52 protein-coding genes and 2 tRNA genes (1 of these 54 only partly in view) are annotated in these 56001 nt (G+C 66.0%); 20 read left to right on the top strand and 34 right to left on the bottom strand.

The features are described from left to right. The 5 genes in view from CON76_RS06880 to cysS are tightly spaced (at most 52 nt apart) and all read right to left on the bottom strand, a layout consistent with a single transcriptional unit that may run on beyond the window. Positions 1–1161 carry the 5' portion of an aspartate kinase gene (locus tag CON76_RS06880; protein WP_101102630.1) on the bottom strand. It extends 105 nt beyond the left edge of the window, so 1161 of the gene's 1266 nt are visible here — the first part of the coding sequence; the start codon lies at positions 1159–1161; its stop codon lies beyond the left edge, outside the window. Positions 1162–1206: 45 nt separating this feature from the next. After that, entirely contained in the window at positions 1207–2199 is a 993-nt protein-coding gene (gene tilS / locus CON76_RS06875) for a tRNA lysidine(34) synthetase TilS (protein ID WP_101102629.1), read from the bottom strand. Beyond that, positions 2199–3191, bottom strand: a complete 993-nt coding sequence (locus CON76_RS06870) for an acetyl-CoA carboxylase carboxyltransferase subunit alpha (RefSeq protein ID WP_101102628.1) — start codon at positions 3189–3191, stop codon at positions 2199–2201. The genes tilS and CON76_RS06870 overlap by 1 nt, the downstream gene beginning before the upstream one ends. Positions 3192–3243: 52 nt before the next feature. Further along, positions 3244–3966, bottom strand: coding sequence for a DNA-3-methyladenine glycosylase family protein (locus CON76_RS06865; protein WP_240592794.1), 723 nt, complete (start codon positions 3964–3966; stop codon positions 3244–3246). Next, positions 3959–5344 carry a cysteine--tRNA ligase gene (gene cysS / locus CON76_RS06860; protein ID WP_101102626.1) on the bottom strand — a complete coding sequence of 462 codons (1386 nt, stop codon included), beginning with the start codon at positions 5342–5344 and terminating at the stop codon, positions 3959–3961. The genes CON76_RS06865 and cysS overlap by 8 nt, the downstream gene beginning before the upstream one ends. Positions 5345–5486: 142 nt before the next feature. Here cysS and CON76_RS06855 point away from each other — a divergent pair, with 142 nt between their 5' ends. From CON76_RS06855 to CON76_RS06840, 4 genes are all read left to right on the top strand, one after another. Then, positions 5487–6089 carry a tetratricopeptide repeat protein gene (locus CON76_RS06855; RefSeq protein ID WP_101102625.1) on the top strand — a complete coding sequence of 201 codons (603 nt, stop codon included), beginning with the start codon at positions 5487–5489 and terminating at the stop codon, positions 6087–6089. A gap of 91 nt (positions 6090–6180) precedes the next feature. After that, positions 6181–6774 (top strand): peptidylprolyl isomerase, encoded by a 594-nt coding sequence (locus tag CON76_RS06850; RefSeq protein WP_101102624.1) that lies wholly within the window; start codon positions 6181–6183, stop codon positions 6772–6774. Beyond that, positions 6775–7281 carry a peptidylprolyl isomerase gene (locus tag CON76_RS06845; RefSeq protein WP_101102623.1) on the top strand — a complete coding sequence of 169 codons (507 nt, stop codon included), beginning with the start codon at positions 6775–6777 and terminating at the stop codon, positions 7279–7281. A 20-nt stretch (positions 7282–7301) separates the two neighbouring features. Continuing rightward, positions 7302–8153 (top strand): UDP-2,3-diacylglucosamine diphosphatase, encoded by an 852-nt coding sequence (locus tag CON76_RS06840; RefSeq protein ID WP_101102622.1) that lies wholly within the window; start codon positions 7302–7304, stop codon positions 8151–8153. 66 nt (positions 8154–8219) lie between these two features. On the opposite strand, the gene CON76_RS06835 is transcribed toward CON76_RS06840, so the two are convergent. Then, positions 8220–10901, bottom strand: coding sequence for a DUF349 domain-containing protein (locus CON76_RS06835; RefSeq protein WP_101102621.1), 2682 nt, complete (start codon positions 10899–10901; stop codon positions 8220–8222). Between the two features lie 158 nt (positions 10902–11059). On the opposite strand from CON76_RS06835, the gene CON76_RS06830 reads away from it, so the two are divergent. Beyond that, positions 11060–11356, top strand: coding sequence for a hypothetical protein (locus CON76_RS06830; RefSeq protein WP_101102620.1), 297 nt, complete (start codon positions 11060–11062; stop codon positions 11354–11356). A 62-nt stretch (positions 11357–11418) separates the two neighbouring features. Continuing rightward, positions 11419–12285, top strand: a complete 867-nt coding sequence (locus CON76_RS06825; RefSeq protein ID WP_101102619.1) for a nitroreductase family protein — start codon at positions 11419–11421, stop codon at positions 12283–12285. Here CON76_RS06825 and CON76_RS06820 read toward each other — a convergent pair whose 3' ends face one another. The 3 genes from CON76_RS06820 to CON76_RS06810 form a co-directional block, all read right to left on the bottom strand. Next, entirely contained in the window at positions 12286–12999 is a 714-nt protein-coding gene (locus CON76_RS06820) for a CBS domain-containing protein (protein ID WP_101102618.1), read from the bottom strand. 92 nt (positions 13000–13091) lie between these two features. Then, positions 13092–14306 (bottom strand): radical SAM family heme chaperone HemW, encoded by a 1215-nt coding sequence (gene hemW / locus CON76_RS06815; protein WP_101102617.1) that lies wholly within the window; start codon positions 14304–14306, stop codon positions 13092–13094. Further along, positions 14303–14854, bottom strand: coding sequence for a non-canonical purine NTP pyrophosphatase (locus tag CON76_RS06810; protein WP_240592798.1), 552 nt, complete (start codon positions 14852–14854; stop codon positions 14303–14305). Before CON76_RS06810 ends, hemW begins: the two co-directional genes overlap by 4 nt. 249 nt (positions 14855–15103) lie before the next feature. On the opposite strand from CON76_RS06810, the gene CON76_RS06805 reads away from it, so the two are divergent. The 4 genes from CON76_RS06805 to CON76_RS06790 all read left to right on the top strand — a co-directional run bounded on the left by CON76_RS06805 (position 15104) and on the right by CON76_RS06790 (position 19218). Continuing rightward, positions 15104–16012: a YicC/YloC family endoribonuclease gene (locus tag CON76_RS06805; protein ID WP_101102615.1), complete on the top strand. Its 909-nt coding sequence runs from the start codon at positions 15104–15106 to the stop codon at positions 16010–16012. 4 nt (positions 16013–16016) lie between these two features. Beyond that, a complete protein-coding gene (gene gmk, locus CON76_RS06800) occupies positions 16017–16640 on the top strand; it encodes a guanylate kinase (RefSeq protein ID WP_101102614.1) in 624 nt (207 codons plus the stop codon). Between the two features lie 35 nt (positions 16641–16675). After that, entirely contained in the window at positions 16676–16879 is a 204-nt protein-coding gene (rpoZ, locus tag CON76_RS06795; protein ID WP_101102613.1) for a DNA-directed RNA polymerase subunit omega, read from the top strand. Between the two features lie 101 nt (positions 16880–16980). Beyond that, a complete protein-coding gene (locus tag CON76_RS06790; protein ID WP_101102612.1) occupies positions 16981–19218 on the top strand; it encodes a RelA/SpoT family protein in 2238 nt (745 codons plus the stop codon). Between the two features lie 19 nt (positions 19219–19237). On the opposite strand, the gene CON76_RS06785 is transcribed toward CON76_RS06790, so the two are convergent. Together CON76_RS06785 and greB are read right to left on the bottom strand one after the other, a co-directional pair. Beyond that, positions 19238–21931 carry a bifunctional acetate--CoA ligase family protein/GNAT family N-acetyltransferase gene (locus CON76_RS06785; RefSeq protein WP_101102611.1) on the bottom strand — a complete coding sequence of 898 codons (2694 nt, stop codon included), beginning with the start codon at positions 21929–21931 and terminating at the stop codon, positions 19238–19240. A 113-nt stretch (positions 21932–22044) separates the two neighbouring features. Then, a complete protein-coding gene (greB, locus tag CON76_RS06780; RefSeq protein ID WP_101102610.1) occupies positions 22045–22590 on the bottom strand; it encodes a transcription elongation factor GreB in 546 nt (181 codons plus the stop codon). A gap of 179 nt (positions 22591–22769) precedes the next feature. Between greB and CON76_RS06775 the strand changes: the two genes are divergently transcribed. Continuing rightward, on the top strand, positions 22770–23048 hold the full coding sequence (locus tag CON76_RS06775) for an oxidoreductase-like domain-containing protein (protein WP_101102609.1): 279 nt from the start codon (positions 22770–22772) through the stop codon (positions 23046–23048). On the opposite strand, the gene dinG is transcribed toward CON76_RS06775, so the two are convergent. After that, entirely contained in the window at positions 23011–25212 is a 2202-nt protein-coding gene (gene dinG / locus CON76_RS06770) for an ATP-dependent DNA helicase DinG (protein WP_101102608.1), read from the bottom strand. The two genes, CON76_RS06775 and dinG, sit on opposite strands and share 38 nt — an antisense overlap. A gap of 63 nt (positions 25213–25275) precedes the next feature. Between dinG and CON76_RS06765 the strand changes: the two genes are divergently transcribed. Continuing rightward, positions 25276–25363: transfer RNA gene (locus CON76_RS06765), tRNA-Ser, on the top strand. A 70-nt stretch (positions 25364–25433) separates the two neighbouring features. Beyond that, on the top strand, positions 25434–26150 hold the full coding sequence (fnr, locus tag CON76_RS06760; protein ID WP_101102607.1) for a fumarate/nitrate reduction transcriptional regulator Fnr: 717 nt from the start codon (positions 25434–25436) through the stop codon (positions 26148–26150). Between the two features lie 30 nt (positions 26151–26180). Here fnr and CON76_RS06755 read toward each other — a convergent pair whose 3' ends face one another. The 8 genes from CON76_RS06755 to CON76_RS06720 all read right to left on the bottom strand — a co-directional run bounded on the left by CON76_RS06755 (position 26181) and on the right by CON76_RS06720 (position 33843). Continuing rightward, the gene (locus CON76_RS06755; protein WP_101102606.1) at positions 26181–26489 is read right to left on the bottom strand and encodes a nitrogen fixation protein FixH; all 309 of its coding nucleotides are present in this window, start codon (positions 26487–26489) and stop codon (positions 26181–26183) included. Between the two features lie 45 nt (positions 26490–26534). Continuing rightward, the gene (ccoG, locus tag CON76_RS06750; RefSeq protein WP_101102605.1) at positions 26535–28004 is read right to left on the bottom strand and encodes a cytochrome c oxidase accessory protein CcoG; all 1470 of its coding nucleotides are present in this window, start codon (positions 28002–28004) and stop codon (positions 26535–26537) included. A 47-nt stretch (positions 28005–28051) separates the two neighbouring features. Further along, complete coding sequence (ccoP, locus tag CON76_RS06745) at positions 28052–28963, bottom strand: cytochrome-c oxidase, cbb3-type subunit III (protein WP_101102604.1); 912 nt, start codon at positions 28961–28963, stop codon at positions 28052–28054. A 23-nt stretch (positions 28964–28986) separates the two neighbouring features. Next, positions 28987–29124 (bottom strand): cbb3-type cytochrome oxidase subunit 3, encoded by a 138-nt coding sequence (locus tag CON76_RS06740; protein WP_101102603.1) that lies wholly within the window; start codon positions 29122–29124, stop codon positions 28987–28989. Between the two features lie 15 nt (positions 29125–29139). Continuing rightward, positions 29140–29769, bottom strand: a complete 630-nt coding sequence (gene ccoO / locus CON76_RS06735) for a cytochrome-c oxidase, cbb3-type subunit II (protein ID WP_101102602.1) — start codon at positions 29767–29769, stop codon at positions 29140–29142. A gap of 13 nt (positions 29770–29782) precedes the next feature. Then, the gene (gene ccoN, locus CON76_RS06730; protein ID WP_240592793.1) at positions 29783–31240 is read right to left on the bottom strand and encodes a cytochrome-c oxidase, cbb3-type subunit I; all 1458 of its coding nucleotides are present in this window, start codon (positions 31238–31240) and stop codon (positions 29783–29785) included. A 69-nt stretch (positions 31241–31309) separates the two neighbouring features. Beyond that, positions 31310–31447, bottom strand: coding sequence for a cbb3-type cytochrome oxidase assembly protein CcoS (gene ccoS, locus CON76_RS06725; protein ID WP_101102600.1), 138 nt, complete (start codon positions 31445–31447; stop codon positions 31310–31312). Positions 31448–31497: 50 nt separating this feature from the next. Next, positions 31498–33843 carry a heavy metal translocating P-type ATPase gene (locus CON76_RS06720; RefSeq protein WP_240592792.1) on the bottom strand — a complete coding sequence of 782 codons (2346 nt, stop codon included), beginning with the start codon at positions 33841–33843 and terminating at the stop codon, positions 31498–31500. 62 nt (positions 33844–33905) lie between these two features. Between CON76_RS06720 and CON76_RS06715 the strand changes: the two genes are divergently transcribed. Continuing rightward, on the top strand, positions 33906–34349 hold the full coding sequence (locus CON76_RS06715; protein WP_101102598.1) for a universal stress protein: 444 nt from the start codon (positions 33906–33908) through the stop codon (positions 34347–34349). 24 nt (positions 34350–34373) lie between these two features. Here the strand turns inward: CON76_RS06715 and CON76_RS06710 are convergent, their stop codons facing one another. The 4 genes from CON76_RS06710 to CON76_RS06695 form a co-directional block, all read right to left on the bottom strand. Beyond that, the gene (locus CON76_RS06710) at positions 34374–35918 is read right to left on the bottom strand and encodes a malonate--CoA ligase (RefSeq protein ID WP_101102597.1); all 1545 of its coding nucleotides are present in this window, start codon (positions 35916–35918) and stop codon (positions 34374–34376) included. 35 nt (positions 35919–35953) lie between these two features. Then, entirely contained in the window at positions 35954–36760 is an 807-nt protein-coding gene (gene lgt, locus CON76_RS06705; protein ID WP_101102596.1) for a prolipoprotein diacylglyceryl transferase, read from the bottom strand. An 84-nt stretch (positions 36761–36844) separates the two neighbouring features. Beyond that, positions 36845–38704 (bottom strand): dihydroxy-acid dehydratase, encoded by a 1860-nt coding sequence (gene ilvD / locus CON76_RS06700; protein WP_101102595.1) that lies wholly within the window; start codon positions 38702–38704, stop codon positions 36845–36847. Between the two features lie 73 nt (positions 38705–38777). Further along, positions 38778–39017, bottom strand: a complete 240-nt coding sequence (locus CON76_RS06695; RefSeq protein WP_101102594.1) for a TIGR04438 family Trp-rich protein — start codon at positions 39015–39017, stop codon at positions 38778–38780. 137 nt (positions 39018–39154) lie between these two features. Here CON76_RS06695 and CON76_RS06690 point away from each other — a divergent pair, with 137 nt between their 5' ends. Continuing rightward, on the top strand, positions 39155–39460 hold the full coding sequence (locus CON76_RS06690; RefSeq protein ID WP_101102593.1) for a c-type cytochrome: 306 nt from the start codon (positions 39155–39157) through the stop codon (positions 39458–39460). Between the two features lie 172 nt (positions 39461–39632). On the opposite strand, the gene acs is transcribed toward CON76_RS06690, so the two are convergent. After that, a complete protein-coding gene (acs, locus tag CON76_RS06685) occupies positions 39633–41627 on the bottom strand; it encodes an acetate--CoA ligase (protein WP_101102592.1) in 1995 nt (664 codons plus the stop codon). A gap of 149 nt (positions 41628–41776) precedes the next feature. On the opposite strand from acs, the gene CON76_RS06680 reads away from it, so the two are divergent. Both CON76_RS06680 and CON76_RS06675 read left to right on the top strand, forming a co-directional pair. Further along, positions 41777–42388, top strand: coding sequence for a TIGR00645 family protein (locus CON76_RS06680; protein ID WP_101102591.1), 612 nt, complete (start codon positions 41777–41779; stop codon positions 42386–42388). A gap of 56 nt (positions 42389–42444) precedes the next feature. Next, on the top strand, positions 42445–43995 hold the full coding sequence (locus CON76_RS06675; protein WP_101102590.1) for a fumarate hydratase: 1551 nt from the start codon (positions 42445–42447) through the stop codon (positions 43993–43995). A gap of 120 nt (positions 43996–44115) precedes the next feature. On the opposite strand, the gene CON76_RS06670 is transcribed toward CON76_RS06675, so the two are convergent. From CON76_RS06670 to CON76_RS06645, 6 genes are all read right to left on the bottom strand, one after another. Further along, positions 44116–44751, bottom strand: coding sequence for a DUF6806 family protein (locus CON76_RS06670; protein WP_101102589.1), 636 nt, complete (start codon positions 44749–44751; stop codon positions 44116–44118). 29 nt (positions 44752–44780) lie between these two features. Further along, positions 44781–44873 (bottom strand) — tRNA-Leu (locus CON76_RS06665). Positions 44874–44938: 65 nt separating this feature from the next. Further along, positions 44939–45904 (bottom strand): ribosome biogenesis GTPase YlqF, encoded by a 966-nt coding sequence (ylqF, locus tag CON76_RS06660; protein WP_101102588.1) that lies wholly within the window; start codon positions 45902–45904, stop codon positions 44939–44941. A 48-nt stretch (positions 45905–45952) separates the two neighbouring features. Further along, positions 45953–46606: an HAD family hydrolase gene (locus tag CON76_RS06655; protein WP_101102643.1), complete on the bottom strand. Its 654-nt coding sequence runs from the start codon at positions 46604–46606 to the stop codon at positions 45953–45955. 99 nt (positions 46607–46705) lie between these two features. After that, positions 46706–47038 (bottom strand): H-NS histone family protein, encoded by a 333-nt coding sequence (locus CON76_RS06650; RefSeq protein WP_101102587.1) that lies wholly within the window; start codon positions 47036–47038, stop codon positions 46706–46708. A gap of 40 nt (positions 47039–47078) precedes the next feature. Then, positions 47079–48065, bottom strand: coding sequence for an RluA family pseudouridine synthase (locus CON76_RS06645; RefSeq protein ID WP_101102586.1), 987 nt, complete (start codon positions 48063–48065; stop codon positions 47079–47081). A gap of 525 nt (positions 48066–48590) precedes the next feature. Between CON76_RS06645 and CON76_RS06640 the strand changes: the two genes are divergently transcribed. Further along, on the top strand, positions 48591–51890 hold the full coding sequence (locus tag CON76_RS06640) for an Rne/Rng family ribonuclease (protein ID WP_101102585.1): 3300 nt from the start codon (positions 48591–48593) through the stop codon (positions 51888–51890). Between the two features lie 96 nt (positions 51891–51986). After that, positions 51987–52520, top strand: coding sequence for a bacteriohemerythrin (locus CON76_RS06635; RefSeq protein ID WP_101102584.1), 534 nt, complete (start codon positions 51987–51989; stop codon positions 52518–52520). Positions 52521–52541: 21 nt separating this feature from the next. Here the strand turns inward: CON76_RS06635 and lolD are convergent, their stop codons facing one another. Together lolD and CON76_RS06625 are read right to left on the bottom strand one after the other, a co-directional pair. After that, a complete protein-coding gene (gene lolD / locus CON76_RS06630; RefSeq protein ID WP_101102583.1) occupies positions 52542–53237 on the bottom strand; it encodes a lipoprotein-releasing ABC transporter ATP-binding protein LolD in 696 nt (231 codons plus the stop codon). Beyond that, positions 53230–54486, bottom strand: a complete 1257-nt coding sequence (locus CON76_RS06625) for a lipoprotein-releasing ABC transporter permease subunit (RefSeq protein ID WP_101102582.1) — start codon at positions 54484–54486, stop codon at positions 53230–53232. The genes lolD and CON76_RS06625 overlap by 8 nt, the downstream gene beginning before the upstream one ends. Positions 54487–54565: 79 nt before the next feature. Between CON76_RS06625 and CON76_RS06620 the strand changes: the two genes are divergently transcribed. Further along, the gene (locus CON76_RS06620) at positions 54566–55537 is read left to right on the top strand and encodes a phosphoglycerate mutase (protein ID WP_145995365.1); all 972 of its coding nucleotides are present in this window, start codon (positions 54566–54568) and stop codon (positions 55535–55537) included. A gap of 56 nt (positions 55538–55593) precedes the next feature. On the opposite strand, the gene CON76_RS06615 is transcribed toward CON76_RS06620, so the two are convergent. Further along, a partial coding sequence (locus tag CON76_RS06615; RefSeq protein WP_145995364.1) for an RNA-guided endonuclease TnpB family protein occupies positions 55594–56001 on the bottom strand: 408 nt, incomplete at its 5' end.

Genomic DNA, 56001 nt, shown 5'->3' with positions numbered 1-56001 from the left:
CATCTGGATGTTGATGTTCTCGTCGCTCAGGCACTTGAACATGCGGCTGGCCACACCCACGTGGCTGCGCATGCCGATGCCCACAATGCTCACCTTGCAGATGCGGGCGTCGCCCAGCACTTCGGCGGCGCCCAGTTGCGGCACCACTTTGTCTTTCAGCAGATCCAGCGTCTTGGCCAGGTCGTTGCGGTTGACGGTGAAGCTGAAGTCGGTCTTGCCGTCCTTGCTCACGTTCTGGATGATGACATCGACCTCGATCTTGGCATCGGCCACGGCGCCCAAAATTTGGTACGCGATGCCGGGGGTGTCGGGCACGCCCAGCACGGAGACCTTGGCCTCGTCGCGGTTGAAAGCAATGCCGGAAACAACGGCTTGTTCCATGGTGTCGTCTTCCTCAAAAGTGATCAGGGTGCCCGAGCGGGCTTCTTCGTTCAGGTCGATGTCCCAGGGCGTGAAACTGGAGAGCACGCGCAGCGGCACACGGTATTTGCCCGCAAACTCCACCGAGCGGATTTGCAGCACTTTGGAGCCCATGCTGGCCATTTCCAACATTTCTTCAAAGCTGACGCGGCCCATGCGGCGCGCTTCGGGCACCACGCGCGGATCGGTGGTGTACACGCCGTCCACGTCGGTGTAAATCAGGCATTCGGCGGCACCCATGGCGGCGGCCACGGCCACGGCGGAGGTATCGGAGCCGCCACGGCCCAGCGTGGTCACGTTGCCTTCGGGGTCAATGCCCTGAAAGCCGGTGATGATGACGACTTTGCCCGCGTTGAGCTCGCCCTTGACACGCACATCGTCAATGGACTCGATGCGGGCCTTGGTGTAGCTGTTGTCAGTTTTGATGGGTACTTGCCAGCCCGAGAAGCTGACGGCCTCAATGCCCTCGCCTTGCAATGCAATGGCCAGCAGAGCGGACGACGCTTGCTCGCCGGTGGCGGCCAGTTGGTCGAGTTCGCGGCCATAAGCGGTGCCGGGCTTGGCGGGGGCCAGTTCTTTGGCCAGGCCGAGCAGGCGGTTGGTTTCGCCGCTCATGGCACTGGGCACGACCACCATTTGGTGACCGGCGCGGTGCCACTTGGCGACACGCTTGGCGACGTTGCGGATGCGCTCGGTCGAGCCCATGCTGGTGCCGCCGTATTTGTGAACGATCAGTGCCATCGGGAGTAATGGTTGGGGGTTGGAAAAGATGAAAAAACCGTGAAATTATACCGGCGTGGGGGTGTAGCGCAGCGCGTCGCCGTCGCGCGTCACGTAACCGTGGGCCAGTTTGAGGTGCAAGCGGTGGCCACGTGTGGTGCAAACGGCCACCTGGCGCAGGGCTTCGCGCAACTGGGCATCACTGGGGCTGGCGTTCCAGCCTTGGCGCAACCAGTGGCGCAACACGTTGGCCTGGCGTGCGTGGCTCAAGGCCTGCAAGGCGCGGATGCGGGGCGGATCGCCCACCGTGGCCAAGTCCTGCACCGCCACCTCGTGCAGCAGGGTCTGGGCCTGAGCGGCGTGGCGCGCACTGCGGGCAAAGGTGTCCAGGCAGGCCGGAAACGCCGCCTGCAATGCAGGCAACACTTGGGCGCGGATGCGGTTGCGGGTGTAGCGCGGGTCGGCGTTGGTGGGGTCGGTGATGTAGGGCACGGCGTGTGCGTCCAGGTGCGCGCGCAGCGCCTGCCCGTCCAGCGCCAGCCAAGGCCGACCGAAAGCCACGCCGTGGCGCTGCATGGCCTCGGGCATACCCGCCAGACCCGGCAAACCGGCCCCACGGCTGAGTGCCAGCAGCAGGGTTTCCAGTTGGTCTTGCGCGTGCTGGCCCAGCAGCACCCAGTGGGCACCGTGGCACCGGGCCATATCGGCCAGGGCGCGGTAGCGGGCGCGGCGCGCCGCGTCCTCGGGGCTTTCACCCAGTGAGTGACAGGCCTGTACATGGGCCACGTGCAGCGCAATGCCCCAGCGCGCACAACAAGCGCGGGCATGGGCTTCAAACCCGTCGGCAGCGGCCTGCAAGCCGTGGTGGACGTGGAAGGCTTGCACCCGCCCAGGCCACAGCGCCTGCGCGGCCAGCAGCAAGGCGGTGGAATCGGCCCCACCGCTGTACGCCACCGCCCACGGAACCGCAGCTTCAGGCGCATCGGCACCCAAACGCGCGTGGCGTTGTGCCCAAGCCCGCAACGCTGGCAAGCCGAAAGGCTCACCCAACCCAGACATCAATTGGCTTTGCTGGCACCGCGTGGTGCCTTGCCATCGCTGAAGCGGCCATAGCTGTTCAGGCGTGCGTAACGACGTTCCAGCAGCTCGTCCACCGACAAGTCGGCCACTTGGCGGTAAACGTCGCTCAAGGCACGCTTGAGCAAAGCACCCATGTGCGCCGGGTCGCGGTGCGCGCCGCCCACCGGCTCGCTCACAATCTTGTCCACCAGCCCCAGAGTCTTGAGGCGCGGCGCGGTGATGCCCAAGGCTTCAGCGGCCTCGCTGGCGCGGTCGCTGGTTTTCCAGAGGATGGAGGCGCACCCTTCGGGGCTGATGACGGAATAGACCGAGTACTGCAGCATCAGCACTTGGTCGGCCACAGCAATGGCCAACGCGCCGCCCGAGCCACCTTCGCCAATGATGGTGGAAATGATGGGCACTTCGAGTTGCGCCATTTCGAAGATGTTGCGGCCAATGGCTTCGGACTGGCCGCGTTCTTCTGCATCAATGCCGGGGTAAGCACCGGGCGTATCGACGAAGGTGAACACCGGCAAACCAAATTTCTCGGCCAATTTCATCAGGCGCAGCGCCTTGCGGTAGCCTTCGGGGCGGGTCATGCCAAAGTTGCGCACGGTGCGCTCTTTGGTGTCGCGGCCTTTTTGGTGCCCCAGCACCATGCAGGGTTGGCCGTTGAAACGCGCCAGCCCGCCCAGAATGCTCAGGTCGTCGGCAAAATGGCGGTCGCCGTGCAGTTCGGTAAAGTGGGTAAAACATTCGCGCACGTAATCCAGCGTGTAAGGCCGGTCGCTGTGGCGGGCCACTTTGGTGATTTGCCAAGCATTGAGCTGGCTGTAAATGTCTTTGGTCAGTTGCTGGCTTTTTTTGCCCAGCTGTTCAATTTCGGACGAAATATCGACACTGGAGTCGGACTGCATGCAGCGCAGCTCTTCGATCTTGCCTTCGAGTTCGGCAATCGGTTGTTCAAAGTCGAGAAAGTTTTTTTTGGCCACGGTCGGGCTCCTGTGCTCTGGTGTCTGGTGTGTGATGGGGAAAAAAGGCGGCTCACACAGCCGTGGGCGACGGCTCCAACGAGCGCCAAATATACCAAGTCGCCACGCTGCAATACGGTGCCCAAGCGCGGGCCACCTCGCGCGCCTCGTGCCGGGTCACAGGTTCGCCCGAAAAATAGTTCAGGCTGATGCCCTGCAGCAGCCCGGCGTCGTCCAGTGGCAGCACATTGGGGCGGCGCAAGTGGAACAGCAGCAGCATGTCGGCGGTCCAGCGACCCACGCCGCGCACCGCCATCAGCTGCTGCGCGATGGCGTCGTCGTCCATGCCGGGCCAGGCGCGCGGGCGCAAGGTGCCATCGGCCAGGCGTTGCGCGATGTCGGTCAAGCAGCCCGCCTTGCGCGCGCTCAGGCCCAGCGCGCGCTGTTCCTCGGGCGGCAGGGCCAGCCAGTCGGCGGGTTGCAGCGCGGGCAGGTGCTGCAGCAGCCGCTGCCACACCGTGCGCGCCGCCGCCACCGACACCTGTTGCCCCACCACGCTGCGCGCCAGCGTGGCAAAGGCCTCGTCGCGCGGGCGCTGGCCCACGTCGGGGTAGCGCGGAATCAGGCGGCGCATCACGCGGTCGTGCTGCAGCAGGTGCTGGCAGGCCTGGGCCCAGTAGGCGGGGCGCTGGCGGCGCGGCGGCGCAGCGGGCAGGTCGGGGCCAAAGTCGAGCTCTGGCGCGTCGGTGTGGTGCGGCAACGCGGTGCCCCCGTGCGGCGCCACTGGCTCAGGCACGTTCCCAGGTGGTGCCAGCGGGGCCATCCTTGAGCACCACGCCCTGCGCCAGCAGGTCTTGCCGGATGCGGTCGGCCTCGGCCCAGTTCTTGGCAGCCTTGGCCGCCGCACGGGCCTCAATCTGTGCCTGGATAGCGGCGGCATCGTCGCCGTTGGCCTCGCCACCTTGCAGGAAGGCGGTCGGGTCTTCCTGCAGCAGGCCCAGCGTGGCGCCCAGCGCCTTGAGCAGCCCGGCGCGCTCGGGCGAGCGGGTGCGGTTGACCTCGCTGGCCAGCTCGAACAGCACCGCCACCGCATCGGGGGTGCCAAAGTCTTCGTCCATCGCGGCCTTGAAGCGGCTGGCGTAGCCGTCGTGCTGCCAATCCACGCTGCCGATGTCGGCAGGCGCCACCGCCGCCAGCGTGGTGTAGAGGCGCTTCAAGGCGGCACGGGCGTCGTCCAGGTGCGCGTCGCTGTAGTTCAGGGCGCTGCGGTAGTGCGTGCGCACGATGAAGAAACGCACCGTTTCGGCGTCGTATTTTTGCAGCACCTCGCGGATAGTGAAGAAGTTGCCCAGGCTCTTGGACATTTTCTCGTTGTCCACGCGCACAAAACCGTTGTGCATCCACACCTGCGCCAGTGTCTGGCCGGTGGCGCCTTCGCTTTGGGCAATCTCGTTTTCATGGTGCGGAAACTGCAAATCCGCGCCACCGCCGTGGATGTCAAAACTCTCGCCCAACATCTCACAACTCATGGCCGAGCATTCGATGTGCCAACCTGGGCGACCCAGCCCGTAGGGGCTGTCCCATTTGGCCTCGTCCGGCTCGGTGGGTTTAGCGGCTTTCCACAGCACAAAATCCAGTGGATCGTGCTTGCCGTCGTCCACCGCCACGCGCTCGCCAGCGCGCAGGTCGTCCAGGCTCTTGCCCGACAATTTGCCATAACCGTCAAACTGGCGCACGGCGTAATTTACGTCGCCGTTGGGACTGCGGTAGGCCAACCCCTTGCGCTCCAACGTGCCAATCAGGTTGAGCATTTGCGGCACGTAGTCCATGGCGCGGGGCTCAAACGTGGGGCGTTCGATACGCAGCGCGTCGGCGTCCTGGTGCAGCGCCTCCACCATGCGGTCGGTCAGGCTGCGGATGGTTTCGCCATTCTTCAACGCACGGGCAATGATCTTGTCGTCAATGTCGGTGACGTTGCGCACGTAGGTCACGCGCAGGCCACTGGCCTTGAGCCAGCGTTGCACCACGTCAAACGCCACCATGGAACGCGCATGGCCCAGGTGGCACAGGTCGTACACCGTCATGCCGCACACGTACAGGCGCACATGGCCGGGTTCGAGGGGCGTGAAAGCGTCCACGCGGCGTGTAAGGGAGTTGTAGATGCGCAGTGTCATGGGCAAGAAAGATACAATCTTTGGCAGTATATCGGCCCGATCCAGCGCACACGTGTGTGGCGCGGCGGGAACCGCTGAAGGACGGGTATTGTGCCGCGTCCCACACCGTGGCCGCCGATTTTCCACACCAGAGCTCCTTTTCATGTCTGTTCGCTTTTCCTCACGCCCCGCCCGCCGGGCACTGGCCACCGGTGGTGCCGCCAGGTGCAAGCTGGCGCGCGGCTGCGCTGCGCTGTTGTGCGCACTCGGGCTGGCGGCGGGCGCCGCCCACGCCGAAACCCCCGCCTACAAGGAAGTGCAGCAACTGCTGCGCGCGGGCCAGTGGCAACAAGCGCAGCAGCGCGCCGACGCCTACCTGGCCAGCAACGCCCAGGATCCGCAGATGCGCTTCCTCAAGGGCGTGGCCCAGCAGCAGGGTGGCCAGAGCGCCAACGCGCAACAGACCTTCACGCAACTCACGCAAGACTACCCCGAGCTGCCCGAGCCGTACAACAACCTGGCCGTGCTGCACGCGGCGCAGAACCAGCTGGAGCAGGCCCGCGCCGCGCTGGACATGGCGATCCGGCTCAACCCCGACTACGGCACCGCGCACCAGAACCTGGGCGACGTGTACACCCGCCTGGCCGCGCAGGCCTACGCCCGCGCCGTGGCGCTGGACGCCAGCGGTAATCCCGCGCTGCGCACGCGCCAGCAAACCCTGCAACAATTGACCACCCCGCCCGCCAACGCGGCGGCCCACCAGTGAACCGCCACATCAACAGCAGCACCGGCCCGTGTGCCAAGCAGCTGGCCCGGTCGCTGCCTTCCTCTCCTTCATCCAACGTCTGGTTTTTGCCATGCAACGACGCTTTCTGACCCGCACCGCCGCCTTGCTGGCGGGCCTGGCCCTGCTGCCGCTGGCCCACCTGCACGCGCAAACCCCCATCCACGCCCCGCGCGTGAAACTGCAGACCAGCCAGGGCGACATCGTGCTGGAACTCGCTGCCGACAAAGCGCCCAAGACGGTGGAGAACTTCCTGCAATACGTGCGCACCCGGCACTACGACGGCACCATCTTCCACCGCGTGATCGACGGCTTCATGATCCAGGGCGGCGGCTTCACCCCCGACATGGTGCAAAAACCCACCCGCGCCCCAGTGCAGAACGAGGCCAACAACGGCCTCAAGAACACCCCGCTCACGGTGGCCATGGCGCGCACCAACGACCCGCACTCGGCCAGCGCACAGTTCTTCATCAACGTGGCCGACAACAGGTTTCTCAACCACACCCAGCCCACCCTCAACGGCTGGGGCTACACGGTGTTTGGCAAAGTGGTGGCCGGTGCCGACGTGGTGGACAAGATCCGCAAGGTCTCCACCCGCAACCAGGGCATGCACCAGAACGTGCCGACCACTCCCATCACCATCCTCAAAGCCACTTTGGAGCAATAAATGGCAAACCCGAAAGTTGAACTGCACATCACCGACTACGGCGTCGTCACGCTGGAACTCGACGCCGAGAAAGCCCCCATCTCGACCGAGAACTTCCTGGGCTACGTCAAGAACGGCCACTACAACAACACCATCTTCCACCGCGTGATCGACAACTTCATGGTGCAAGGCGGCGGTTTCGAGCCCGGCATGAAGCAAAAGCCCACCGGCGCCGAAATCCAGAACGAGGCCAACAACGGCCTCAAGAACAACAAGTACACCATCGCGATGGCGCGCACCCAGGCCCCGCACTCGGCCTCGGCGCAGTTCTTCATCAATGTGGCCGACAACGGTTTTCTGAACCACACCGCACCGTCCATCCAGGGCTGGGGCTACGCCGTGTTCGGCAAGGTGGTCGGCGGCACCGAGATCGTGGACAAGATCCGCAGCGTCAAGACCGGCCGCAAGGGCTACCACGACGACGTGCCGGTGACCGACGTGGTGATCGAAAAGGCCGTGGCGCTGTAATTCCGGCCCCCACGCCCACCATGCCAGCCGCCGCCGCTTGCGCCACCTACGTGCCGCCCGCTGGCGACTGGCACCTGTTGACCGCACCGCCGCACTGGCGTGCGGTCGATTTCATTTCAGACGTACACTTGCACAGCAGCGAAGCGGCCACCGCGGCCGCGTGGCGGCACTACCTGCAACACACCCGCTGCGATGCGCTGTTCATCCTCGGGGATTTGTTCGAGGTCTGGATCGGTGACGACGTGCTGGACGACACTGGCGACGCGGTACCGGAACAGCGTTTCCTGCAAGAGTGCTGCAACGCCTTGCGCGCCTGCGCCCGGCAACGCCCGGTGTACGTGATGCGCGGCAACCGCGACTTTCTGCTCGGCCCGCACTTTTTTGCCGCCACCCACACCCACGCCTTGCACGACCCCAGCGTGCTGCAGCTAGGCGCCCAGGGCTACCTGCTCAGCCACGGCGACGCCTGGTGCCTGGACGATCAGGCCTACCTGCGCTTCCGGGCTCAGGTGCGCAGCCCCACTTGGCAAGACGATTTTTTGCGCCGGTCGCTGGCCGATCGCGCTGCAATCGCACAAGGCCTGCGCCAGCACAGCGAGGCCCGCAAGCAGGCCAGCCGCACGGGTGCGGGCCAGGTCACCTACGCCGATGTGGACAGCGCCACCACGCGGCACTGGCTGCAACGCACCGGCGCACGCACCCTGATCCACGGCCACACCCACCGCCCGGCGCGGCACGTGCTGGACGCGCACCGGCAACGCTGGGTGCTGAGCGACTGGGAAGCGGCGGCGCAACCGCCCCGGCTGGAGGTGTTGCGCCTGCAGCGCAACTGCGCCGGGATCTGGAAACCACAACGCCAGCCTGTGCGCTGACGCCCCAGCCTTGCCCACCCGCCCTGTCGGCGGTGCAGACGGGCGGGTTTCAGGCCAACAGGCGCTTCAGCGGCGCAACAGCACCTTGAGCACGCCTTGCAGGCGGCGCGCGGCGGCGGCGTCGTAGGTCTGGCCCAGCACCTGCGCCACATCCTGGGCCCAGGTTTCGGCCGGGGCCGGATCCTTGCGGCGTTGCAGCAGCTGCAATTGCAGCATGCGGCGCTCGGCTTGCTGTTCGGCGGGGGTGGGCACCTCGGCGGCCATTTCCAGGCGCAGCAGGCTGGTTGCATCGGCGGCTTGCGGGGCCTTGGCAATGGCCTGCGCCCACAGGCTGCGGCCCGAGTTGGCGCCCTTGCCGCCCAGAGCTTGCGCGGTCGGCAGCAGGGCGGCGTCGCGCTTTTCCCAGGCGGCGAGCAGCTGGGTCAGCACCTCGCCGTGAGCCTGGGCCGCGAGCTTCTTCAGGGCGTGTTCGGCTTGCTCCAGCGCGTCGCGCTGGGCACGGAAGGCGGCGTCGCCCAGACGCGGGCCGCGCGGCTCGAAGCCCGGACGGTCGCCAAAGCGGCCCCGGCCGTCGCGGTCGTCGCGCGGGCCACGGGTGTCGCGGCCTTCGCGGCGCTCGCCGGGCTTGGCGCCAAAACGGCCCGCCACCACGGGCTCGTCCTTCTTCATGCCAGGACGGTCGTCGCCGCGCATGGCGACCAGCTTCTTGGGGGCTGCGGGTGCCGGTGCAGCGGGCGCAACGATGGCCGATGCGGCTTCTTCGGTAGTGGGTTCGGCCTGATCGTCTGCCGCTGCAGCCTCGGCAGGCACGGTGGCGTCGGCCGGGGCATCGGCCACCGGGGCGCTGACAGCGGTGGCGTCAGCGCCCCGGCTGGCGGCTTCGGCGGCCTGGGCTTGGGCTTGGGCCTGGCCACGCACCGCGTCTTGCAGCGCCTGCACGGCGGCGCGGATCTGTTGCGCGTCACCGCTGGCGTTGGCGGCCTGCACAGCCTTGGCCGCGTCCAGCACGCGCTTGTCGTGCTCGCTCACGGCAGAAGCGGTTTTCTCGCGCTCGGCGGTCTTGCGCTCAAAGGCCTGGTCGATGGGCTTGCGGAAGGCTTCCCACAGCTTCTGTTCCTGCTTGCGCTCCAGCGGCACGCCGTGCGCTTCTTGCTGCCAGCGTTGTTGCAGGGCCTTGACGGCGTCGATGCGCAGCGTGGGCGCGGCACCCAGGGCTTCGGCCTCGGCGATCAGGGCCTGACGGCGGGCCAGGCTTTCGGCCTGCGCCACTTCCAGGCGGGCGTGGGCCTCGTTCATCACGGCCTTCCACTGCGGCTGCAGTTCGGCAAAAGCCTTTTCGCTCAGGTGGCCGCACTGGCGCCAGCGTTCGGCAAAGGCGTGCAGCTCGCGCAACTGGGTCTTCCATTCGGTGTTGTCGGCGTTGGCCAGCGTCCAGGCCTTGACCTCGTCCATCAGCACGCGGCGCTGGGCCTTGTGGGTCTCGTTCTGTTCCTTGATCTTGCCCAGCCACGCTTCCACCACCTTGTAGGCGTTGTTGCAGGCTTCGTCAAACTTCTTCCACAGCGCGTGGTTGGGCACCCCGCCCTGGTCGGTGGCTTTCCACTGTTCGCGCAGGGTGCGCAGGGCGTCCTTCATCTTGCGGCCGCCCATTTGCTGACCTTCGGGCGCTTCGGTCAGGGCCACGGCTTTGGCCACCAGCTCTTCGCGCAGCTGGTCGGCGCGCCAGCGTTGCCAGCCTTCGAGCTCGCCGGCCTGCGCCAGCGCGGCATGCACCTTGGCGTCGAGCTCGGACTCGATGTAGCGCGCGTGCTCCTTGAGGCTGTTGCGCAGCTCGGCGGCGGCCTTGGGGATGGCCTTGGTGTGGCCGTCGGCCACTTCCTTGAGCAGCACGTCCAGCGCCGCGCCCACCACCTTGGCGGCCTGTTCCTTGTGGGCGGTCAGGGCGGCGGCATCGACCACCGGTGCCGGGGCCAGCGGCTCGCCACGCGCCACGCGCAACTCATCGGCCCACACCGGCACGGCGGGCAGCGGGGCCTGGGCGTCGTCGGCAGCGGCCACGGCCAGTGCCAATGCGGCGTCAAAGGCGTCCCACACCAGCGCCAGCTGGGCGCGCGAGGCATCGAGCTGCGCCGGGTATTTGGGATCCAGGCTGTCCCAGGCGGACTCGGTGGCCAGCTGGTCGGCTTGTTGCTGCCACTGGGCCACGTCGGCGCGCAGGCCGTCCAGGCTGGTCTGGGCCTCGCGCCAGGGCTTGGTGGACAGCACCTCGATGCGTTGGGCCAGCAGCACGGCGGCCTCGCGCTCCACCTGCACGCGGTGCTGCAGGTCTTCCAGCGCCTTCATGCGCTCGGCCAGCGCCTGCTTGAGGCCCGACAGCGGCTCCTTGGACAGCGGCGCGCCGGCCTTGGCGGCGTCGCGCTGCCAGGCCATGGCGTCGGCCAGGTTGAGCCTGGGCTGGGCCAGCAGGGCCTGTGCCTTGGCGGCCCATTCTTCGGCAATCGCCTCCTGGGCCTTGGCGCGCTTGAGCTCGTCGAGCTTTTCCTTCACGGGCTTGGCCGCGCCCTTGTCGCGGTGCGAGAGTTCGCGCAACACATCGGCCACGGCGTCGTAGCTGGGCTCGGTGGCCAGCCATTCGCGCAAGCGGGTGGCACGTTCGCCCGAGGTGGGCGCGGTGAAGGCTCCGCCGGTCAGGGCATCGAGTTGAGACAGGTCGGCGGGTTTGGCGGGGGACTTCGAGGTGGTATTCACAGCGTCTGGGGCAGCATTAGGGTTAAGGCGCTATTGTCGCTGCACTTTGCACGGTTTGGCAGCGTTATGCGTTTGCTTCAAAATGCGGCCTGTCTGCGCGCCGGGTTCGGCCCCTCTTTTTTGTTGTCCACCACCTCCACCACCGGGTATTTGCCGCCATGGGTATTCTGACCGCGCCGGGCCGCTCCGGTCTGGCCCCCGCCACACCAGCAGCCAGCCGCGTGACGCTGGAATTGCGCCCAGCCCCGGCACGGTTGCGGCCCCAGCGCCCAGCCGGGCCGCAGCGCCAGCAGCGCATGCCGCTGGCCACCGAGATCGACGCCCGCAGCGGCACCTGGCTGGAGGATAACGACTGGCTGGCGTCGGAATCGGCGGCGTACCGGCTGGATGCGGCCTCGGGGCGCATCCGCACCCGCGAACACACCCCAGGTACGCTGCTCGATGCCTGGGCCTGACGGCGCAGGCCTGATCTTTCCATCCCCCTTCCCCTCCCCTGCATCTCCACAGGACTCACCCTATGCCAACCGATTCCGCCTCCAGCACCACCGTCACCCTGGCCAGCGCGCTACAGCAGCGTTATGGCGATGCCGCGCCCGCACTCGGCGCCACCGTCCTGCACGGCGACGATGTGCTGCAACAATTGCTCAACCACCGCTCAGTGCGTGCCTACACCACGCAACCGCTGGCCGATGGCACGCTGGAGCGGCTGGTGGCAGCGGCGCAGTCGGCGGCCACGTCGTCCAACCTGCACGCCTGGACGGTGATTGCGGTGCAAGACCCGACGCGCAAGGCGCGGCTGGCGCAACTGTGCGGCCAGCAGGCGCACGTGGCGCACGCGCCGCTGTTCCTGGTCTGGCTGGCCGACCTGTCGCGGCTGGACCGCAACGCGCAGCGCCAGCAGCGCCCCGCCGACGCCAACCGCTACCTGGAGCATTTTGTGCTGGCGGTGGTCGATGCCGCGCTGGCGGCGCAAAACGCGGTGGTGGCCGCCGAGGCCATGGGCCTGGGCACGGTCTACATCGGCGGACTGCGCAACCACGCCGACACCGTGGCCGCCGAACTGCAACTGCCCGCACACGTGTTCCCGCTGTTCGGGCTGTGCGTGGGCCACCCCGACCCGGCGCAACCCACCGCCGTCAAGCCGCGCATGCCGCAGCCGCTGGTGCTGCACCACGAGACCTACCGCGCCCCCGACGCCACGCCGCCGGAAGCGGAACAGATCGCGCAGTACGACGCCATCCTGCAAGCGTTCCAGCGCAGCCAGGGGCTCAAGCCTGTGGGGTGGTCGGAAGTCGCAGCGCAGCGCGTGGCGGGGCCAGAGTCCCTGTCGGGCCGCGACGCGTTGCAGCAATTTGTGCGCGGGCAGGGCTTCGAGCTGCTGTGATCAGCTCCACAAGTCCAGCGGTGGGTCGTGGATGATGGCGCGCAGCACGTCGGTGCGCGAGACAAAGCCGTCCACGTGCCCGCGCGCGTCCACCACCGGCAGGCCGGGCAAGGCGGTCTCCAGCATCACCTCGGCCAGGCGGCGCAAGTCGGTGTGCTCGTCCACGCTGGGCACGGGCGACAGCATCCAGCTGCTCACCGGCTGGGCCCAGCTGGCGTGCCATTCCACCGGGTTCTGGTCGGGGTGCGGCAGGCGCTCGGGCTGCAGCAGCTCGGCGCGCGTCAGCAAGCCCACCAAGATGCCGTCACTGTTGGTGACCGGCGCCTGACCGTAGCCGGCCTCGGCCAGCTGGCGCCAGGCCTCGCGCAGGCTGTAGCCCGCGCGCAGACACAGCGGGCGGTGCGTCATCACCTCGCCCACGCGCTGCAGCGGCTGGCGTCCGTCCTGCGGGGCGCGCTGCACCATGCCGTAGGCCTGCAGGGCTTCGGCGCCGCCGCTGTGCGTGGCCGCCAGGCCCAGCCGCTGCGCCGGGGCGTGGGCGCCAGGCTGGGCCGGGGGATGTTGCACATAGGGGGCCAGTGCCGCATCCAGCGCCCGGTCAAACTGGCCGTCGTGGGCGCGGATGGCTGCCGCCCGGCGCAACGGCACCACACGCCGCATCTCCTCGAGCGGCCCCACAAAAATCTGCCCCGACGTTCCGTACACCGCAAACATGTCCCCTGTCCCCTTGTTGTTGGATTGGCAAGGCCTTTACCTTACCACCACACTTCACCAGCGGTATGACGGAAAACCGCTCCAACGCCCGCCTACACCGCAGTATCGGGCAGGAACAACGCCTGCAAGTCGCTCAGGAAGTCAAAGCCGCGCTCGGTCGGCACCACGCTGTGCAGGTCGCGCGTGATCCAGCCGCGCTGCTCGGCCTGCTCCAGGGCGGGCGCAATGGTGCTCAGGGGCAAGCCAGTGCGCTCGCCAAATAGCGACAGCGCAAACCCTTGGCGCAGGCGCAGCGCGTTGAGCATGAATTCGAACGGCACATCGGCGGCGGCCACTTCCTCCTCGCTGGCCACAGGCTGACCGCTGAGGGCCTGATCCATGTAACGCTGCGGGTCGCGCCAGCGCACCTGGCGCAGCACCCGGTGGGCAAAACTGAGCTTGCCATGCGCCCCGGCGCCTATGCCCAGATAGTCGCCAAACTGCCAATAATTCCAGTTGTGGAAGCAGCGGTGCCCGGCGCGCGCGTACGCCGACACCTCGTAGCGCCCCAGCCCCGCCGCCGCCGTGCGTTCGGTGATGCGGTCCAGCATCGCGTAGGCGGTGTCCTCATCCGGCACCTCGGGCGGGTGCTTGGCAAAATAGGTGTTGGGCTCCAGCGTCAGGTGGTACACCGACAGGTGCGGCGGCGCAAACGCCAGCGCCGTGTCCAGGTCGCGGTCCAGGTCGGCCAGCGTCTGGCCCGGCAAGGCGTACATCAGGTCGAGGTTGAAGGTCTCGAAATGCTGCGCTGCCTCGGCCACCGCCGCGCGCGCCTGCTCTGCGTTGTGCACGCGACCCAGCGCCTGCAAGAATCGGTCGTCAAAGCTCTGCACCCCAATGCTCAGACGCGTCACGCCGGCCTGGCGGAACGCCTTGAAGCGGTCGGTCTCGAACGTGCCCGGGTTGGCCTCCAGCGTGATCTCGGTGTCGGCCTCCAGCCTGAGCAAGGCCCGCACGTCCGACAACAGCCGGTCGATCGCGTCCGGCGAGAACAAGCTCGGCGTGCCCCCGCCAATAAAGATGCTGTGCACCGAGCGGCCCCAGATCAGCGGCAAGCTGCTTTCCAGGTCGGCCCGCAGCGCGTCCAGGTAGCGTGCCTCCGGCATCGCGCCGCCCTGGCCGCTGGCCGCGCCCCACTCGTGCGAGTTGAAGTCGCAGTACGGGCACTTCTTCAGGCACCACGGCAGGTGGATGTAGAGCGACAGCGGCGGCAGCGCCGACAGTTGCAACACCCCGGGCCGGTGCAGCTGGACGATGGCGCTGCTCATGCCGCAAACCACCGTTCGCGCATCAGCGTCAGCATCGCCTGCGCAGCACGGCCCCGGTGGCTGTGTGCGTTCTTCACCTCGGTGGGCAACTGGGCGAAGGTCTGGCCGAATTCGGGCAGCCACATCACCGGGTCAAAGCCAAACCCATTGCTGCCCTGCGGCTTGGTGGTGATGAGCCCAACCACGCGGCCCGTGGCCACCAGCGGCTCGGGGTCGTGCGGGCTGCGCACCGCCACCAAGGTGCTGACCATCGCCGCGCGGCGGTTGGTCTGGCCCTGCAACTGCTCCAACAGCGCGCGCACGTTGTTGGCGTCGCTCTTGTCGTAGCCAAACTGGGTGCAGTAGTAGGCCGTGTCCACGCCCGGCAGGCCGCCAAAGGCATCGACGCACAGGCCAGCGTCATCGGCCATGGCGGGCAGGCCACTGAGCGCGCTGGCGTGACGCGCCTTGGCCAGCGCGTTCTCAATGAAGGTGCGGTGTGGCTCCGGCGCTTCGGGGATGTGGAGATCGCCCTGGCGCACCAGCGTCACGCCCAGCGGCGCAAACATGGCCTGCAACTCGGCAAGCTTGCCCGCGTTGTTGCTGGCCAGCACCAATTTGTGACTTGTGGCGGCGCACGCAACGCGCGCCCCATCGGCGGTACCGCCCTCGGCAGGCACCGGCAAAACAGCGTTCGACATGGGTATTTCTGTGTGGGTCTGAGGTGGTGGGGCAGAACCTGGCATGGGTCTTTGACATAATCGAGCCCTCAGCGACGGCAGCCCCGTGCCGCTGCCCACCGATTGCGAGACGATTCAATGCCAGTTTACAGCATGACCGGCTATGCCACCGTGCAAAGCCAGCCCCCCGGCGACACCCCCACCAGCCCCGTCAGCGCCCCCGTGCTGGGGATGGAAATCCGCTCCGTCAACAGCCGCTTCCTGGACTTGAGCTTTCGCCTGTCCGACGAGTTGCGCTCCAACGAGCCGGCACTGCGCGAGCTGATCTCCGCCCGCGTCAAGCGCGGCAAGGTCGAGGTGCGCGCCTGGGTCGAAGGCCGCAGCGACAACGCCCTGCGCGCGCCCAACACGCCCGAGCTGCAAAAACTGGTGGGCCTGCAAGACCAGATCCGCGCCTGGCTGCCCGGCGCACGCGAGCTGTCGGTGGCCGAAGTGCTGCAGACCCTCAGCCGCAGCGCCCCCGCACCCACCGGCCTGGCCGACACCCTGCACGAGATGGCACAACGCGCCGTGGCCGACTTCAGCGGCTCGCGCGAACGCGAAGGCAGCCGCCTAGCCACCACCCTGCTGGACCGCACGGCGCAGCTGCGCCAGCTCGCCGCCCAGGCCCAGCCCATGCTGCCGCAACTCGTGGAGCTGCAGCGCCAACGCTTCCTCGACCGCTGGAACGAGGCCCTGGGCGCCGCACAAGCCGACGCCGCCACCAGCGCCGCGCAGGAACGCGCCTTGGCCGAAGCCACCGCCTTTGCCATCCGCATCGACGTGGCCGAGGAACTCACGCGCCTGCAATCGCACCTGGACGAAATCGAGCGCCTGCTCCACAAGGGCGGTGACGTCGGCAAGCGGCTCGACTTCTTCATCCAGGAGCTGCACCGCGAGGCCAACACGCTGGGCAGCAAATCCTCCAGCCTGGAGCTGACCCGCATCTCGGTGGACATGAAAGTGCTGATCGAGCAGATGCGCGAACAGGTACAGAACCTGGAGTAAAGACATGACCGACTACCCCGGCAACCTCTACGTCGTGGCCGCGCCCAGCGGCACCGGCAAATCCAGCCTGGTCAAGGCGCTGCTCGAAGTCGATTCGCGCATGGAACTCTCCGTCTCGCACACCACCCGCGCCCCACGCGGGCAGGAAATGCATGGCCGCGAGTACTACTTCGTCGGCAACGACGAGTTTGACCGCATGGTGGCGCAGGACGCCTTCATCGAATGGGCGCACGTCCACCGCAACCGCTACGGCACCTCGCGCAAGGCGATCGAGGACAAGATCGCCGCCGGCGCCGACATCGTGCTCGAGATCGACTACCAGGGCGCGATCCAGGTCAAGCGCCAGTTCCCCAACGCGGTGCTGGTCTTCATCCTGCCGCCGAGCTGGCCCGAACTGCGCGCGCGTCTGATGCGCCGCGCCGAGGATTCCGAGGAAGTGATCGAGCTGCGCATGAAAAACGCCGCCGAGGAAGTGGCCCAGGTTGACAAATTCGACTTCGTTATAATCAACGAACTCTTTGAGCGTGCGCTTTTCGACCTGAAAGCCATTGCACACGCCCAGCGCCTCAAGGTGGCCGCCCAACGCCGGGCCCGCGCCGACACCTTCCGCGCCCTCAATCTGCTGTAATTTCCCCGTTTACGATTCTCTCTCTGGAGGCCATCATGGCACGCATTACCGTTGAAGACTGTCTGGCAAAGATCCCCAACCGCTTTCAGCTCGTGCTGGCCGCCACCTACCGCGCCCGCATGCTCAACCAGGGCCACACCCCCAAGATCGAGAGCAAGAACAAGCCGGGCGTGACCGCCCTGCGCGAGATCGCCGAGGGCAAGGTCGGCATCGAGATGCTGAAAAAAGTGCCGGTCTGAACCTGGCGCACCCATGTCAAAGCACCGCCTGGCGGTGCTTTTTCTTTTGTGCAGTGCAACATAATTCTGCAAGCCCCGTCAACTGCAGCTATATTTAAGGCATGAGTACACACCCGACCCCAACCCCCGAGCAAACCGCCGCCAGTGTGGCGGCCGCCAGTTTTGCCGCGCTGGTGGACAAGTTGGACTACCTCTGCCCCAGCGACATCGAGCAGGTGGGCCTGGCCTACCGCTTCGCCGACCAGGCCCACCTGGGCCAGATGCGCAAGAACGGCGACCCCTACATCACGCACCCGATTGCGGTGGCGCAGATCTGCACCGAATGGAAGCTCGACGCCCAGGCCCTGGCCGCCGCGCTCATGCACGACGCGATGGAAGACTGCGGCGTCACCAAGCAGGAACTGGTGGAACGCTTTGGCGTGCCGGTGGCCGAACTGGTCGATGGCCTGACCAAGCTCGACAAGCTCGAGTTCGACAGCCGCGAGGAAAACCAGGCCGAATCCTTCCGCAAGATGTTGCTGGCCATGGCGCGCGACGTGCGCGTGATCCTGATCAAGCTGGCCGACCGCACGCACAACATGCGCACCATGGGCGACATGCCGCGCAGCAAGTGGGGCCGCATCTCCAGCGAGACGCTCGATATCTACGCCCCCATCGCCCACCGCTTGGGCCTGAACCACAGCTACCGCGAACTGCAGGAACTTGCCTTCAAGCACCTGCACCCGTGGCGCTACCAGGCGCTGCACAAGGCGCTGGAGCGTTCGCGCCACCGCCGCAAGGACCTGATCGAGCGCGTGCGGGCCGAGGTCGAGAACGCCTTTGGCCAGCACAGCATGCCGGTGCGCATCATCGGGCGCGAAAAGACGCTCTACTCCATCTACCGCAAGATGGATCTCAAGCACCTGTCGTTTGCGCAAGTCACCGACATCTACGGTTTCCGCATCGTGCTCGACAGCCTGACCGAGTGCTACACCGCGCTGGGCGTACTGCACCAGCTCTACAAGCCGCTGCCGGGCAAGTTCCGCGACTACATCGCCATCCCCAAGATGAACGGCTACCAGTCGCTGCACACCACGCTGGTGGGGCCGTTTGGCACCAACATCGAGTTCCAGCTGCGCACCCCGGCCATGGACGTGGTGGCCGAATCGGGCGTGGCGGCGCACTGGCTCTACAAGGCCATCGACCCGCACAGCCAGGCCGCCGAACGCCTCAACACCCAGTGGCTGCAGTCGCTGCTCGACATCCAGCACGAAACGCGGGATGCCGCCGAGTTCTGGGACCACGTCAAAATCGACCTCTTCCCCGACGCGGTGTACGTGTTCGCGCCCAAGAGCAAGATCATGTCGATGCCGCGCGGCGCCACCGTGGTCGATTTTGCCTACGCCATCCACAGCGACGTGGGCCACCGCGCCATCGGCGCCAAGATCAACGGCGAACAAGTGGCGCTGCGCACCGAGCTCACCAACGGCGACGTGGTGGAGATCGTCACCTCGCCGCACGCCAAGCCCAACCCAAGCTGGCTGGGCTTTGTGCGCACTGGCAAGGCGCGCTCCAAGATCCGGCACCACCTCAAGACGCTGGCACAGCAGGAGTCGATGGAGCTGGGCGAACGCCTGCTGCGCCAGGCCCTGCGCAGCGAAGGCATTGCCACCCTGCCCGAGGCCAGCGAACAGGCGCTGTGGGACAAGCTGCTGCGCTTTACCGGCAACAAGACGCTTGACGAGCTGCTGACCGACATCGGCCTGGGCAAGCGCATTGCCAGCATGGTGGGCAAGAAGCTGGCCTCGCTGCTGGGCGAAAGCGGCCAGCGCCCCGACCTGCTGCTCATCAGCCAGGAACGCTACGGCGGCGCGCCCGACCAGCTCAGCCAGGGCGTGGTCACGCTCGACGGCAGCGAGGGTGCCTCGGTGCAGTACGCCAGCTGCTGCCACCCGATTCCAGGCGACCGCATCGTGGGCTACCTGGGCCGGGGGGGCGAAGGGCTGGTGGTCCACACCGACGACTGCCCCACCGGCAAGAAGCTGCTGCACCGCGACAGCGAACGCTTCCTGGACGTGGAGTGGTCGGAGGCCCCAGTGCGCCTGTTCGAGTCGGCGGTGCTGGTGACAATCGAGAACGGCAAGGGCGTGCTGGCCAAGGTGGCCTCGGCCTTTGCCGCCGCCGAGGCCGACATCAACCACATCCACATGAACGAGGACGCGCTGCACAGCGCCGCCGACCTGCACTTTCTGATAGCCGTGCGCGACCGCGTGCACCTGGCGCACGTGCTGCGCGCACTCAAGCGCACGCCCTCGGTGGTGCGGGCGCACCGCGTCCACCCCACACCCAAGCCGCGCTGAGGCGGCGCGGTAGCCAAGCTCAGAGCTGGTGCACCACCAGCTTGAAGTCCTCGTCTTCCGGGAACTCCTGCACCACAAAACCGAGCTTGCGCATCAGGCTAAGCATGTTGCGGTTGTTGGCCAGCACCAGCCCGTCAATCTCCTTGAGGCCCCGGTCGCGCGCCACCTCCATGATGGACAGCATCAGGCGCGAGCCCAGCCCCTTGCCGTTGAACTCGTCGGCCACCAGCAGCGAGAACTCGCAGCTGGCCTTGTCGGGGTTGGTGATGTAGCGCGAGACGCCAATGATGCGCTCGGTCTCCACCGTCTCGCCGCTGTCGTTGGTCTGGCGCTCTTTCAGGATGGCGGCCAGCGCCATCTCTCGGTCGTAGTCGATCAGCGTCAGGCGCGCCAGCATGGCCGGCGACAGCTTGGGGCTGTTGGAGACGAAGCGGAAGTAGCGGCTCTCCGCCGACAGGTGCTGCACCAGGTCTTGCAGCATCTGCGCGTCGTCGGGCCGGATCGGGCGCAGCAGGTACTCGCCACCGCCCGGCATGGGCCAGTGCTGGCTGTAGTGGCTGGGGTACGGCGAGATGGCCAGGTGGCCATAGTGGCGCGCCGGGGCGTCGCTTTGCGAGGTGGCGTGCCCGATCACGATGCGCGCATCCACCGCCACCGCCCCGGTGTCGTCCACGATGATGGGGTTGATGTCGAGCTCGCGCAGCTGCGGCAGCTCGCACACCATCTCCGACACGCGCAGCAGCACCTGCTCGATCGCTTCCTGATCGACCGCTGGCGCGCCGCGCCAGGCGCCCAGCGTTTCGGCCACGCGGGCACGCCCAATCAGGCTGCGCGCCAGGAACTGGTTGAGCGGCGGCAGCTCCATCGCGTGGTCGTCGAACAGCTCGATCATGGTGCCGCCCGAGCCAAACGTGATCACCGGGCCAAACGACTGGTCGGTCACCACGCCAATGTAGAGCTCGCGGCCGCGCTTCTTGCAGGCCATCTTCTGCACCGTCACGCCATTGATGCGGGCCTTGGGCTGCACTCGCGCCACCGACTCCATCATGCTGCGGAAGGTGTCGCGCACGCCCACCGCGTTGGCCACGTTGAGCGCCACGCCGTTGACGTCGGACTTGTGCGTGATGTCGGGCGAGTCGATCTTGAGCGCCACCGGGTAGCCCAGCTGGTTGGCAATCATCATGGCCTCGTTGGGGCTGCGTGCCAGCAGGGTCTGCGTCACCGGAATATGGAAGGTGGACAGCAGCGACTTGGACTCCATCTCGGTCAGCACCGTGCGCCGCTCGGCCAGCACGCCCTCGATCAGCAGGCGCGCGCCCTCGATGTCGGGCTGGGCCAGCGACGACAGCGGCGGCGGCATCTGCTGCAGCAGCTGCTGGTTCTGGTAGAAGCTGGCAATGTTGCCAAACGAGTCCACCGCCGCCTCGGGCATGCGGAAGGTCGGGATGCTGCTGTTGGAGAGCAGGTTGCGCGCCTCGATGACCGTGGCATCGCCCATCCAGCACGTCAGCAGCGGCTTGCTCAGGTGGCGGTAGCCGGCCACCACCGCCTCGGCGGCGGCCAGGCTGTCCACCCCGATGCGCGGCGAATGCACCACCAGCACGCCGTCGATGCCGGGCTCCTGGTTGGCCGCGTCCATGGCGGCGCGGTAGTGCTCGGGCTGTGCGTCCGCCGACAGGTTGATCAGGTCGCACAGCGAAGCGTTGGGTGCCAGCCTGGGCTTGAGGGCTTGGGCTTTTTCAGGGCTCAGACGTCCCACCTCCAGGCCGAGTTCCTGTACCCAGTCGGCGGCCAGGATGCCGGGGCCGCCCCCGTTGCTGATGATGGCCAGGTGCTTGCCCACCGGGCGGTAGCGCGAGGCCAGACACTTGGCCGCCGAAAACAGTTGCACAAACGAATGCACCCGCACCGCACCGGCGCGGCGCAAGGCGGCGTCAAAGGCGTCGTCGCTGCCGATCATGGCACCGCTGTGCGTCTGCGCCGCGGCATTGCCCGCCGACTTGCGGCCGGCCTTGAGCACCACCACCGGCTTGGCGTTGGCCGCCGCACGCAGCGCGCTCATGAAACGGCGCGCATTGGAAATGCTTTCCAAGTACACCACAATGCTGTGCGTCTGCGAGTCGCTGGCCAGAAAGTCCAGCACCTCGGCCGTGTCCAGCGCCGTGTGCGGCCCCAGCGACACCACGGTCGAAAACCCCACACCGTTGTGCTGCGCCCAGTCCAGAATCGCGCTGGTCAGCGCACCGGACTGCGACACCAGCGCAATCGGCCCAGTGGCCGCCAGTGGCCCCACAGCACTGGCATTCAACTGCAGACGCGGGCGCTGCACCCCCAAGGCGTTGGGCCCGAGCAGCTGGAGGTTGTGGCGCCGCGCCACCTCGTGCAGCCGGGCAGACAGCTCGGCGCTGACGCCATCGCCCACCACCAGCGCGGCGCGGCACTTCATGTGCCCGGCCAGTTCCAGCGCGTCGGCAATATCGGCGGGGGGCAGCGCCACCAGCGCCAGGTCGGCCTGCATGTGCGCCAGATCGGCCAGCGTGCCGCTGCGGTGCATGTCCACCCGCGTGATGGTGCCGGTAAAGGGCTGGGCTTCGAGCATGCGCAGCAGCGTGGCGGCGTGCGGTGGCAAGGGCTCGCCACCCTCGGCGGGCTGATTGGCAAAAACCACCATCGACTGGGGGCTGAACAGGGGAGAGAGGTAATGCTTGTCCATACAAAAATCCGGGCAACGGGCACGAACAGCGGCCCTGTGCCTGCATTGTGGGGCCAAATACGCCCGGCGTGCTACCCCGACACGGCAGCGTTGATGCAGCGCAACACACCGGGCTACGGCACGGGCACCGGATAGCGCACTTCCAGCACCTCCAGCACCTCCCAGCCGTGGGGGGTGCGCAAGCGCACTTCGTCGCCTTCACGGGCCTTGAGCAGCGCCTGCGCCACCGGCGCCACCCAGCTGATGTGGCCCTGCGCGGTGTCCGCCTCGTCCATGCCCAGGATGGTGACGGTGGTCTCGCTGCCGTCCTGGCGCGCGTAGGTCACGGTGGCGCCAAAGAACACCTGATCCTTGCCGTGGTGCAGCGACGGATCGACCACCACCGCCATGTCCAGACGCCGCGTCAAAAATCGGATGCGGCGGTCGATCTCGCGCAGGCGCTTCTTGCCGTACAGGTAGTCGCCGTTCTCGGAGCGGTCGCCATTGCTGGCCGCCCAGTGCACGGTTTCCACCACCTTGGGCCGCTCCACGTCCAGCAGTTGCACCAGCTCAGCGCGCAGGCGGTCGCAACCGGCCTGGGTGATGTAGTTCTTGCCGCCCGCGGGCATGGGTGGGCCAGCGGGGGTGTCGTCGTCATCGGTATCGGTGGCATGGGTCATGTGGGCAATTGTCCAACAGGTGCTGCGGCCATAGGCGCAGCCACAACCGCACATCTGGCGCCCGACACCCAAGTGCCTGGAAGGGCAACGGTGGCAACAATATCCAGGAAGGGCGGAGGTGGCAACAGCAGCAAACCGGTTCACAATGCACGGTTTTTTGCACCGCCCCGTCCACACCCATGTCGTTTGTTGAGTCTTTGTCCGCCCCCTTGACGTCCCTGCCCGAGGCCCGCCAGCGCATCGGCCAGCTGCAGCACGCGCTGCACCAGCAACAACTGACGCTGCGCCCACCACCGCCCGAACCCACCAGCTGCTGCGGCCGGGGCTGCAACGGCTGCGTGTGGGAAGGCTTCTACACCGCCCTGCACCACTGGCAAGCCGATGCGCTGGCCATGCTGCAAGCCGCCAGCCCCGGCGGCGTCAAAACGCTGGCACCGCCGCCCGCCGCACCCGCGTGAAAGGCGGCAAGCCCTGCAGCAGGCGCTGGCCATAGCCGGTCTGGGCCAGGCGCCGGTCGTAGCAATAAACGTGGGCCTCATCCTCCTCGGTGCGGATGGCGCGCCCCACCCACTGCGCCAGCCGGATGGCTGTAGCGGGCACCACCAGCTCCGAGAACGGGTCGCGCCCCACCGAGCGCAGCCACTCGGCGCGTGCCTCGCCCACCGGATCGTCCGGCGGCGCAAACGGCAGCTTGGTGATGAACAAGTCCTGGCACAGCTGCCCCGGCAAGTCCAGCCCCTCGCCAAACGACTGCAGGCCAAAGATGATGGACGGCTGGCCCGCCGCCACGCGCTCACGGTGCCGCGCCAGCAGCTGGCCACGCGGCCACGCGGTCTGCGACAGCACCAGGGTGCGCAACGGGTCCGGCAGCGCCTCCTCGGCCTGCTTCAGGGCTGCGCGGGACGTGAACAGCACCAGCGCGCCGTGCTGCACCTGCTGCAGGTCGGCCAGCAGCGCCTGCACCATCTCGGCGGTGAAGGCAGCGGCCTGGCGCGGATCGGCCTGCGTCTCGGCCAGCACCAAGCGGCCCTGACGCTCGAAATCGAACGGACTGGGCACCTCCAGCGCCACCGCCGCCGGGTGGTCGTTCAGGCCTGATTCCTTCAGGAAGAAATCAAAATGGCCGCAGCTGGTCAGCGTGGCCGATGTCAGCACCGCTGCGCGCACCTTGCTCCACACGTGCTGGCGCAGCGTGGCACCGGGCAGCGTGGGGCTGGCGTGGGCGTGCAGCACCACCAGGTCGTGCACCACCTCCAGCGTGAACCACTTGGCCACCGGGGCGTCGTCCTCGGTCTGGGCCTGCAGCAGCAGCTGCGTGGTGCGTTGTACCGCCTCCAGCCGGGGCGCAATGGTGCCCAGCTGGGCGTAGATCTGCGACCAGCGGCGCGCCTCGTCCGGGTTGTCGCGGATGTGCAGGCGCAGCGCCGCACTCACCAGCCGCAACACCGCCAGAAACGCCTCGGCGTGGGTGTTGAGGTGGGTCAGCGACACCACCAGCTCGTCGGGCAGCACCCCGCCCGGCACCCGCACGCGGGCCGGGCCCCAGGCGGACGTCGGCTGCGCGCGCAGTTCGTCGCCATACACCTCCAGCGCCACGCGCGCCACCTCCTGCAAGCTCTGGCGTAACAGCGCGGCGTGCTGGGCCACCTCCGCCACCTCGCTCACGGCCAGCAGGCCACCCGCGCGCACCGCGTAGCTGCTCAGGCGCTCGATCCAGGTCAGGCGGCTCAAGTCCATGCTGGCGGCAAACTGGTCCAGCGCAGTGCCGGGCAGGTGGTGCGCCTCGTCCAGCACCAGCAGGCAGTTGTCCAGCTCGGGCAAGCTGCGCGATTGCAGCGACGACAGCAACAGGTCGTGGTTGACCACAATCACCTGCGCGCCCACCAGCGCCTTGCGCTGCTCGTAGTACACGCACTCGTTGTAGGCCGGGCAATGGCGCGCGGTACAGGAGCTGGCCTCCGCCGCCACCGCGCCCCACCACGCCACCTCGGGGGCCTGGGGCAGGTTGTCGCGGTCGCCATCCCACCCGCCACGCGTGAGCTGATCCGACAGGGCCTGGTAGAACGCCAACCGTTCGGCGTGCTGGACTTCCGGTTGCGCCGCAGGCTGGGCCTTGGCCGGGGCGGCATCGCCAAACATGTCCTCGGTCGTGTCCCAAAAGTCGTGCGCATCGCCATCGGTGCCGCCCAGCCAGCGTTCCAGCTTGAGCTTGCACACGTAGCGGCCCCGCCCCTTGGCCAGTGCAAAGCGGAACGGCTGCGGCAAGCTGGCGGCCAGCGCGGGCAAATCCTTGTTGACGAGTTGTTCCTGCAGCGCCACCGTGGCGGTGGAAATCAGCACGCGCGTGTTGCGCTCCAGGGCGAGCACCACCGCCGGCACCGTGTAGGCCAGCGACTTGCCCACCCCGGTGCCCGCCTGGATCACCGCCACCGAGCGCACCGGCTCCGGCTCCAGCCCGGTGGCCTCGTCGGGGGCCACCTCGCCCAGATCGGCCTCGCTGAAAGTGTGCGCCACCTGCTGTGCCATGCGGCGCTGGCCGGGCCGCTCGCGCAAGTGCCCGGCCTGGCCGACCACGGCATCGAAAATACTCAGCGCCTTGTGCGCCCATTCGGTAGAAGACATGGGGCCAGAGTGTGGCACGAATTGCAGCTGGCAACACGGTTACAATCCGCACTTATCCGACCCGGAAGCGTGGCAGAGTGGTCGATTGCACCGGTCTTGAAAACCGGCAACGGGCAACCGTTCGTGAGTTCGAATCTCACCGCTTCCGCCAAACACCGCACAACAGTCTTTATCAGCCTCGCAGGACGTGTTGTATTGCTGGCTGGCACGCTCAAGCCATCATGGACACTCACAGCATCAAGGTCGCCTGCTCCAACTGCAATCTGCGCGAGTTGTGCCTGCCCATGGGCCTGAGTGAGCAGGAGCTCAGCCAGCTCGACAGCGTGGTGGCGTCGCGCCGCCGCCTCAAGCGTGGCCAGGCCCTGTTCAACAATGGCGAGAAATTCAGCTCGCTGTACGCCATCCGTTCGGGCTTCTTCAAGACCTGCCTCACCACCAGCGACGGCCGCGACCAGGTCACAGGCTTTCAGATGATGGGCGAGATCCTGGGGCTCGATGGCATCGTCCACGACCGCCACACCTGCGACGCCGTGGCGCTGGAAGACGCCGAAGTCTGCGTGCTGCCGTTCCAGCACCTGGAGCAGCTCTCGCGCGAGTTCAGCGCACTGCAGCACCACATCCACAAGATCATGAGCCGCGAGATTGTGCGCGACCACGGCGTGATGCTGCTGCTGGGCAGCATGCGCGCCGAGGAGCGGCTGGCCGCCTTCTTGCTCAACCTGGTGCAGCGGCTGCACGCGCGTGGCTTCTCGCAATCCGAGCTGATCCTGCGCATGACGCGCGAGGAAATCGGCAGCTACCTCGGCATGAAGCTCGAAACCGTGAGCCGCACTTTCTCCAAGTTCATGGAGGACGGCATCATCCAGGTCAAGCAGCGTTACGTCCAGATCAAGGACACCGATGCGCTGGCGCGCATCGTCAACCCGCACCCGGCCTGAAGCGGGACAGGCCCGCCGGGCCTGCCAAGTTCACTTGTCGCCCGGAATCACCGGCGACGCCACGTGGTTGCGCACCTTTTGCGCCGGCTCCAGGCTGGTGGACAGCACCGCAGCGCGCTCTTCCTCACTCAACCGCTGCAAGGCCTCGGCGTTGATGGTGGCAGCCGATTTGCGCTCCAGCACAGGGTCGGCATTGCGCACCGCCAGCGTGATGGTGATGACGGATGCCACCACCACCACCAGCGGGCCGCCAATCACCAGCCAGACGTAGGGCTCAGCGTACCAGGGCCGCGCCTTGGCACTGCCTGCCACATCCACAGAAGAAACCGCTTGGCTCATGGCCACCGCCTATTCACAACAAAAGGGACAACACGGACACCGGCCTCAGCGCGGCACCAAGAACACGGATTTTTCCTTCACCTGCAGCGCGGCGTCATTGGCCGAGCGGATGGTGAAATGCACGGTGTGCGAGCCTGGCGCGCTGCTGTTGGGCGGAATCTGCACCCGAACCGGCACCGAGCGCACCTCGGTCGGCAGCACCGTCACCTCGGTGGTGGAGGCAATGCCGATGCCGGGCAGACCCTCCACCGTGAACTGGTAGGTCTGCGGCGTTTCGGTGGCATTCATCAGGCGCAGCAGGTACACGTTCTCGATGCGGCCCTGCTCCACCATGCGTGCCAACGCGGTGCGGTCGCGCATCACATCCACCTTGAGCGGGGTGCGCATGAACAGGCTGGCACCCACCGCCACACACACCGCCAGCAGGATGCCGGTGTAGATCAGCACGCGCGGGCGCAGCGCGCGGCGCAGCATCTGGGCCCGGTTCCAGCCATTGGTCATGCCATTCTGCGTCGAATACTTGACCAAGCCACGGGCGTAGCCCATCTTGTCCATCACCTCATCGCAGGCGTCAATACAGGCGCCACAGCCTATGCACTCGTACTGCAGGCCGTTGCGGATGTCAATGCCAGTGGGGCACACCTGCACGCACAAGGTACAGTCGATACACGACCCCAGGCCCTTGGTTTTCGGATCGACCGACTTGCCACGCGGGCCGCGCGGCTCGCCACGCGCCTCGTCGTAGGTGACGATCATGGTGTCCTTGTCGAACATTGCGCTCTGGAAGCGGGCGTAAGGGCACATGTACTTGCACACCTGCTCGCGCATCCAGCCGGCGTTGCCGTAGGTGGCAAAGCCGTAGAACAGAATCCAGAAGGTTTGCCACGGCCCCAGGCCCAGACTGACCACCGCCCCACCCAGCTCGCGAATGGGGGTGAAATAGCCGACAAAGGTAAAGCCGGTCCACAGCGCAAACACGACCCACAGGAAGTGCTTGAGGGTTTTTCTGCCCACCTTTTCCAGCGACAGGTCGGCTTCGTCGCGGCGGATGCGGGCCGAGCGGTCGCCTTCGACCAGCTTCTCGATCCAGAGGAAAATCTCGGTGTACACGGTTTGCGGGCAGGCGTAACCGCACCACAAACGTCCGGCCACGGCCGTGAACAAAAAAAGTGACAGTGCCGAAATCACCAGCAACCCAGTCAGGTAGATAAAGTCCTGCGGGTACAGCACCAGACCAAAAATGTAGAAACGCCGTGTTTCTAGCTCGAACAGGATGGCCTGACGGCCATTCCACATCAACCACGGCAGGCCGTAGAACACGATTTGCGTGAGCCACACCAACACCCAGCGCCAGCGGCTGAACAAGCCCGAGATGGAACGCGGGTAAATCTTCTTGCTCGCCTCGTACAGGGACACCTCCACACCATCACCATCCGCCTGCGCGGTGGCAGGGGCTGGCACGATGGGAATGACCTTGGGCTTTTTGGCGTCTGGGGGTTGGGGTGTGGTGCTCACGGCAAACCTTGTTTCAATGAACCTTCAATACCAGCACCAGTATACGCTCACAAAGGCTTGGCGCTGTGGGACAGGTTCCACACATAGCCGGTCAGCACATGGATCTGCTCAGACGTGAGTTTGGCGTTTTGGGCCGGCATCACGTTGTTCTTGCCTTCGTTGACCATCTTGATGATGGCCTCGGCGCCATAACCGTGCAGCCAGATCTGGTCGGTCAGGTTGGGCGCACCCGTGGCGGCCATGCCCTTGCCTTCCGGGCCGTGGCAGGCGGCGCATACGCCAAACTTGGACTTGCCCAGCGCGGCCTGCACCGAATCGTGCGGGCTGCCCGACAGGCTCAGCACATACTGGGCCAGGTTGCGCACATCTTCCGGCGAACCCACCGCCGCAGCCATCGGGGGCATCATGCCCTGGCGGCCGTTGGTGATGGTGTTCTTGATGTGGGCCACCGTGCCATCGCCCAGCCAGTCGTTGTCGGTCAGGTTGGGAAAGCTCTTGCTGCCGCGTGCGTCCGAGCCGTGGCACTGGGCGCAGTTGTTCAGGTAGAGCCGCTCACCAATGGCCAGCGCCTGCGAGTCCTTGGCCAGCTCTTCCGGCGGCATGCCGGTGAACTTGGCGTACAGCGGGGCAATGGAGTCCTTGACCTGCTGCACCTCGGCCGCGTGCTGGCCAGCCGAGGACCAGCCCAGCTTGCCGTCGCTGACGCCCAGCGTGGGGTACAGCGCGGCGTAGGCGAACGCAAACACCACCGTGATGACGAACATCCACTTCCACCAGCGCGGCAGCGGATTGTTCATCTCGCACAGATCCCCGTCCCACACGTGGCCGGTGGTGTTGTCGGCCGCCGACTGGACCTTGGTCTTGTCGGTCAGCCACAGCAGGACGCCGCAGGCCGTGATCGAGACCAGGGTGATGATGGCCACGTACCATGACCAGAAGCCACTTACAAAGTCACTCATGATGTTCTCTTTCTGTCTGAGTGTTATTCATCTTGAAAAGGCAACTGGGCAGCTTCGTCAAACGAGGCCCGGTTGCGCTTGGACCACGCCCAGCCCCAGATGCCGATGAACAGCACAAAACTGGTCAGAGTGACCACGATACGCACGTCGTTGATGTCCATGATGCCTCTCCGGGTTTACTTGATGGCGGTGCCCAGCACCTGCAGGTAGGCAATCACCGCTTCCATCTCGGTCTTGCCCTTGACCTCGTCGGCGGCCTTGGCAATTTCCTCGTCGGAGTACGGTACGCCCAGCTTCTTCATCACCGCCAGACGCGCGGGCATGCCCTCGGCCTTGACCAAGGTCTGCTCCAGCCACGGGTAGGCGGGCATGTTGGACTCGGGCACCACGTCGCGCGGGTTGTTCAGGTGGATGCGGTGCCATTCGTCGGAGTAGCGGCCACCCACGCGGGCCAGATCGGGGCCGGTGCGCTTGGAACCCCACTGGAACGGGTGGTCGTACACGGACTCGCCAGCCACCGAGTACGGGCCGTAGCGCAGCGTCTCGGCGTGGAAGGGGCGGATCATTTGCGAGTGGCAGCCATAGCAACCCTCGCGCTGGTAGATGTCGCGGCCGGCCAGCTGCAGCGCGGTGTAGGGCTTGAGGCCCGGCACTGGCTGCGTGGTGGATTTCTGGAAGAACAACGGCACGATTTCAAGCAACCCACCCACGGTCAAGACCAGCAGGATGAGCACGATCATCAGAAAGTTGTTGGTTTCAATGCGCTCGTGCGTGAAACCCTTGGCGGTATCGTTGTGATTGGCCATGTGTCATGACTCCTCAAGCGTGGGCCGCAGCAACGGCGGGGATGCGGACCTCGGGCACGGCACCGGCCTGGAGGCCTTGGCGCACCGTCATCAGCACGTTCCACAGCATGACCACCATACCACCCAGGTACAGCAGACCACCGGCCAGGCGGATGACGTAGAACGGGAAGCTGGCCTTGACCGACTCCACGAAGGTGTAGGTCAGGGTGCCGTCGGCGTTGACGGCGCGCCACATCAGGCCTTGCATCACGCCGGCAATCCACATCGCTGCAATGTAGAGCACGATGCCGATGGTGGCGGCCCAGAAGTGCAGCTCGATGGCGGGCACCGAGTACATTTTCTTCTGGCCAAACAGGCGCGGGATCAGGTAGTACAGCGAACCCATGGTCACCAGGCCCACCCAGCCCAGGGCGCCGGAGTGCACGTGGCCCACAGTCCAGTCGGTGTAGTGGCTCAGGGCGTTGACGGTCTTGATGGCCATCATCGGGCCTTCAAACGTGGACATGCCGTAGAACGACAGCGACACGATCAGGAAGCGCAAGATCGGGTCGTCGCGCAGTTTGTGCCAGGCGCCCGACAGGGTCATGATGCCGTTGATCATGCCACCCCAAGACGGTGCCAACAAAATCAAGGAGAAGATCATGCCCACGGACTGGGTCCAGTCGGGCAAAGCGGTGTAGTGCAGGTGGTGCGGGCCGGCCCACATGTAGGTGAAGATCAGCGCCCAAAAGTGGACGATGGACAAGCGGTAGGAGTACACCGGACGCTCGGCCTGCTTGGGGATGAAGTAGTACATCATGCCCAGGAAGCCAGCGGTGAGGAAGAAGCCCACGGCGTTGTGGCCGTACCACCATTGCACCATGGCGTCCTGCACGCCAGCGTAGGCGGAGTAGGATTTGAACATGTCCACTGGCAGGGCGGCGCTGTTGACGATGTGCAGCAGGGCCACGGCCAGGATGAAGGCGCCGAAGAACCAGTTGGCCACGTAGATGTGGCGCACCTTGCGGATGCCCACCGTGCCAAAGAATACGACGGCGTACATCACCCAGACGACGGCGATCAGCAGGTCGATCGGCCACTCGAGCTCGGCGTATTCCTTGGACTGGGTGTAGCCCAGCGGCAGGGAGATGACGGCCAGCACGATCACCGCCTGCCAGCCCCAGAAGGTGAAGGCGGCCAGCTTGTCAGAGATCAGGCGGGTCTGGCAGGTGCGCTGCACCACGTAGTAGCTGGTGGCAAACAGGCCGCAGCCACCAAACGCAAAAATCACCGCGTTGGTGTGCAGGGGCCGCAATCGGCCGTAGGACAGCCACGGAATACCAAAGTTCAACTCGGGAAATGCCAGCTGGGACGCGATGATCACGCCCATCAGCATGCCCACCACGCCCCAGACCACCGCCATGATGGCGAATTGCCTGACGACCTTGTCGTTATAGACCCCGGTTGGGGGGGCCATTGTTGTCACGGACATACAAAAACTCCTCGTAAAGACACCATTTTAAAGTTTCAACCCAACACGAAAATCCAACGTTGACACACATCAATCGTTGCGAAGAATACGCTCGCCTTCGCGCTCGACGCTGTCGAATTGACCCGATTGCAACGCCCACCAGAACAGGCCGATGATGGCCAGCACCAGCACCACCGACAAGGGGATGAGGAGGTACAGCACTTCCATAGTTGATGCGACACCTGTTGTGTGTGTAAAAAGACCCGGGCTGTGGCGCCTCAGGAGCGCGCCAGGCGCATGGCGTTGCCAATGACCCAGAACGAGCTGACGGCCATGCCCAGGCCGGCCAGCCACGGCGGCATCCAGCCCACCAGCGCCAGCGGCACGGCCACGAGGTTGTACACCGCCGCCCATACCAGATTCTGACGCACCACCGCCATGGTGCGGCGCGCCAGCACCAGCGCCTGCACCACATCGGACAAACGCCCGCTTTGTACCACAAAGTCCGACTGCGCCTGCGTCAGCGGCGCGCCGTGGCCCAGCGCAAACGAGCTGTCGGCGCGCGCCAGCACGGGGCCGTCGTTGAGACCATCACCCACCATCACCAGCCGGGCCCCGGCCTGTTGCCATTGCACCACTTGCGCGAGCTTTTGTTCGGGGCTGGCACCAGCCACCACCTCGGCCAGGCCCAGGCGCTTGGCCACGCGCTGCACGGCGGCGGGCTTGTCGCCCGAGAGCAGGCGCACCTGCAACCCCATGGCGCGCAGGTGCTGCAGGGCGCTGGCGGCGTCCTCGCGCACGCCTTCGTCCAGCACAAAGGTGGCCAGCCAGCCGTGTTCGTCGGCCAGGTAGGCGCAGGGGGTATCGGCCACGGTCAGGCCTTGGGCCTGCAGCTGGGCCTCGTCCAGGCCACAGCAGCGCGCCGAACCCAGGCTCAGGCACTGGCCCGCCCCACCCTGCCACTGCAGGCCCTGGCCGGGGATGTCGCGGATGCCGTCCAGCGCGGGCAGTGGCGTGCCGCCATCGGCCTGGAGGCGATCCAGCGCGGCGGCGGCAATGGCGCGCGACACCGGGTGCAGCGACACCACGCTCAGGCGGTGCGCCTGTTGCAGCGCGTCGGCCTCGGTGGTGCCGGGGCGCGTCAGCACCTGGCGCAGCACGATGCGGTCTTCGGTCAGGGTGCCGGTCTTGTCGAACACCACGGTGTCGATGTGGGCCAGGGTCTCGAACGCCTGCAGGCGCCGCACCAGGATGCCCTGCTTGGCCAGCCGCCCCGCCGCCGCCAGCATGGCCGCCGGGGTGGCCAGCGACAACGCACACGGGCAAGTGACGATCAGCACCGCCACCGCCACCGCCAGCGAGCGTTGTGGGTCGATCTGCCACCAGTACGCCGCCGCAATCGCCGCCGCCAGCAGCACCAGCACCAGGAACGGCGCGGCAATGCGGTCGGCGAGCTGGGCCAGGCGCGGCTTGTCGGTGGAGGCGTTTTCCATCAGCTGCACGATCTGGGCAAAGCGGGTGTCGCGCCCCAGCTTGCGCAGCCGCACCAGCGCGGGCCCGGCCAGGTTGAAGCTGCCTGCCACCACGGTCTCGCCACGGCGGCGTGTCACGGGGTGCGATTCGCCCGTCAGCAGGGCTTCGTCCACGGTGACGCCGTCGCTGAGCACCTCGCCATCGCCAGGAAAGGCCTGCCCGGCGTGGACGCGCACCACATCGCCCACCGCCAGCCGCTTGAGCGAGACGCTATCGAAATCACCCGCCGCGTTCTGGCGTTCGCAACGCTCGGGCAAACGGTTCATCAGCGCGTCCAGCGCACCGGCGGTGCGGTCGCGGGCCTTGAATTCGAGGTAGCGCCCACCCAGCAAAAAGAACACGAACATGGTGAGCGAATCGAACCACACCTCCTTGCCCCAGGGGCCGGCGGGGTCGAAGGTGGCCGCCGTGCTGGCCACAAAGGTGATGACGATGCCCAACGAGACAGGCGTGTCCATGCCCACGCGGCCGCGCTTGAGGTCGCGCCACGCACTGCCAAAGAACGGCCCGCTGGCAAACAACAGCACCGGCAGGCTCAGCACCCAGCTGGCCCAGCGCAGCAGCTGGTCGATGTCGGCGGGGATTTCACCGGGTTCGGTCACGTAGGCGGGCCACGCGTACATCATGACTTGCATCATGCAAAAACCGGCCACGAACAGGCGCCACAGCGCCTTGCGGGTCTCGGCCAGCCGCGCGCTCACGCTCAGGGCCTGCTGCATGGGCAGCACGCGGTAGCCCGCATCGCCCACCGCGCGCGCCAGGTCGGACAGGCGGGTGCGGGCCGGGTTCCAGCGCACCGTCAGGCGCCGGGTGGCGGCGTGGACTTGCGCCTGCGCCACGCCGGGCAGGCCGTCCAGCGCCGACTCCACCGCACCCGAGCAGGCGGCGCAGTACATGCCCTGCACCATCAGCACCGATTCCGACAGCGCCTGACCATCGACCTCGCACGCTTGCGTGAAGTCCTGCTGCTCCAGCGGGTCGTCGAGCACGCTAAAGTCGTCCGTGACCGTCAAGGGGCCACGGTGGTCGGCCAGCCAGCCGGTGGAAGCTGGCGCGGCGGGCGGGGAGCTGGAGGAGGTTGGCATGGGCATGGGACGTAAGCATCGGTTAGGATGGCCTGTACCTATTGGCTTTGCAACAGAGGAGAAAACCCATGTACAAACGGATACTAGTGGCCACCGACGGCTCCGAATTGTCCCATGTGGCGGTGCAGCACGCCTTGCGCCTGGCACAAGCCACCGGCGCCGAGGTGGTGGCGCTCAAGGTGGTGCCCAAGTACCCGCAGTCGTATTTTGAAGGCAGCGTGGTGCTGGCCGCTGAGGAGATCGAGAAAATCGAGCAGCAGTGGCGCGAGGAAGCCGACGCGATCGTGGGCGCCATCCGCACCGAGGCCGACGCGCTGGGCGTGACGCTGCACCCACTGACGGTGGCCGCCGACTTGGTGGCCGAGGCGCTGATTGCGGCGGCCAAGGAACAGGGCTGCGACCTGATCGTGATGGCATCGCACGGGCGCAAGGGCCTGCAACGCCTGCTGCTGGGCAGCGAGACCCAGCAGGTGCTGACGCACTCGCACATTCCGGTGCTGGTGCTGCGCTGAACCCAGCACCGCAAGCACACCTTATCAGGCCGTGAATTCGGCGTGGTACTGCTGGCGCAGCAGGTTCTTTTGCACCTTGCCCATGGTGTTGCGCGGCAAGTCGGTGACGATGAAGCCGCGCTTGGGGATCTTGAAATGGGCCAACTGGGCCTTGAGCGTGGCCAGCAGCGCGTCGGCGTCCAGCACCGCACCGGGCTTGGGCACAATCAGCGCCACCCCCACCTCGCCAAAATCGGGGTGCGGCACGCCCACCACGGCGCTTTCGGCCACGCCGGGCAACTCGTTGAGGTAGCCTTCGATCTCAGCGGGATAGACGTTGTAGCCGCCGCTGATGATGAGGTCCTTGCTGCGCCCCACGATGGTGATGTAGCCGCGCTCGTCCTGCCGCCCCACATCGCCGGTCTTGAACCAGCCGTCGGCGGTGAATTCTTCCTTCGTTTTTTCGGGCATGCGCCAGTAACCGGCAAACACATTGGGGCCGCGCACCTGAATGCCGCCGATCTCGCCGGTGGGCACCGGGGCGCCAGCGTCGTCCACAATGCGCAAATCCACCCCCGGTAACGGGAAGCCCACCGTGCCGCCCCAGCGCTCGGTTTGCCCGCCATAACGCGCGTCGGCGCGGTAGGGGTTGGAGGTGAGCATGATGGTTTCGCTCATGCCGTAGCGTTCCAGAATGGTGTGGCCGGTGCGGGCTTGCCAGTCGTGGAATGTTTCGATCAGCAGCGGCGCGGAACCGGAAATGAACAGCCGCATGTGGCGGGCCACCTCGGGGGTCAAGGCTGGTTCGGCCAGCATGCGCACGTACAGCGTGGGCACGCCCATGAACACGGTGGCACGCGGCAACAGGCCAATCACGGTCTTGGGATCGAACTTGGCACACCACAACATGGGGCTGCCATTGAGCAAGGCGGCGTGGATGGCCACAAACAGGCCATGCACATGGAAGATGGGCAAGGCGTGGATCAGCACATCGCCCGGCTGCCAGCCCCAGTAGTCCTTGAGCATGACCGCGTTGCTGAGCAAGTTGCCGTGGCTCAACATCGCGCCCTTGCTGCGCCCGGTGGTGCCGCTGGTGTAGAGGATGGCGGCCAAGTCATCCGGCTGTTTGAGCGCGGGCGTGTGCTCGGTACTCTGGTGGGCGGCACGTTCCAGCAAGGTGCCGGTGCGGTCGTCGTTGAGTGTGAACACCGAGGCCGTGCCGGCCTTGAACGCAATCTTGCTGACCCAACCAAAGTGGGCGCTGCTGCACACCACCACGGCGGGTTCAGCGTCGGTGATGAAGTATTCGATCTCGGCCTGTTGGTATGCGGTGTTGAGCGGCAAAAACACATAGCCCGCACGCAAGGTGGCCAGGTACAAGGCCATCGCTTCCACCGATTTGTCCACCTGCACCGCCACCCGCGCCCCAGTAGGCAGTTGCAACGAGGCCAACAGGTTGGCCATCTGCGCCGCGAGTTGGTCCAAATCGCGCCAGCTGTAACACTGGCTGGTATCGGTTTCCACCGCTGTGGCGTCCAGATCGGCGGGGAAAGCGGCGCGCAAGGCGGCAAACACGTTGTGGTCGTTCATGGTTTTGTCTCCAAAAAATTGAGGGGCGGACGGAATCAGGCGGCCACAGGCCGTGGCTGGCGTTGCGCCCATAGCCACAGCAGCGCACCGGCCAGCACCATCGGCAAGCTCAACCACTGGCCCATGCTCAGGCCCAGCTCCAGCAAGCCCAGGTGGGCGTCGGGCTCGCGGAAAAACTCGGCGCTGAAGCGCGCCAGGCCATAACCGACCAGAAACAGCGCCGACACCTCGCCCAAGCGGCGCGGACGTTGGGCGTACCACCACAACAGCACAAACAGCACCAGCCCCTCCAGCTCAAACTGGTACAACTGCGACGGGTGGCGCGGCAGCTCCCCGGCACCTCGAAACACCATGCCCCACGGCAACGACGGATCGGCCACACGGCCCCACAGCTCCCCATTGATGAAATTGCCGATGCGCCCCGCCGCCAACCCGGTGGGCACACACGGCGCGACAAAGTCCATGACTTGCAACCATGGGCGCTGGCGACTGCGCGCAAACCAGACCATCGCCAGCAGCACGCCCAGCAAGCCGCCGTGGAAACTCATGCCACCTTCCCACACCGCAAACGCCTTGAGTGGGTGCGCCAGATATTCCAATGGCTTGTAAAACACCACATAGCCCAACCGCCCGCCCACCACCACACCCAGCACGCCTAAAAAGAGCACATCCTCCACATCGCGCGGTTGCCACGCGGTACCAGCAAAGGTGGGGTGGCGCAAGCGGCGCAAGCCCAACCACCAGAACAGACCAAAAGCGGCCAGGTAGGTCAAACCATACCAATGAACAGACAACGGCCCCAGTTGCAGGGCCACCGGATCAATTTGCGGGTGCATCAACATGGCCCGCATTGTGCCCTGAAAGCCACAAGCCCCTGTGGGGCACACAGGGGCTTGTCCGTCTGGATCCGGTACCGAAGTGCGTCGTCAGTCGTCGAGCAACGACAGGTCGCGCACCGCGCCCTTGTCGGCGGAGGTGGCCAGCTTGGCGTAGGCCTTGAGCGCCGCCGACACCTTGCGCGGGCGCGGCTGGGCCGGTTTCCAGCCCTTGGCGTCCTGCTCGGCGCGGCGCTGGGCCAGCACTTCGTCCGACACCAGCACGTCAATGCTGCGCTGGGGAATGTCGATGCGGATGCGGTCGCCATCGCGGATCAGGCCAATGGCGCCGCCCGCCGCCGCTTCGGGCGACACGTGGCCAATCGACAGGCCGGAGGTGCCGCCGGAGAAGCGGCCATCGGTCAGCAGCGCGCAGGCCTTGCCCAGGCCCTTGGACTTGATGTAGCTGGTGGGGTACAGCATCTCTTGCATGCCGGGGCCGCCCTTGGGGCCTTCGTAGCGGATCACCACCACGTCACCGGCCACCACCTTGTCGCCCAGGATGTTCTCCACCGCCTCGTCCTGCGACTCGAACACGCGGGCGTTGCCCTCGAACACCAGCAGGCTGTCGTCCACCCCGGCGGTCTTGACGACGCAACCGTCCAGCGCAATGTTGCCGTGCAGCACCGCCAGCCCGCCCTCTTGCGAGAAAGCGTGGTCCAACGAACGGATGCAGCCTTCGGCGCGGTCGGCGTCCAGGCTGGGCCAGCGGCTGTTTTGGCTGAAGGCCACCTGGGTCGGCACGCCACCCGGGCCGGCCATGTAGAAGGTCTTGACTTCGTCCGACGGATTCCGGGCAATGTCCCATTGCTCCAGCGCATCCTTCATGGTCTTGGCGTGGACGGTGGGCACGTCGGTGTGCAGCTTGCCCGCGCGATCCAGCTCACCCAGAATGCCCATGATGCCACCGGCGCGGTGGACGTCCTCGATGTGGTACTTGTTGGTGTTGGGCGCCACCTTGCACAGTTGCGGCACTTGCAGCGACAGGCGGTCGATGTCCTTCATGGTGAAGGGAATCTCGGCCTCCTGGGCAATGGCCAGCAGATGCAGAATGGTGTTGGTGGAGCCGCCCATCGCAATGTCCAGCGTCATGGCGTTCTCGAACGCCTTGAAACCGATGGCGCGCGGCAGCACGCTGGCGTCTTCTTGCTCGTAATAACGTTGGCACAGCTCCACCGCCAGACGGCCCGCGCGCTTGAACAGCTGTTCGCGGTCGGCGTGCGTGGCCACCACGGTGCCATTGCCCGGCAGGCTCAGGCCCAAGGCTTCGGTCAGGCAGTTCATGGAGTTGGCGGTGAACATGCCAGAGCAAGAACCGCAAGTCGGGCAGGCGGAGCGTTCCACCTCGGCCACATCGGCGTCGCTGACCTTGTCGTCGGCGGCCATCACCATGGCATCAATCAAGTCCAGCTTCTTGATTTCAATGGTCTTGCTGCCGGGCTTGGTCAGCTGCACCTTGCCCGCTTCCATCGGGCCACCCGACACAAACACCACCGGAATGTTCAGGCGCATGGCGGCCATCAACATGCCGGGGGTGATCTTGTCGCAGTTGGAGATGCACACCAGCGCGTCGGCGCAGTGGGCGTTGACCATGAACTCGACCGAATCAGCGATCAAATCGCGGCTGGGCAACGAGTACAGCATGCCATCGTGGCCCATGGCAATGCCATCGTCCACCGCAATGGTGTTGAACTCTTTGGCCACACCGCCAGCGGCTTCAATTTCACGCGCCACCAACTGGCCCAGATCCTTCAGGTGCACGTGGCCCGGCACAAACTGGGTGAACGAGTTGGCAATGGCGATGATGGGCTTCTGGAAGTCTTCGTCCTTCATGCCGGTGGCGCGCCACAGCGAGCGGGCACCGGCCATGTTGCGGCCAGCGGTGGAGGTTTTGGAACGGTAGGCGGGCATGGTTCAGGGCACCTTGTGTATTGGAGGGGGAATCGAAGAAAAAACAGGATGGGGGCAATTATGTCGCAGCGCCTCAGTCTTTCAGAGGTGGCAGGCCCATGCGTTCGCGGCCCTTGTTGAGGCGGTCGCGCTGGCGCTGCGCCATTTGCTTGTCGGCCTGGCGCCGGGTGTAGCCCGACACGTCGGCCAACCACCACCACAGCACCGCCAACCCCAGCGGCGACAGCACCCACCACCACGGCCAGCTGGCCACCGGCGACCAGCCCAGGTATTTGGCCACAATGAACAACAACCCCAACAGCAACAGGTACATGACCGCCCCTTTCTTAAAACCGGGTAACACCCAGCACGAGAGTGCAACAACTGGTAATTGTTATCAAAGCAGCACAGGCGCCCCGATAAAATACCCCCATTGGCCCGCCCGGGCATTCTGACGCAAGGACCCCACCCGTGAAACGCGCTCTTCTGATTTTGCTGGCCAGCACCGCCGTGGCGCTGCCCGCGCTGGCCAGCCCGGAACTGGCCCAGTCCAAAAATTGTATGGGTTGTCACGCGGTGGAACGCAAGCTGGTGGGCCCGGCGTACAAGGACATTGCCAAACGCTACGCCAGCGACCCCACCGCCGCCGACGTGCTGGCCAACCGCATTGTGCACGGTGGCTCAGGCGTGTGGGGCGTGATCCCGATGCCCGCCAATCCGCGCGTTAGCGCCGAGGACGCCAAAAAGCTCGCCACCTGGGTGCTGGAGCAGAAATAGACGCAGGTCTGCAGGCTGGCCGCCCCGGCACGGGTGCCAGCCCGTTTGGCCCGTCAAGCGCCACCCGCAAACAGCAAAGCCCGCCAATCTGGCGGGCTTTTTGCATGGGCTGGCAGCCGGGCTGCCACCCACACGGGCGACCCCAAGGCCACCCGTGCCACGGCACCGGCAATCAGTTGGTTTTGGCCAGCTGTTCCAGGATGTGCGGGTTTTCCAGCGTCGAGGTGTCCTGCGTGATGGCCTCGCCCTTGGCAATGCCGCGCAGCAGACGGCGCATGATCTTGCCGGAGCGGGTCTTGGGCAGGTTCTCGCCGAAGCGGATTTCCTTCGGTTTAGCGATCGGGCCAATCTCGTGCGCCACCCAGTTGCGCAGCTCGTTGGCCAACGCCTTAGCTTCGTCGCCGGTGGGCACCGGGCGCTTGAGCACCACGAAGGCCACAATGGCTTCACCGGTCAGATCGTCCGGACGGCCCACCACAGCGGCTTCGGCCACCAGGTCGGTCTTGGCCACCAGGGCCGATTCGATTTCCATCGTGCCCATGCGGTGGCCCGACACGTTCAGCACATCATCGATACGGCCCGTGATGCGGAAATAGCCACGGTCTTCGCTGCGCACCGCGCCGTCGCCGGCCAGGTAGTAGCCCTTGAGCTCTTCGGGGAAGTAGCTCTTCTTGAAACGCTCCGGGTCGCCCCAGATGGTGCGGATCATGGACGGCCACGGCTTCTTGACCACCAGGATGCCACCCGCGCCGTTGGGCACGTCGTGGCCCGCCTCATCGACGATGGCGGTGGTGATGCCCGGCAGCGGCAGCGTGCAGGAACCCGGCACCAGCGGCGTAGCACCCGGCAGCGGGGTGATCATGTGGCCACCGGTTTCGGTTTGCCAGAAGGTGTCCACAATGGGGCAACGCTCGCCGCCGATGTTCTTGTAGTACCACATCCAGGCTTCAGGGTTGATGGGCTCGCCGACCGAACCCAGCAGGCGCACGCTGGACAAGTCCCAGTTCTTCGGGTGTACCTTCTCGTCGGTGTCGGCGGCCTTGATGAGCGAGCGGATGGCGGTGGGTGCGGTGTAGAAGATGGTGCACTTGTGCTTCTCGATCATCTGCCAGAAGCGGCCAGCGTTCGGGTAGGTCGGCACGCCTTCAAAGACGATCTGCGTGGCACCGGCGGCCAGCGGGCCGTAGGCCACGTAGGTGTGGCCGGTGATCCAGCCGATGTCGGCGGTACACCAGAACACGTCGCTGTCCTTGAGGTCGAACGTCCACTGCATGGTCAGGTTGGCCCACAGCAGGTAGCCGCCGGTGCTGTGCTGCACGCCCTTGGGCTTGCCGGTGGAGCCCGAGGTGTAGAGCACGAACAGCGGGTGCTCGGCACCCACCATTTCGGCCGGGCAGGTGGTGGTCTGCTGGGCCATTTCCTCGTGCATGAAGGTATCGCGCCCGGCCACCATGTTGACGGCGGTCGGGGTGCGCTGGAACACGATCACGCTCTTGACCGAGGGGCAGTCGCCCGCTTCCAACGCTTCATCGACGATGGCCTTGAGCGGCAGCTCCTTGCCGCCGCGCATCTGGTAGCTGGCGGTGACGACGGCCACGGCACCGGCGTCCTGGATGCGGTCCTTGAGCGCACCGGCCGAGAAGCCGCCGAACACCACGCTGTGGGTGGCCCCAATGCGGGCACAGGCCTGCATCGCGATCACGCCTTCCACGGTCATGGGCATGTAGATGACCACGCGGTCGCCCTTTTGCACGCCCTTGGCCTTGAGCACGTTGGCAAACTGGCTCACCTGGGCCAGCAGCTCCTTGTACGTGACCTGGGTGACGGTGCCATCGTCGGCTTCGAAGATGATGGCGGTCTTGTTCTCGACCGGGGTGCCCATGTGGCGATCCAGGCAGTTGTACGAGGCGTTGAGCTCGCCGTCGGCAAACCACTGGTAGAACGGGGCGTTGGAGCTGTCCAGCGTCTGGGTAAAGGGCTTGTGCCAGGTCAGCACTTCACGGGCGCGCTTGGCCCAGAAGCCTTCGAAGTCTTGTTCCGCCTCGGCGCACAGGGCGTTGTAGGCGTCCATGCCGCTGATGCGGGCGGCGGCCTGGGTGGCGGCGCTGGGCTCGAACACGCGGTTTTCAACCAAGGTGGACTGGATGGCGGACGAAGGTGCGGACATGCAGAAGTCTCCTGTTTATATGTGGGAATGTCTCGGGCGCTTACTGTGCGCGGGCTCTCTGACGAGGCTCTTACACGCGCAGCGCCGCCACCCGGCAGGGGCTGCGGCCCTACCCTACAATGGCGGCGGTTGTTTTTTCTGGTTGCCCCATGTCCCTGCCCTCCCCTGCAAACACCGACGCCCGGCGCGTCCACCCGCTGTCGAAACTGATCTTTGCCAGCCGCTGGCTGCAACTGCCGCTGTACCTGGGCCTGATTGCCGCCCAGGGCATCTACGTGTACCACTTCTGGGTCGAGTTGGTGCATTTGTTAGAAGCCGCTTTTGGCAACACACAAGCGTTGCAGGCGCTCATCACCAGCATTGGCTACAAGAGCGACGCACAGGTGAACGCGCTCAACGAGACCATCATCATGCTGGTGGTGCTGGGCCTGATCGACGTGGTGATGATCTCCAATCTGCTGATCATGGTCATCATCGGCGGCTACGAGACCTTTGTCTCGCGCCTCAACCTTGAAGGTCACCCCGACCAGCCGGAATGGCTCGACCACGTCAACGCCTCGGTGCTCAAGGTCAAGCTGGCCACCGCCATCATCGGCATTTCGTCCATCCACCTGCTCAAGACCTTCATCAACGCCGACAATTACGACGTCAAGGTGCTGATGTGGCAGACCGCCATCCACGTGGCCTTCCTGGCCAGCGCGATGGCCATTGCCATGACCGACCGCCTGCTGCACCCGCCGGGTGCGGCGCAGGATCACTGAGTCACTGAGCACTGAATCCCGTTTTTTTACCGTCCCTCCGTCTGAGAAAGACCCCCATGACCGCCATCAAGCAAGAAGACCTGATCCAGTCCGTCGCCGACGCGTTCCAGTACATCAGCTACTACCACCCGCTGGACTACATCAAGGCGCTGGGCGAAGCCTACGAGCGCGAACAGAACCCGGCCGCCAAGGACGCGATCGCGCAGATCCTGACTAACTCGCGCATGAGCGCCGAAGGCCACCGCCCGATCTGCCAAGACACCGGCATTGGCATGGTGTTCATCAAGGTCGGCATGAACGTGACCTGGCCCGACGCCACCATGAGCGTGCAACAAATGATCGACGAGGGCGTGCGCCGCGCCTATGCCAACCCCGAGAACCCGCTGCGCGCCTCGGTGCTGGCCGACCCGGCCGGTGCGCGCAAGAACACCAAGGACAACACGCCGGCGGTGGTGCACTTCGAGATCGTGCCCGGTGACCACGTGGAAGTGATCTGCGCGGCCAAGGGCGGTGGCTCCGAGGCCAAGTCCAAGTTCGCCATGCTCAACCCGTCCGACGATCTGGTGGACTGGGTGCTGAAGAAGATCCCCGAGATGGGCGCTGGCTGGTGCCCGCCGGGCATCATCGGCATCGGCATCGGTGGCACGCCCGAGAAGGCGATGCTGCTGGCCAAGGAATCCATCATGGCCCCGGTGGACATCCACGAGCTCAAGGCCAAGGCCGCCAGCGGCGCTGCCCTGACCCGCCCGGAACAGCTGCGCCTGGAACTGATGGAAAAAATCAATGCGCTGGGCGTGGGTGCACAAGGCCTGGGCGGCCTGACCACCGTGCTGGACGTGAAGGTGCTGGACTACCCCTGCCACGCCGCCAACCTGCCGGTGGCGCTGGTGCCCAACTGCGCCGCCACCCGCCACTGCCACTTCCACCTGGACGGCTCCGGCCCGGCCAAGATCGAGCCGCCAAAGCTGGAAGACTGGCCTGCCGTGACCTGGACGCCCGATACCAAATCGGCCACCCGCGTCAACCTCGACACCCTGAGCAAGGAAGAAGTGGCCAGCTGGAAAGTGGGCCAGAAGCTGCTGCTCAACGGCAAGATCCTGACCGGCCGCGACGCCGCGCACAAGCGCATTGCCGACATGCTGGCCAAGGGCGAGAAGCTGCCGGTGGACTTCACCAACCGCGTGATCTACTACGTCGGCCCGGTCGATCCGGTCGGTGACGAGGTGGTCGGCCCGGCCGGCCCCACCACCGCCACCCGCATGGACAAGTTCACCCGCACCATGCTCGAGCAGACCGGTCTGATCTCCATGATCGGCAAGTCCGAGCGCGGCCCGGTGGCCATCGAGGCCATCAAGGACAACCAGAGCGCCTACCTGATGGCCGTGGGCGGTGCCGCCTACCTGGTGGCCAAGGCCATCAAGTCGTCCAAGGTGGTGGGCTTTGCCGACCTGGGCATGGAAGCCATCTACGAGTTTGACGTGCAAGACATGCCCGTGACCGTGGCAGTGGATTCCAGCGGTGCCAACGTGCACGAGAGCGGCCCCGCCGAATGGAAAAAGCGCATCGCCAGCGGCGAGTTCAAGGGCATTGCCCTGAACGCGGCCTGAACGTGAACGCGGGCGGCCTTCGCGGCCGCCTGAAGCCATACAGCAAAAAACCCGGCTTGGAGCCGGGTTTTTTGTGGCCGCTGCAACGGGACAGAACCCGGTGCCCAATGCGGGCCAGGTTCAGTGCAGATGGCGCGGCTTGCGCGACGGGCCACCGTGGCCACCATTGTTGCCATTGCCGCCGGAACCGCGTGGCGGCTTGCCCAGCTGCATGGAACTCACCAGCGCGTCAAAGCGGTCGGTGAACAGGCGGTCGATCGAGGCCACCACATCGCCCAGCTCCGAGGCGTCAAAGTGGCGCTCCATCAGGTTGACCACGTCGTGCACCAGCATGTCGCGCTGGATCTGCATGATGGCGGCCGGGTTCGGGCCCACAAAGCACATCAAAAAGTCGTCGCGCGATTCGGCCTCGGGATCGGCCTCCTCGTCGTCGAATTCGGTGTCGTAGAACGAGACCTCGATCGGGGCGCCCGCGGCGGCAATTTCGTTGAGGCCCATGCAGGCGTCCTCGATGGCCTGGCGGAAATCCTCGTCGCCGGGCACGGTCCAGCACATCTGCAGCAGGTGCTCCTTGGGGTCGAAGCGGATGCCCGGCTCGTCCTCGTAGGCGCTGTGCGCGCCGTCCAGCAGGGAATGCGCGCCGGCGTACTGCCACAGCGGCTTGATGGCCTCCTGGATCTGCGAGAAGTCCACATCGTCGCGCAGCGGGACGTCACCATGCACGTGAATCTCAAAGGGCGGGTTGAAGTGGGGCATGGGATGTAAGGAGCGGGTTGGTGCAGAACTGGTGCCTCGGGCCGGGGTCGAACCGGCACGCCGCCTCTGAAGCGAGCGGCGGATTTTAAGTCCGCTGTGTCTACCTATTTCACCACCGAGGCACGGGGGCTTATTTTCGCTTGTTTTTGGATCGATTTGGGGCCGGGGTCACACCCAATCGGGTTTTTCAGGTTTTTTTGCGCCGCTTGGCACTGGCATGGAAGTCGCTGCGGCGCTGGGTCTGGCGTTGCAGGCGTTCGGCGTCGCGCTGGGCTTGCAGTTGTTCGGCGGCGTGCTGCCAGGCCAGGAACTGCGCGGGCGTCTCCAGCGTGATGCGGCCCAGCGTGGCGCTGCGAAAGTCGTTGAGCACCGCTTCGGCGGCTTTTTGCGTGTTGATGCGCCCACCGGGCATCAGCGCGCCGCGCTTGCGGCCCACGGCGTCGAGCAGTTCGTGGTCGGGCATGGCGGCAATGGCGCCGGGGGCCAGGCCCCACTTGTAGCGCGCTTCCAGCAGGTGGGCGTAGGGCTGCTGCAACACCTTGAGCAACTCCAGCGCCACCTCCTCCTCGTCGTAGGCGTTGCGGCCCACGGCGCCACTGGCTGCCAGCAGGTAGCCGGTCTCGGGCACCGTGATCTTGGGCCAGAGCATGCCGGGCGTGTCGTAGAGGTAGAAGTCGTCGGCCAGCACGATGCGCTGCTCGTTCTTGGTGATGCCGGCCTCGTCGCCGGTCTTGGTGGCGCGCTTGCCCACCAGGGTGTTGATAAGGGTGGATTTGCCCACGTTGGGCACGCCGCCTATCATCACGCGCATGGGCTTGACCATGCCGCCACGCAGCGGCGCCAGTTCGAAGCAGGCCGCAATCAGCGCTTTGGCGGGCGCGGTGACGCTGGCGTCCAGCCCCAGGGCGCGCGTGCTGGGCTGAGCGTTGTAGTGCGCCAGCCATTGCGCGGTGCGTTCGGGGTCGGCCACGTCCTGCTTGTTGAGCACTTTGAGCGTGGGGCGCCCCGCCGTCAGCTCGGCCAGCATGGGGTTGGCACTGGAGCCCGGCAGGCGCGCGTCCAGCATCTCGATCACCACGTCGATGTCCTTGATGCGCTCCAGCATCGCCTTGCGGGTGGCGTGCATGTGCCCCGGAAACCATTGGATGCTCATGGCGGGTGTTCTTTCTGCGTTCTGGGTCGGAAGATGTCGGGATGGCGCTCAGGCGTGGGCCAGCAGCCAGTCGTGCAGTTCGCGCACCGAATGCGCCACGTGCCGGGGTCGCAGCGCGTGCAGTTCGTCGCTGGCGTGGGCGCCGTAGCTCACGCCCAGCGCGGCGCAACCGGCGTTGATGGCCATCTGCAGGTCGTGCGTGGTGTCGCCCACCATCAGGGTGCGTTCGGGCTCGACGCCAAACTCGCGCATCAGCTCGTGCAACATCAGCGGGTGCGGCTTGCCGGCGGTTTCGTCGGCGGTGCGCGAGCCGTCGAACACGCGCTGCAGCGCCACGGCCTGCAGGGCCTCGTTGAGGCCGCGTCGGCTCTTGCCGGTGGCCACGGCCAGCCAGTGGTGGCGGCTTTTCAGGTCGTGCAGCAGTGGCAGCACGCCGTCGAACAGGGTCACATCATCCTGGTGCTGGCGGTAGTGGTGGCGGTAACGCTCGCCCAGCAGCGGGTAGTGCTCCGGCGCCACATCGGGCGCGGCGTGGGCCAGGGCTTGCGGCAGGGCCATGCCGATGACCCAGGAGGCAGCGGCGGCGGATGGCTCGGTGCCGCCCACGTCGCGCACCGCCGCCTGGATGCTGCGGGTGATGATGGCAGTAGAGTCGAACAGGGTGCCATCCCAGTCAAAGGCAATCAGGTCAAATTGGCGCATGGGCGTGAAGGATACAGGGTTGGGCGCCAGCCACGCCCGCCACAGCTCCAGAAAGACAAAAGGCACCGCAGGGTGCCTTTGTGCGCAAGCCAAGTGGCCTTAACTCTGGATGCGGTAGTTTTCCAGGTCTTCGCCCGCTGCCTGCACGGCCTTGACCCAGTCCGGGCGGCGGCCCGGGCCGCCCGACCACGGCTCGCCATTGGGGCCACGGTACTTGGGTTCGGACTTGGCCTTGGAGCCGGCCACTTTTTTGCGTGTGCCACCGGTGTCGCCGAGTTCTTCGGCGGTAATACCGAAGGTTTTCATCTTTTCCTTGATTTCGGCAATCACGCTGGCCTTTTGGGACTTGCGGATCTGCTCGGCCTGAGCCAGCAGGGCTTGCGCTTGGCTCATCAATTCTTCGTACGATTCTGGCTGATTGTCGAGGGACATGAGATTGACCTTTTTTAAAAATTTCCAACGAGGCGCTATTCTAGTCAATCAAACGCGACACGTGGCACCAATCGTGCAATTCGGGCGGCAATGGGGTTTGCAATTGCAGCTTTTCCTGCGTGACGGGGTGCGTGACGCTCAATTTCCAGGCGTGCAGGAACATGCGTTTCAAGCCGTGCTTTTGCAAGGCCTTGTTGGTGTCGAAATGGCCGTATTTGTCGTCCCCGGCAATCGGGTGACCCGCCGAGGCCAAATGGACACGGATCTGGTGCGTGCGCCCGGTCTTGATGGTCACGGCCAGCAAGGAATACGGCTGGGGCGGCGCGCCGTCGGGCATGGGTACTGCCATGCTGCCCAGCACCTTGACCAGGGTGATGGAGCGCATGCCCTCCGGGTCGTCGGCGCTGGTGACGCGCACGCGGCGCTCGCCGTCGGGTTGCAGGTACTTGCGCAGCGGCTGGTCGAGCACCTTTTTGTTGGCGGGCCACTGCCCTTGCACCAGCGCCAGGTAGGTCTTGCCGGTCTCGCGCTCGCGGAACTGGTCTTGCAGCGCCTTGAGTGCGCTGCGTTTCTTGGCAATCAGCAGGATGCCGCTGGTCTCGCGGTCCAGGCGGTGTACCAACTCCAGCAGCGGCGCGCCCGGGCGGGCGCGGCGCACCTGCTCGATCACGCCAAACGAGACCCCGCTGCCACCATGGACGGCCACGCCGGCGGGCTTGTCGATGGCGAGCAGGGCCGCGTCCTCGAACAGCACCGGGAATTCGCGCGCCGGGGCGGCGGGCTGGGTCTGCTTGAGCTCGGCGCGCTCGGACAGGCGAATGGGCGGCACGCGCAGCACGTCGCCCGCCTGCACCCGGGTGTCGGCGCTGGCGCGGCCCTTGTTGACGCGCACCTCGCCGGAACGGATGATGCGGTAGATGTGGGTCTTGGGCACGCCTTTGAGTTCGCGCAGCAGGTAGTTGTCGAGCCGTTGACCGGTCGATTCGGCATCGACCGTGAAATGCCGGACTTGGGCGGGTGTGTGCATGGAGATGGGCGCGCAAGTCTATAATCAAACCGACCGTGCGCTGCTGGTGTCAGAGTTGGATTTGCCGTCAAGTTTAAGGCAGTCGTGACAAGCAGCGCGCTGGCACCCCAGTTGCCAACGCTGGCGCGTTGCCGGGCGAGTGCTCCAAATGCCTCCGCTACCGGCCACGCCCCTGGCGTTGAACCCGTCGTTTGAATACGCGAACCCGAAACGGAATACCCCCAACGTGGAGCTGGCGCCCGTCCTGTGTCAGGCCAGCTTCACGCGGACCGAAGTGACCACAAGAGCTGTAGTACAGACACACACCGTGTTGCACACCATCTTGCCCCCTGTGTTGATCACCCACCTCCACGCGCCTATGCCCGGACGGGCTTGAGCACGCGGCCACGAGCTGCGCCCTCCACCCCGCTTTGTCCTGAGGCTCTCCGGCAATTCCTCCTCGTTCTCGTGCTCGGCCAACGGGTTCACGGCAGTACCGCGCCCCACTGCGGGGCGGTTTGTTTGTTGTGAGAAGAGGACAGAACCATGAAACGCATGCTGATCAATGCCACCCAGGCCGAAGAACGCCGCCTGGCGATTGTGAACGGGCAAAAGCTGCTGGATTACGAGATCGAGATCGAAGGGCGCGAGCAGCGCAAGGGCAACATTTACAAGGCGGTGGTCACGCGCGTGGAGCCGTCGCTGGAAGCCTGCTTTGTCGATTACGGCGAGGAGCGCCACGGTTTCCTGCCGTTCAAGGAAATCTCGCGCCAGTACTTCCAGGGCAATGTGGCGCCGTCGCAGGCGCGCATCCAGGACGTGATCCGCGAAGGCCAGGAACTGCTGGTGCAGGTGGAAAAAGAAGAGCGCGGCAACAAGGGCGCGGCCCTGACCACCTACGTCAGCCTGGCGGGCCGCTATGTGGTGCTGATGCCCAACAACCCGCGCGGCGGTGGCGTGAGCCGCCGCATCGAGGGTGAGGACCGCGCCGAATTGAAGGCCACGCTGGAACAGCTGGACTACCCCAATGGCATGAGCATCATTGCCCGCACCGCCGGCATTGGCCGCGAGGCCGGTGAATTGCAATGGGACTTGAATTACCTGCTCAAGCTGTGGACGGCGATTGAGGGCGCGTCCAAGGCGGGCAAGGGTGCGTTCCTGATTTACCAGGAATCGAGCCTGGTGATTCGCGCCATCCGCGATTATTTCAATGTCGATATTGGCGAGATCCTGATCGACACCGACGACATTTACGAGCAGGCGCACCAGTTCATGGCACACGTGATGCCGGAACACGAGCACCGCGTGAAGCGTTACCGCGACGACGCGCCGCTGTTCAGCCGCTTCCAGATCGAACACCAGATTGAGACCGCTTACAGCCGCACCGTGCAGTTGCCCAGCGGCGGCGCGATTGTGATCGACCAGACCGAAGCCTTGGTGGCGGTGGATGTGAACTCGGCACGCTCCATCAAGGGTGGCGACATTGAGGAAACCGCGCTGCGCACCAACCTGGAAGCCGCCGATGAGGTGGCGCGCCAAGCACGTCTGCGCGATTTGGGTGGCTTGATTGTGATCGATTTCATCGACATGGAGGAAAGCCGCAACCGCCGCGAGGTGGAAAGCCGCCTGCGCGACGCGCTGCGCCAGGACCGCGCCCGCGTGCAGTTTGGTGCCATCAGCAAATTTGGCTTGCTGGAAATGAGCCGCCAGCGCCTGCGCCCTGCCCTGAACGAAGGCGCTTCGGTACCCTGCCCGCGCTGTGGTGGTTCTGGCCATATCCGCGACACCGAATCGTCGGCGTTGCAGATTCTGCGCATCATTCAGGAAGAGTCGCTCAAGGACGGCACTGCCGCAGTTTTGGTGCAAGTGCCGGTGGAGGTCGCCAGCTTCCTGCTGAACGAAAAGCGCATCGAAATCACCAAGATCGAGCTCAAGCAGCGCATCAACGTGATGATGGTGCCCAACAAGTCGCTGGATACGCCGCACTACAAGCTGGAGCACCTCAAGCACGACGACCCGCGCCTGGAGGACATGGAAGCCAGCTACAAGCTGGTCGAGGAGATCGAAGACAGCGAAACCGTGACGCGCCGCAGCCACGAACGCGCCAACCGGCAAGAGCCGGTCATCAAGGGCGTGTTGCCCGATGGCCGTGCCCCGGTGGCCGCCCGCGCGGAGCCGACCCCGACTCCGGCCCCCGCACCGGCGCCGCAACACCACCACAATGCCCCGCCGGTACAGGCCGCGCCTGGCGCCTACCAGCAGGCGGCAGGCTACGGCCACGCCACGCAGGCCCAGCTGCCGGAACAAGCCGAAACGGGCTTCTTTGCCTGGTTGCGCCGCCTGTTTGGCGTGGCGGCCACCCCGCCCAGCATGCCAGTGCGGGTCACGCCCCCCATGCAGCCGACCACCCCCGGCTATGGCGAACCGCGCCAGCCCGAGTTCCGCAACGGTGACGGCGCAGGCAACGAACGCCGCAACACTGGCGCACGCAACGGCGCTCCCGGCAACCGCCGGACTGAAGGCCGCAGCGATGGCCGCACCGCCACACCGCGCGGCGAACGCAACCTGGAAGCACGCGAAAGCCGTGGTGGCCGCAGCTACGGCAACGACGCGCTGCCCGAAGCACGCCAGAGCGAAGGCCGACGCAACAGCCGCGACACCAGCCCGCGCGACGAGCTGCGCGACAGCCCGGCCCGCAGCGAACGTGGTGAGCGCACTGAACGCAGCGAACGTAGCCTAGAGCGCAACACAGAAGGCCGCGACAACCGGCGCGAACGTGGCGACCGCACCGACCGTGGTGAGCGTTACGAACGCAGCGAGCGCCCGCAGCGCGAACCGCGTCCGGCCGAAGCGGTGATGGACCTGGAACGCCAGCCCGCCGAGGCGCTGGAGACAGGCCGCCCCGCCACCGACAACCGCCGCGAGCGCAGCGCCGAGCGCAACCAGGCCGAAGGGCGCCGCCGCAATGGCCGCCGCCAGGCCACCGAGGGCGAATCGACCCCAGCCACCGACGACAGCGCAGCCAACGGCTGGGCCGAAGCGCAGCTGGACGCCACCGCGCCCAGCCTGACCGAGAGCAGCGGCAACGCCGCCCCGACCGGCGAAACGCCTGCCGTGGCCGAACGCCCGGCACGCGAGCGCCGCAGCCGCGACCGCTATGGCCGCGACCGCCGCAGCCGCCAGGACAGCAGCGAGTCCACCCCAGCCAGCGACGACACCGAGGCGCCCACCGCCCCGGCCGCTGCCAGCGATGAGCAGCCGCCGGTGCGCAGCTCGTACTTTGCACCGGTAGCGCCGGTGGCACCTGTGGCCGCTGCGGCGCTGGACGCTCAGGCCAGCGTTGCCGAAGCAACGGCACCCACCGCCGAAGTGGTGGCAGTGCCCACCACGGTAGCCGAGGAAGCAGCTCCCGCCGCCACACCAGCGGTGCTGGACATTGACACCGCCCCAGTGCTGGCAACACCCACCGTAGAGGAAGTGATCGCTGCTGCGCCAGCACCGGCCACAGCCGACGCAGCAAAAACGGCCGAAGTGGCTCCCGCAGCTGCAACCGTGACGACCAGCGCCCCCAGCACCGACGAGGCTGCGCCCAGCGCCGCTGCGTTTGAGCTGCCGCTGCAGGCGCTGCAAGCCGTGGCCCACGCCGCTGGTCTGGAGTGGGTACAGTCCGACGCCGACAAGGTGGCACAGGTGCAAGCCGCAATTGCCGCCGAGCCGCAGCCGGTGCGCGTGCCGCGTGAGCCCAAGCCTGTGGTGCTGCCCGACGAAGGCCCGCTGGTGCTGGTGGAAACCCGCCGCGACCTGCGCGAACTGCAACTGCCCTTCGAGGCCACACCAGCGGCCTGATGCCGCCGGTGGCCTGCCACCGCTTCCCCTGCCCTGTGGCGGGGTGCGGTGGCGGGCCAGATTGCTCCCACCGGTTTTGACTGCCCTGTTTTTGCCATGAACACCACTGCACCCTCGAACACCGAAGCCCACACCGCCGCTGCCACCCCGCCCGCCGTTCCGGCACTGGAGTGGAGCGACGGCCTGGTGGTAGGTAACGCCCGCATGGACGACACCCACGCCGAATTTGTGGACATGGTGGCACGCCTGCGCGCTGCCCCTGCTGCCGAACAACTGGCGCTGTACCGCGAACTGCTGGCCCACACCGTGGAACACTTCGAGCGCGAAGACCGCTGGATGCAGGCCACCGGTTTTGCCGCCGACAACTGCCACAGCGGCCAGCACGCCACCGTGCTGGACACCATGCGCAAGGTCGAAAGCCACTACCTTGAAGGCGATACCGACATCCTGGTGCGCATGGCCGAGGCGCTGGCCGAATGGTTTCCGCAACACACCCAGACCATGGACGCAGGCCTGGCCATCCACATGAACAACCTGGGTTTTGATACCGGTACCGAAACGCTGACCGACCCCAGCCGCACGGTGCCAGAAGCGTCCATGTCGGGCTGCGGCAGCGTCAGCTGCAGTTGACGGCAGCCATAGGAAGAAAACTCAGAGCGGGCCCAAGTGGCCCGTTTGCAATTGCAGCACCCGGTCGCAACGCTGGGCCAGTTCACGGTCGTGCGTGACCAGCACAAAGGCGGTGCCTTGCTCGCGCGCCAGTTGCAGCATCAGCTGGAACACGCCGTCAGCGGTGCTGCGGTCCAGGTTGCCGGTCGGCTCATCGGCCAGCACGCAAGCCGGGCGGTTGACCAGCGCGCGCGCAATCGCCACCCGCTGGCGTTCACCACCCGAGAGTTCAGCGGGCCGGTGCAGCAGCCGCTCTTGCAGGCCGACCTTGGCCAGCCACTGTGCGGCCTCTTGGGCCGCCGCCGCGCGCGGCTGACGGCGTATCCACAGCGGCATGGCCACGTTGTCTTGCGCGCTGAATTCGGGCAGCAGGTGGTGGAACTGGTACACAAAGCCCAAGTGCTGGTTGCGCATCGCGCCTTGTTGCGCGGGGCTCAGGCGGGCCAGGTTCTGGCCTTGCAGCTCGACGCTGCCGCTGGTCGGGGCCTCCAGCCCGCCCAGCAGGTGCAGCAAAGTGCTTTTGCCGGAGCCGGACGCACCCACAATCGCCACCGTTTCACCGGCGTGGATGTCCAGATCGACACCGTGCAGCACCGTCACATCCAACCGGCCTTCGTGGAAACGCTTGACCAGACCACGCGCGCGCAGCACGGGGTGTTTGACAGTGGATTCATTCATAACGCAGAGCCTCCGCCGGGTTGACGCGGCTGGCACGCCAGCTCGGGTACAAAGTGGCCACAAACGCCAGCACCAGTGAAATGACCGCAATCGGCACGATGTCGCCCTGCTGCGGGTCGCTGGGCATGCGGCTGATGAGGTACACCTCCTGCGGCAGGAACTTGGCCCCCAGCAGCTGCTCCAGCGCGGGCACCAGGGTGTCGATGTTGAACGCCACGCCCAGCCCCAGCGCCAGCCCGGCCAAGGTGCCAATCACGCCCACCATCGCGCCCTGCACCACAAAGATGGCCATGATGCTGCCCGGACTGGCCCCCAGCGTGCGCAGAATGGCAATGTCGGCGCGCTTGTCGGTCACGGTCATCACCAACGTGGACACCAAATTGAACGCGGCCACCGCCACAATCAGCGTCAAGATGATGAACATCATGCGTTTTTCCAGTTGCACGGCGGCAAACCAGGTGCGGTTCTGGCGTGTCCAGTCGCGCAACAGCAAATCGCCACTGAGCTGACCGGCCAGCTGCTGCGCCACTTCGCGCGCCTGGTGCAAGTTGCGGATCTTGAGCCGCACGCCGGTCGGGCCTTCCAGCCGGAAAATGCGGGCTGCGTCGTCCTGGTGCAGCATCGCCAGCGTGGAGTCGTACTCATAGTGGCCGGAATCGAACACGCCCACCACCGTCATTTGCTTGAGGCGCGGCACCACGCCCGCCGGGGTCACTTGGCCGCTGGGCGCGATCAGCGTGACCACATCGCCCACCGCCACGCCCAGGCTCTGCGCCAGCGCGCCGCCCAGCACGATGCCGAACTGACCCGGCTGCAACTGCGGCAGCACGGTCTGCGCCATGTCGGCGGCCAGGCTGGTCACGCCGGGCTCCAGCGCCGGGTCGATGCCGCGCACCAGCACGCCTTTCATGTCCTCGCCGCGCGCCAGCAGGCCTTGGGCGGCGATGAACGGTGCGGCCCCGATGACCTCGGGATGGGTGCGGACTTCGCGCAAGGTGCGCGCCACATCGGGCAAGGCCTCGCCGTGCGGGGTGAACACCTCGATGTGCGACAGCACCCCCAGCATGCGGTCGCGTACCTCTTTCTGGAAACCGTTCATCACGCTCAACACAATGATGAGCGCCACCACCCCCAGGCCAATACCCAGCATGGACACGCCACTGATGAAGGAAATAAAACCGTTGCGCCGTGTGGCCCGGCCCGCGCGGGTGTAGCGCCAGCCCAATAGAAATTCGTAAGGAAGTTGCATGGATGCTTGTGAGTTCAACGCGTGATTGTGGCATCCCCGACAATGGCGGGTTATGCCCGCTGCACCATCTCCCCCGACTTTGTCCAGTTCTGCGGCCCATGTGCTGCTGCCCTACGCCAGCGCCAGCGCCGAGGCGTGTCAGGCCGCGTTGGCCGGTTTGACATTGCCCAACCTGGGCCGACTGCTGGCCCACTTGCGCCCGCAACCGCCCGTGCTGGGCGACGATTACACCCTGAACCCGCCACACGAGCAGGCGTTGGCCCACACCCTGGGCTGGCACCACCCGGACGGCACCCCGTTGCCCGACGGCCAGCTGCCCTGGGCCGCGTGGCAAGCCAATGTGCGCGATGTGCCCTGCGCGTGGTTCCACCCCTGCCACTGGCAGGTCGGCATGGAGCAAGTCACGCTGCAACCCGTGGACGCGCTCCAGTTCAGCGAAGCCGAATCGCACACCCTGTTTGCCGCTCTGGCACCGTTGTGCGCCGAAGACGGCATCACCCTGGTGTTTGAACGCCCCGACCGCTGGCGCGCCGAAGGCGAAGTGTTGCGCGGCTTGGCCTGTGCCAGCCTGGACCGCGTGGCGCACCGCCACCTGCACGGCTGGCTGCCCCAAGGCCCAGCGGCACCGCTGTTGCTGCGGCTGCAAAACGAGGCGCAAATGCTGTTCTACACCCATCCCATCACCGATGAACGCACCGCACGTGGCTTGCTGCCCATCAACGGCATCTGGATCAGCGGCAGCGGCAGCTGGCACGGCGGTACCCCGGCCCAGCCTTGGCCCGTGACACAACCCGACACGCTGCGCCAGCCCGCCCTGTACGGCGACTGGGTGGCCTGGGCCAATGCGTGGCAGCAACTCGACCGCGACACCGTGCCCGACTGGCTGGCACGCATCGAACGCAAACAAACGCTGCACTTGACCCTGTGCGGCGAACGCGGCTACCAAAGCTGGCATTACGACCCCAGCCACCGACCCGGCCTGCTGCAACGCTGGCGCACCCGCTGGGGCCAGAGTGCCAACCCGGTCTCCATCCTGAAAGCCCTGTGTTGACATCCTCCTCACCATGAATGGCGAGGATTCCCGCTTCACAGAACCCTGCCGATGCCTCAACGAGACACAGGACTTACAGCTTCTCCACGGGCTGACACCGCCAATCCGGCGGCCAATATGTTGCTCGCTGCATTGATGTCCCGGTCGTGGTTTGCACCACATTCGGGGCATGTCCAATGCCGCACGTTCAAAGGCATTTTTTCTGCCGTGTACCCGCAGTCGCTGCAACGCTTGGACGACGGGTACCAGCGGTCGATTTTTACCAGCTCACGGCCATACCATTTGGCCTTGTATTCGAGTTGGCGCAAAAACTCGGCCCAGCCTGCATCACCGATGGATTTGGCGAGCTTGCGGTTTTTCTTCATGTTGCTGACGGCCAGTGTCTCAACGGCGATCACTTGGTTTTCGTGGACTAGCCGGGTCGAGAGCTTGTGTATGAAATCCTTGCGGACATCGGCAATCTT

This window comes from Macromonas bipunctata, assembly GCF_002837135.1.
Classification (GTDB): Bacteria; Pseudomonadota; Gammaproteobacteria; order Burkholderiales; family Burkholderiaceae_C; genus Macromonas_A; species Macromonas_A bipunctata.
The sequence above is the reverse complement of the archived record's forward strand: the minus strand, read 5'-3'. Positions and strand labels throughout refer to the sequence as shown.

Excerpts from the sequence above, each read along its gene's own strand:
- tilS (WP_101102629.1), bottom strand. The coding sequence starts at position 2,199 with ATGTCTGGGTTGGGTGAGCCTTTCGGCTTGCCAGCGTTGCGGGCTTGG.
- cysS (WP_101102626.1), bottom strand. The coding sequence starts at position 5,344 with ATGACACTGCGCATCTACAACTCCCTTACACGCCGCGTGGACGCTTTC.
- CON76_RS06855 (WP_101102625.1), top strand. The coding sequence starts at position 5,487 with ATGTCTGTTCGCTTTTCCTCACGCCCCGCCCGCCGGGCACTGGCCACC.
- CON76_RS06850 (WP_101102624.1), top strand. The coding sequence starts at position 6,181 with ATGCAACGACGCTTTCTGACCCGCACCGCCGCCTTGCTGGCGGGCCTG.
- CON76_RS06845 (WP_101102623.1), top strand. The coding sequence starts at position 6,775 with ATGGCAAACCCGAAAGTTGAACTGCACATCACCGACTACGGCGTCGTC.
- CON76_RS06840 (WP_101102622.1), top strand. The coding sequence starts at position 7,302 with ATGCCAGCCGCCGCCGCTTGCGCCACCTACGTGCCGCCCGCTGGCGAC.
- CON76_RS06830 (WP_101102620.1), top strand. The coding sequence starts at position 11,060 with ATGGGTATTCTGACCGCGCCGGGCCGCTCCGGTCTGGCCCCCGCCACA.
- CON76_RS06825 (WP_101102619.1), top strand. The coding sequence starts at position 11,419 with ATGCCAACCGATTCCGCCTCCAGCACCACCGTCACCCTGGCCAGCGCG.
- CON76_RS06820 (WP_101102618.1), bottom strand. The coding sequence starts at position 12,999 with ATGTTTGCGGTGTACGGAACGTCGGGGCAGATTTTTGTGGGGCCGCTC.
- hemW (WP_101102617.1), bottom strand. The coding sequence starts at position 14,306 with ATGAGCAGCGCCATCGTCCAGCTGCACCGGCCCGGGGTGTTGCAACTG.
- CON76_RS06810 (WP_240592798.1), bottom strand. The coding sequence starts at position 14,854 with ATGTTTGCGCCGCTGGGCGTGACGCTGGTGCGCCAGGGCGATCTCCAC.
- CON76_RS06805 (WP_101102615.1), top strand. The coding sequence starts at position 15,104 with ATGCCAGTTTACAGCATGACCGGCTATGCCACCGTGCAAAGCCAGCCC.
- gmk (WP_101102614.1), top strand. The coding sequence starts at position 16,017 with ATGACCGACTACCCCGGCAACCTCTACGTCGTGGCCGCGCCCAGCGGC.
- rpoZ (WP_101102613.1), top strand. The coding sequence starts at position 16,676 with ATGGCACGCATTACCGTTGAAGACTGTCTGGCAAAGATCCCCAACCGC.
- CON76_RS06790 (WP_101102612.1), top strand. The coding sequence starts at position 16,981 with ATGAGTACACACCCGACCCCAACCCCCGAGCAAACCGCCGCCAGTGTG.
- CON76_RS06785 (WP_101102611.1), bottom strand. The coding sequence starts at position 21,931 with ATGGACAAGCATTACCTCTCTCCCCTGTTCAGCCCCCAGTCGATGGTG.
- greB (WP_101102610.1), bottom strand. The coding sequence starts at position 22,590 with ATGACCCATGCCACCGATACCGATGACGACGACACCCCCGCTGGCCCA.
- CON76_RS06775 (WP_101102609.1), top strand. The coding sequence starts at position 22,770 with ATGTCGTTTGTTGAGTCTTTGTCCGCCCCCTTGACGTCCCTGCCCGAG.
- dinG (WP_101102608.1), bottom strand. The coding sequence starts at position 25,212 with ATGTCTTCTACCGAATGGGCGCACAAGGCGCTGAGTATTTTCGATGCC.
- fnr (WP_101102607.1), top strand. The coding sequence starts at position 25,434 with ATGGACACTCACAGCATCAAGGTCGCCTGCTCCAACTGCAATCTGCGC.
- CON76_RS06755 (WP_101102606.1), bottom strand. The coding sequence starts at position 26,489 with ATGAGCCAAGCGGTTTCTTCTGTGGATGTGGCAGGCAGTGCCAAGGCG.
- ccoP (WP_101102604.1), bottom strand. The coding sequence starts at position 28,963 with ATGAGTGACTTTGTAAGTGGCTTCTGGTCATGGTACGTGGCCATCATC.
- CON76_RS06740 (WP_101102603.1), bottom strand. The coding sequence starts at position 29,124 with ATGGACATCAACGACGTGCGTATCGTGGTCACTCTGACCAGTTTTGTG.
- ccoO (WP_101102602.1), bottom strand. The coding sequence starts at position 29,769 with ATGGCCAATCACAACGATACCGCCAAGGGTTTCACGCACGAGCGCATT.
- ccoN (WP_240592793.1), bottom strand. The coding sequence starts at position 31,240 with ATGTCCGTGACAACAATGGCCCCCCCAACCGGGGTCTATAACGACAAG.
- ccoS (WP_101102600.1), bottom strand. The coding sequence starts at position 31,447 with ATGGAAGTGCTGTACCTCCTCATCCCCTTGTCGGTGGTGCTGGTGCTG.
- CON76_RS06720 (WP_240592792.1), bottom strand. The coding sequence starts at position 33,843 with ATGCCCATGCCAACCTCCTCCAGCTCCCCGCCCGCCGCGCCAGCTTCC.
- CON76_RS06715 (WP_101102598.1), top strand. The coding sequence starts at position 33,906 with ATGTACAAACGGATACTAGTGGCCACCGACGGCTCCGAATTGTCCCAT.
- CON76_RS06710 (WP_101102597.1), bottom strand. The coding sequence starts at position 35,918 with ATGAACGACCACAACGTGTTTGCCGCCTTGCGCGCCGCTTTCCCCGCC.
- lgt (WP_101102596.1), bottom strand. The coding sequence starts at position 36,760 with ATGTTGATGCACCCGCAAATTGATCCGGTGGCCCTGCAACTGGGGCCG.
- ilvD (WP_101102595.1), bottom strand. The coding sequence starts at position 38,704 with ATGCCCGCCTACCGTTCCAAAACCTCCACCGCTGGCCGCAACATGGCC.
- CON76_RS06695 (WP_101102594.1), bottom strand. The coding sequence starts at position 39,017 with ATGTACCTGTTGCTGTTGGGGTTGTTGTTCATTGTGGCCAAATACCTG.
- acs (WP_101102592.1), bottom strand. The coding sequence starts at position 41,627 with ATGTCCGCACCTTCGTCCGCCATCCAGTCCACCTTGGTTGAAAACCGC.
- CON76_RS06680 (WP_101102591.1), top strand. The coding sequence starts at position 41,777 with ATGTCCCTGCCCTCCCCTGCAAACACCGACGCCCGGCGCGTCCACCCG.
- CON76_RS06675 (WP_101102590.1), top strand. The coding sequence starts at position 42,445 with ATGACCGCCATCAAGCAAGAAGACCTGATCCAGTCCGTCGCCGACGCG.
- CON76_RS06670 (WP_101102589.1), bottom strand. The coding sequence starts at position 44,751 with ATGCCCCACTTCAACCCGCCCTTTGAGATTCACGTGCATGGTGACGTC.
- ylqF (WP_101102588.1), bottom strand. The coding sequence starts at position 45,904 with ATGAGCATCCAATGGTTTCCGGGGCACATGCACGCCACCCGCAAGGCG.
- CON76_RS06655 (WP_101102643.1), bottom strand. The coding sequence starts at position 46,606 with ATGCGCCAATTTGACCTGATTGCCTTTGACTGGGATGGCACCCTGTTC.
- CON76_RS06650 (WP_101102587.1), bottom strand. The coding sequence starts at position 47,038 with ATGTCCCTCGACAATCAGCCAGAATCGTACGAAGAATTGATGAGCCAA.
- CON76_RS06645 (WP_101102586.1), bottom strand. The coding sequence starts at position 48,065 with ATGCACACACCCGCCCAAGTCCGGCATTTCACGGTCGATGCCGAATCG.
- CON76_RS06640 (WP_101102585.1), top strand. The coding sequence starts at position 48,591 with ATGAAACGCATGCTGATCAATGCCACCCAGGCCGAAGAACGCCGCCTG.
- CON76_RS06635 (WP_101102584.1), top strand. The coding sequence starts at position 51,987 with ATGAACACCACTGCACCCTCGAACACCGAAGCCCACACCGCCGCTGCC.
- lolD (WP_101102583.1), bottom strand. The coding sequence starts at position 53,237 with ATGAATGAATCCACTGTCAAACACCCCGTGCTGCGCGCGCGTGGTCTG.
- CON76_RS06625 (WP_101102582.1), bottom strand. The coding sequence starts at position 54,486 with ATGCAACTTCCTTACGAATTTCTATTGGGCTGGCGCTACACCCGCGCG.